General features: G+C 61.6%; 49 protein-coding genes and 2 tRNA genes (1 of these 51 running past the window's edge). 13 read left to right on the top strand and 38 right to left on the bottom strand.

Going from position 1 to position 57,671, the window contains the following annotated elements:
• From KIH75_RS03605 to KIH75_RS03585, 5 genes are all read right to left on the bottom strand, one after another.
• Positions 1 to 1,244: the 5' portion of a homoserine dehydrogenase gene (locus tag KIH75_RS03605; RefSeq protein WP_219055435.1), read on the bottom strand. It extends 73 nt beyond the left edge of the window; only the first 1,244 of its 1,317 coding nucleotides appear in the window; its start codon is at positions 1,242 to 1,244; the stop codon falls past the left edge of the window.
• A 218-nt stretch (positions 1,245 to 1,462) separates the two neighbouring features.
• Positions 1,463 to 3,061: a diaminopimelate decarboxylase family protein gene (locus KIH75_RS03600; protein ID WP_219055434.1), complete on the bottom strand. Its 1,599-nt coding sequence runs from the start codon at positions 3,059 to 3,061 to the stop codon at positions 1,463 to 1,465.
• A 2-nt stretch (positions 3,062 to 3,063) separates the two neighbouring features.
• Positions 3,064 to 4,854: an arginine--tRNA ligase gene (gene argS, locus KIH75_RS03595; RefSeq protein ID WP_219055433.1), complete on the bottom strand. Its 1,791-nt coding sequence runs from the start codon at positions 4,852 to 4,854 to the stop codon at positions 3,064 to 3,066.
• A gap of 153 nt (positions 4,855 to 5,007) precedes the next feature.
• Positions 5,008 to 6,363 carry an amino acid permease gene (locus KIH75_RS03590; protein WP_219055447.1) on the bottom strand — a complete coding sequence of 452 codons (1,356 nt, stop codon included), beginning with the start codon at positions 6,361 to 6,363 and terminating at the stop codon, positions 5,008 to 5,010.
• Between the two features lie 373 nt (positions 6,364 to 6,736).
• Positions 6,737 to 7,126, bottom strand: a complete 390-nt coding sequence (locus tag KIH75_RS03585) for a Rid family detoxifying hydrolase (protein WP_219055432.1) — start codon at positions 7,124 to 7,126, stop codon at positions 6,737 to 6,739.
• 547 nt (positions 7,127 to 7,673) lie between these two features.
• Here KIH75_RS03585 and KIH75_RS03580 point away from each other — a divergent pair.
• Positions 7,674 to 7,850 carry a hypothetical protein gene (locus KIH75_RS03580; protein WP_219055431.1) on the top strand — a complete coding sequence of 59 codons (177 nt, stop codon included), beginning with the start codon at positions 7,674 to 7,676 and terminating at the stop codon, positions 7,848 to 7,850.
• A 168-nt stretch (positions 7,851 to 8,018) separates the two neighbouring features.
• On the opposite strand, the gene KIH75_RS03575 is transcribed toward KIH75_RS03580, so the two are convergent.
• Positions 8,019 to 8,091 (bottom strand) — tRNA-Arg (locus tag KIH75_RS03575).
• A gap of 201 nt (positions 8,092 to 8,292) precedes the next feature.
• Between KIH75_RS03575 and KIH75_RS03570 the strand changes: the two genes are divergently transcribed.
• Positions 8,293 to 8,922 (top strand): CYTH domain-containing protein, encoded by a 630-nt coding sequence (locus tag KIH75_RS03570; protein ID WP_219055430.1) that lies wholly within the window; start codon positions 8,293 to 8,295, stop codon positions 8,920 to 8,922.
• Positions 8,923 to 8,963: 41 nt separating this feature from the next.
• Here the strand turns inward: KIH75_RS03570 and KIH75_RS03565 are convergent, their stop codons facing one another.
• The 3 genes from KIH75_RS03565 to KIH75_RS10080 all read right to left on the bottom strand — a co-directional run bounded on the left by KIH75_RS03565 (position 8,964) and on the right by KIH75_RS10080 (position 12,614).
• Positions 8,964 to 9,932, bottom strand: coding sequence for a co-chaperone YbbN (locus KIH75_RS03565; RefSeq protein ID WP_219055429.1), 969 nt, complete (start codon positions 9,930 to 9,932; stop codon positions 8,964 to 8,966).
• 121 nt (positions 9,933 to 10,053) lie between these two features.
• Positions 10,054 to 11,058: a DUF8094 domain-containing protein gene (locus tag KIH75_RS03560; RefSeq protein WP_219055428.1), complete on the bottom strand. Its 1,005-nt coding sequence runs from the start codon at positions 11,056 to 11,058 to the stop codon at positions 10,054 to 10,056.
• Positions 11,058 to 12,614 (bottom strand): MSCRAMM family adhesin SdrC, encoded by a 1,557-nt coding sequence (locus KIH75_RS10080; protein WP_236028015.1) that lies wholly within the window; start codon positions 12,612 to 12,614, stop codon positions 11,058 to 11,060. The genes KIH75_RS03560 and KIH75_RS10080 overlap by 1 nt, the downstream gene beginning before the upstream one ends.
• Positions 12,615 to 12,682: 68 nt before the next feature.
• Here KIH75_RS10080 and KIH75_RS03550 point away from each other — a divergent pair, with 68 nt between their 5' ends.
• Positions 12,683 to 13,657: an FKBP-type peptidyl-prolyl cis-trans isomerase gene (locus KIH75_RS03550; protein ID WP_236028014.1), complete on the top strand. Its 975-nt coding sequence runs from the start codon at positions 12,683 to 12,685 to the stop codon at positions 13,655 to 13,657.
• Positions 13,658 to 13,774: 117 nt separating this feature from the next.
• Here the strand turns inward: KIH75_RS03550 and KIH75_RS03545 are convergent, their stop codons facing one another.
• From KIH75_RS03545 to KIH75_RS03530, 4 genes are read right to left on the bottom strand one after another with little or no spacing between them, the layout of a single operon-like run.
• Positions 13,775 to 14,410 (bottom strand): ABC transporter ATP-binding protein, encoded by a 636-nt coding sequence (locus tag KIH75_RS03545; RefSeq protein WP_219055427.1) that lies wholly within the window; start codon positions 14,408 to 14,410, stop codon positions 13,775 to 13,777.
• A 27-nt stretch (positions 14,411 to 14,437) separates the two neighbouring features.
• A complete protein-coding gene (locus KIH75_RS03540) occupies positions 14,438 to 15,097 on the bottom strand; it encodes a hypothetical protein (RefSeq protein WP_219055426.1) in 660 nt (219 codons plus the stop codon).
• Positions 15,094 to 15,786: a beta-carotene 15,15'-monooxygenase gene (locus KIH75_RS03535; protein ID WP_219055425.1), complete on the bottom strand. Its 693-nt coding sequence runs from the start codon at positions 15,784 to 15,786 to the stop codon at positions 15,094 to 15,096. Before KIH75_RS03535 ends, KIH75_RS03540 begins: the two co-directional genes overlap by 4 nt.
• Positions 15,776 to 16,630 (bottom strand): ABC transporter permease, encoded by an 855-nt coding sequence (locus KIH75_RS03530; protein WP_236028013.1) that lies wholly within the window; start codon positions 16,628 to 16,630, stop codon positions 15,776 to 15,778. Before KIH75_RS03530 ends, KIH75_RS03535 begins: the two co-directional genes overlap by 11 nt.
• Before the next feature lie 718 nt (positions 16,631 to 17,348).
• On the opposite strand from KIH75_RS03530, the gene KIH75_RS03525 reads away from it, so the two are divergent.
• Positions 17,349 to 17,963 carry a LuxR C-terminal-related transcriptional regulator gene (locus KIH75_RS03525; protein WP_338024281.1) on the top strand — a complete coding sequence of 205 codons (615 nt, stop codon included), beginning with the start codon at positions 17,349 to 17,351 and terminating at the stop codon, positions 17,961 to 17,963.
• A gap of 252 nt (positions 17,964 to 18,215) precedes the next feature.
• The gene (locus KIH75_RS03520; protein ID WP_236028012.1) at positions 18,216 to 19,235 is read left to right on the top strand and encodes a sensor histidine kinase; all 1,020 of its coding nucleotides are present in this window, start codon (positions 18,216 to 18,218) and stop codon (positions 19,233 to 19,235) included.
• 25 nt (positions 19,236 to 19,260) lie between these two features.
• Here KIH75_RS03520 and nucS read toward each other — a convergent pair whose 3' ends face one another.
• The 10 genes from nucS to KIH75_RS03470 form a co-directional block, all read right to left on the bottom strand.
• A complete protein-coding gene (gene nucS, locus KIH75_RS03515) occupies positions 19,261 to 19,965 on the bottom strand; it encodes an endonuclease NucS (protein WP_219055424.1) in 705 nt (234 codons plus the stop codon).
• 122 nt (positions 19,966 to 20,087) lie between these two features.
• On the bottom strand, positions 20,088 to 20,381 hold the full coding sequence (locus tag KIH75_RS03510) for a F0F1 ATP synthase subunit epsilon (RefSeq protein ID WP_219055423.1): 294 nt from the start codon (positions 20,379 to 20,381) through the stop codon (positions 20,088 to 20,090).
• A complete protein-coding gene (gene atpD, locus KIH75_RS03505) occupies positions 20,381 to 21,856 on the bottom strand; it encodes a F0F1 ATP synthase subunit beta (RefSeq protein WP_219055422.1) in 1,476 nt (491 codons plus the stop codon). Before atpD ends, KIH75_RS03510 begins: the two co-directional genes overlap by 1 nt.
• A gap of 8 nt (positions 21,857 to 21,864) precedes the next feature.
• On the bottom strand, positions 21,865 to 22,776 hold the full coding sequence (locus KIH75_RS03500; protein ID WP_219055421.1) for a F0F1 ATP synthase subunit gamma: 912 nt from the start codon (positions 22,774 to 22,776) through the stop codon (positions 21,865 to 21,867).
• 3 nt (positions 22,777 to 22,779) lie between these two features.
• Entirely contained in the window at positions 22,780 to 24,408 is a 1,629-nt protein-coding gene (gene atpA / locus KIH75_RS03495) for a F0F1 ATP synthase subunit alpha (RefSeq protein ID WP_219055420.1), read from the bottom strand.
• 53 nt (positions 24,409 to 24,461) lie between these two features.
• Positions 24,462 to 25,289: a F0F1 ATP synthase subunit delta gene (locus tag KIH75_RS03490; RefSeq protein ID WP_219055419.1), complete on the bottom strand. Its 828-nt coding sequence runs from the start codon at positions 25,287 to 25,289 to the stop codon at positions 24,462 to 24,464.
• Positions 25,290 to 25,319: 30 nt separating this feature from the next.
• Positions 25,320 to 25,844 carry a F0F1 ATP synthase subunit B gene (locus KIH75_RS03485; protein ID WP_033523434.1) on the bottom strand — a complete coding sequence of 175 codons (525 nt, stop codon included), beginning with the start codon at positions 25,842 to 25,844 and terminating at the stop codon, positions 25,320 to 25,322.
• A gap of 46 nt (positions 25,845 to 25,890) precedes the next feature.
• Positions 25,891 to 26,121 (bottom strand): ATP synthase F0 subunit C, encoded by a 231-nt coding sequence (atpE, locus tag KIH75_RS03480; protein WP_219055418.1) that lies wholly within the window; start codon positions 26,119 to 26,121, stop codon positions 25,891 to 25,893.
• A gap of 57 nt (positions 26,122 to 26,178) precedes the next feature.
• Positions 26,179 to 26,982 (bottom strand): F0F1 ATP synthase subunit A, encoded by an 804-nt coding sequence (gene atpB, locus KIH75_RS03475; protein ID WP_219055417.1) that lies wholly within the window; start codon positions 26,980 to 26,982, stop codon positions 26,179 to 26,181.
• A 530-nt stretch (positions 26,983 to 27,512) separates the two neighbouring features.
• Positions 27,513 to 28,550, bottom strand: coding sequence for a homoserine O-succinyltransferase (locus KIH75_RS03470; protein WP_219055416.1), 1,038 nt, complete (start codon positions 28,548 to 28,550; stop codon positions 27,513 to 27,515).
• 117 nt (positions 28,551 to 28,667) lie between these two features.
• Here KIH75_RS03470 and KIH75_RS03465 point away from each other — a divergent pair.
• Positions 28,668 to 28,744, top strand: a tRNA-Met gene (locus KIH75_RS03465).
• 114 nt (positions 28,745 to 28,858) lie between these two features.
• Here the strand turns inward: KIH75_RS03465 and KIH75_RS03460 are convergent.
• Entirely contained in the window at positions 28,859 to 30,790 is a 1,932-nt protein-coding gene (locus KIH75_RS03460; RefSeq protein WP_219055415.1) for a cell surface protein, read from the bottom strand.
• A 274-nt stretch (positions 30,791 to 31,064) separates the two neighbouring features.
• Between KIH75_RS03460 and KIH75_RS03455 the strand changes: the two genes are divergently transcribed.
• The 3 genes from KIH75_RS03455 to KIH75_RS03445 all read left to right on the top strand — a co-directional run bounded on the left by KIH75_RS03455 (position 31,065) and on the right by KIH75_RS03445 (position 34,844).
• Entirely contained in the window at positions 31,065 to 33,299 is a 2,235-nt protein-coding gene (locus tag KIH75_RS03455; protein WP_219055414.1) for an alpha-1,4-glucan--maltose-1-phosphate maltosyltransferase, read from the top strand.
• 216 nt (positions 33,300 to 33,515) lie between these two features.
• Positions 33,516 to 34,010, top strand: coding sequence for an inorganic diphosphatase (locus tag KIH75_RS03450; RefSeq protein ID WP_003825472.1), 495 nt, complete (start codon positions 33,516 to 33,518; stop codon positions 34,008 to 34,010).
• A gap of 267 nt (positions 34,011 to 34,277) precedes the next feature.
• Positions 34,278 to 34,844, top strand: a complete 567-nt coding sequence (locus KIH75_RS03445; protein ID WP_219055413.1) for a manganese efflux pump MntP — start codon at positions 34,278 to 34,280, stop codon at positions 34,842 to 34,844.
• Between the two features lie 146 nt (positions 34,845 to 34,990).
• Here the strand turns inward: KIH75_RS03445 and KIH75_RS03440 are convergent, their stop codons facing one another.
• Positions 34,991 to 35,737, bottom strand: coding sequence for a hypothetical protein (locus KIH75_RS03440; protein ID WP_219055412.1), 747 nt, complete (start codon positions 35,735 to 35,737; stop codon positions 34,991 to 34,993).
• A 174-nt stretch (positions 35,738 to 35,911) separates the two neighbouring features.
• Between KIH75_RS03440 and KIH75_RS03435 the strand changes: the two genes are divergently transcribed.
• The 4 genes from KIH75_RS03435 to valS all read left to right on the top strand — a co-directional run bounded on the left by KIH75_RS03435 (position 35,912) and on the right by valS (position 41,801).
• Complete coding sequence (locus KIH75_RS03435) at positions 35,912 to 36,661, top strand: winged helix-turn-helix transcriptional regulator (protein ID WP_219055411.1); 750 nt, start codon at positions 35,912 to 35,914, stop codon at positions 36,659 to 36,661.
• A gap of 35 nt (positions 36,662 to 36,696) precedes the next feature.
• Positions 36,697 to 37,320 carry an endonuclease III gene (gene nth, locus KIH75_RS03430; protein ID WP_219055410.1) on the top strand — a complete coding sequence of 208 codons (624 nt, stop codon included), beginning with the start codon at positions 36,697 to 36,699 and terminating at the stop codon, positions 37,318 to 37,320.
• An 82-nt stretch (positions 37,321 to 37,402) separates the two neighbouring features.
• Positions 37,403 to 38,950, top strand: a complete 1,548-nt coding sequence (locus tag KIH75_RS03425) for an ABC transporter substrate-binding protein (RefSeq protein WP_219055409.1) — start codon at positions 37,403 to 37,405, stop codon at positions 38,948 to 38,950.
• Positions 38,951 to 39,017: 67 nt separating this feature from the next.
• Positions 39,018 to 41,801, top strand: coding sequence for a valine--tRNA ligase (gene valS, locus KIH75_RS03420; RefSeq protein WP_219055408.1), 2,784 nt, complete (start codon positions 39,018 to 39,020; stop codon positions 41,799 to 41,801).
• Positions 41,802 to 41,940: 139 nt separating this feature from the next.
• Here the strand turns inward: valS and KIH75_RS03415 are convergent, their stop codons facing one another.
• The 13 genes from KIH75_RS03415 to KIH75_RS03355 all read right to left on the bottom strand — a co-directional run.
• Complete coding sequence (locus KIH75_RS03415) at positions 41,941 to 42,333, bottom strand: chorismate mutase (protein WP_219055407.1); 393 nt, start codon at positions 42,331 to 42,333, stop codon at positions 41,941 to 41,943.
• 207 nt (positions 42,334 to 42,540) lie between these two features.
• The gene (rho, locus tag KIH75_RS03410) at positions 42,541 to 44,574 is read right to left on the bottom strand and encodes a transcription termination factor Rho (RefSeq protein ID WP_219055406.1); all 2,034 of its coding nucleotides are present in this window, start codon (positions 44,572 to 44,574) and stop codon (positions 42,541 to 42,543) included.
• Positions 44,575 to 44,770: 196 nt separating this feature from the next.
• Positions 44,771 to 44,935, bottom strand: a complete 165-nt coding sequence (locus KIH75_RS03405; RefSeq protein ID WP_219055405.1) for a hypothetical protein — start codon at positions 44,933 to 44,935, stop codon at positions 44,771 to 44,773.
• A 93-nt stretch (positions 44,936 to 45,028) separates the two neighbouring features.
• Positions 45,029 to 46,648, bottom strand: coding sequence for an NAD(P)/FAD-dependent oxidoreductase (locus KIH75_RS03400; RefSeq protein WP_219055404.1), 1,620 nt, complete (start codon positions 46,646 to 46,648; stop codon positions 45,029 to 45,031).
• 170 nt (positions 46,649 to 46,818) lie between these two features.
• Complete coding sequence (locus KIH75_RS03395; RefSeq protein ID WP_033523410.1) at positions 46,819 to 47,133, bottom strand: DUF2469 domain-containing protein; 315 nt, start codon at positions 47,131 to 47,133, stop codon at positions 46,819 to 46,821.
• A 146-nt stretch (positions 47,134 to 47,279) separates the two neighbouring features.
• Positions 47,280 to 48,326, bottom strand: coding sequence for a GNAT family N-acetyltransferase (locus tag KIH75_RS03390; RefSeq protein ID WP_219055403.1), 1,047 nt, complete (start codon positions 48,324 to 48,326; stop codon positions 47,280 to 47,282).
• A 330-nt stretch (positions 48,327 to 48,656) separates the two neighbouring features.
• Positions 48,657 to 50,153 carry an Asp-tRNA(Asn)/Glu-tRNA(Gln) amidotransferase subunit GatB gene (gatB, locus tag KIH75_RS03385; RefSeq protein WP_219055402.1) on the bottom strand — a complete coding sequence of 499 codons (1,497 nt, stop codon included), beginning with the start codon at positions 50,151 to 50,153 and terminating at the stop codon, positions 48,657 to 48,659.
• A gap of 34 nt (positions 50,154 to 50,187) precedes the next feature.
• Positions 50,188 to 51,726: an Asp-tRNA(Asn)/Glu-tRNA(Gln) amidotransferase subunit GatA gene (gene gatA, locus KIH75_RS03380; protein ID WP_219055401.1), complete on the bottom strand. Its 1,539-nt coding sequence runs from the start codon at positions 51,724 to 51,726 to the stop codon at positions 50,188 to 50,190.
• Between the two features lie 2 nt (positions 51,727 to 51,728).
• Positions 51,729 to 52,028 (bottom strand): Asp-tRNA(Asn)/Glu-tRNA(Gln) amidotransferase subunit GatC, encoded by a 300-nt coding sequence (gene gatC / locus KIH75_RS03375; RefSeq protein ID WP_219055442.1) that lies wholly within the window; start codon positions 52,026 to 52,028, stop codon positions 51,729 to 51,731.
• Positions 52,029 to 52,169: 141 nt separating this feature from the next.
• Positions 52,170 to 53,006, bottom strand: coding sequence for a TrmH family RNA methyltransferase (locus tag KIH75_RS03370; RefSeq protein ID WP_219055400.1), 837 nt, complete (start codon positions 53,004 to 53,006; stop codon positions 52,170 to 52,172).
• Positions 53,006 to 53,671: a type I phosphoribosyltransferase gene (locus KIH75_RS03365; protein ID WP_219055399.1), complete on the bottom strand. Its 666-nt coding sequence runs from the start codon at positions 53,669 to 53,671 to the stop codon at positions 53,006 to 53,008. The genes KIH75_RS03370 and KIH75_RS03365 overlap by 1 nt, the downstream gene beginning before the upstream one ends.
• A gap of 69 nt (positions 53,672 to 53,740) precedes the next feature.
• Entirely contained in the window at positions 53,741 to 55,084 is a 1,344-nt protein-coding gene (locus KIH75_RS03360; RefSeq protein ID WP_420829168.1) for a DNA recombination protein RmuC, read from the bottom strand.
• 561 nt (positions 55,085 to 55,645) lie between these two features.
• On the bottom strand, positions 55,646 to 57,671 hold a 2,026-nt coding region (locus KIH75_RS03355), incomplete at its 5' end, for a heavy metal translocating P-type ATPase (protein WP_219055397.1).

Below are 57,671 nucleotides of genomic sequence, written 5' to 3'. Positions count from 1 at the left end.
CGCAGCGTCACTTCGTCGGTCAGATGGGTGACGAGGCGCAGCTGCTGGATTTCGCCGTCATAGCCCGGATCGGTGACGGAAGGCTTGAGATCCTGATTCACGCCGTTGATGGACACACCGCGCTTGGCGAACTCGGCCGCGATGGCGGCCAGCACGCCCGGCTTGTCGTGGATGAGGAAGCGCACGGCGAACGCGGCCTTGGAAGCCTCGATCGGGGCCTTCTTCAGATCCTTGTACAGCGGGATGGACGGGCCGGTGCAACCGGCCGCGATGTGACGGGCCACGGTGACCACGTCGCCGACCACTGCGGAAGCGGTCGGAGCACCACCGGCGCCACGGCCATAGAACATAAGGTCGTCGGCGGCTTCGGCCTTGACGAACACGGCGTTGAAGGAGCCGTGCACGCTGGCCAGCGGGTGGCTTTCGGGGATGAGCGCCGGGTAGACGCGGGCGGACACGCCCTCATCGCCGTTCTCCACGACGGCGAGCAGCTTGATGACCTTGTGCTCGGCGGTGGCCGCGGCGATATCGTCGGCGGTGATCTTGGTGATGCCTTCGACGGAAACGTCGTCGATGGTGACGGAAGTGTGGAAGCCGAGCGTGGCCATGATGGCGGCCTTATTGGCGGCGTCATAGCCTTCGATGTCGCCGGTCGGATCGGCTTCGGCGTACCCCTTGGCCTGCGCGTCCTTGAGCACGTCGTCGAAGTCGAGGCCCTTGGTGGTCATCTCGTCGAGAATGTAGTTGGTGGTGCCGTTGACGATGCCCAGCATGCTGGTCACCTTGTCGCCGACGAGGGATTCGCGCAGCGGGCGGAGGAACGGGATCGCGCCGCCCACGGCGGCTTCGAAGTAGATGTCGACGCCCTTGGCTTCCGCGGCGGCGTACAGTTCCGGACCGTACTTGGCGAGCAGCGCCTTGTTGGCGGTGACGACGGATGCGCCGGATTCGATGGCCGCGAGCACGAACTTGCGGGCGACACCGGTGCCGCCGATGAGTTCGATCACGATATCGCTGTTGGTGGCCACGGACATGGTGTCAGTGGTGACGATCGACTTGTCGATCCACGGGAAGGGGTCGGTTTCCGCCGGATCAAGGCAGGCGACGCCGGTCAGTTCGATCGGTCGACCGATGCGTGCGGTCAGTTCGTCCTTCTGCTCGACGATCAGACGGGCGGTCTGCGATCCGACGGTGCCGGCGCCCAGAAGTCCGACACGGATGGGGGTTTCGTTCTCGTTTGCCACTGTGAGCCCTTAACCTTTCTGTGCTTGCGCATGCGCGACTCGTGTTCATTCTACGAATGGAATGTGACGAGATAGCCGTTCATCCCACGAATCGAAGCGGCTTGCGCCCGCAACGTCATCCGTACAGTATCCGCAACATCATCCGCACGGCACCGGCACCAAATAACAACGCCCGCGGAAAAACTCCCGCGGGCGTTGCCAGGCTCATACCGTTTCCGTCATTCGCTGACGTCCCAATCGAGCAGATCGTCGATGGTCTGACGGCGGATCATGACATGCGCTCCCTCTTCGGAAACACCCACGACCGCCGGAATCAGCGCCTGATTGTAGTTGCTGGCCATCGTGCGACCGTATGCGCCGGTGACCGGCACGGCGAGCACGTCGCCGCGCGTGATGTCGGCGGGCAGCTGGCATTCGTGCACGATGATGTCGCCGGATTCGCAGTGCATGCCGACCACGCGCGACAGCCTGGTCTCGTCGGAACCCTTACGGTTCGCGAGTTTCACGGCGTAATCCGCGCCGTACAGGGCCGGGCGGATGTTGTCGCTCATGCCGCCGTCGACGGACACGTACACGCGTTCGGTGACCGGATTGCCGGCCTTGTCGGTGGTGTCGCCGCTGAGACGGACCGGCTTGACGGTGCCCACGCGGTACAGCGTCACACCGGCCGGGGCCACGATCCAACGGCCCGGTTCGAAGGAGATGACCGGCGCGGGCATGCCGAGCGCACGGTTGATGGCCGACACGGCTTCGGACAGGCGCTTCAGCTCCACGTCGATATCCATCGAATCCTCGCCGTCCGTGTAGGCCACGGAATACCCGCCGCCCAGGTCGACTTCGGGCAGCGTGTAGGCGTCGGTGGCGTAGAAGGTCTTGCGCAGCAGCATCATGCGCTTGGCGGCCTGGATGAAGGCGTCCGCGTCGTGGATGTTGGAACCGATATGCGAATGCACGCCGACCAGTTCGAGCACATCCTGATGACGGTAGATCTCCTTGAGCACGGCGAGCGCCGGGCCGTCGGCCACCATGGTCATCGCGTCGGCGAGCTTGCGGTCGCCTTCGGAAACCTTCTCGTGGCTCAGATCGTACGGGTATTTGATGTCGTACTGCAGTTCGCGTTCCGCATGACCGTCTCCGGTCGCGCCGGTCGCGCCGCCGTTCTCGTTTTCGGCGAGACGCGCGTTGGAACCGGCCGGGGTGATGTCGGTCAGATCGTCCAGCACGGCGAGCTTGCCGGTATCGGCACCGGCAGGCAGCAGTGAGACGCCGAACTTCTGATCCTCATGCGCGGTGGAGATGAACTCGTGGCCACCCGCGTGGATGCCGGACGTCACGCGCAGCATGACCTTGGCGCGCTTGCCCAGTTTGCGTGCGATTTCGGCGATGCGTGCCGGCTCATCGGGTTCGTCGATGACGATTTTCGCGAATCCCTGTTCGATGGCGAGCGCGATCTCCTCGTTGGACTTGTTGTTGCCGTGCAGCACGAGCCTGCGCCCGGGGACGCCCGCGGCGAGCGCGATGCGCATTTCGCCCATGGAGCAGGTGTCGATGAGCATGCCCGCCTTGGTGACGATGCGGCAGATTTCCTTGCTGAGGAACGCCTTGCCGGCGAAACTCACGTGGGTGACGGTGTTGTCGAAGGCGTTGGCGGCGGCGTGCACGAACTTTTCGGCGCGATGCTTCACCTCGTCGGTGTCGATGAGGTAGAGCGGCGAACCGAATTCGTCGAGCAGGCTTTCGGCGGTGCGCCCGTGGAAGGTGATTTCGCCGTTTTCGTTGACGCTGCTGGCTTCCGGCCAGATGGGGGTAACGGGCATGGTCACATCTTTTCCGGAGCGGTGACGCCGAGCAGGTCGAGGCCTTCGGCGATCACGGTCCTGACGGCGTCGTTGAGATTGAGTCGGGCGGCGGCGCGGGCGGGTTCCGGCGCCTTGGCGATGCGCAGCGCTTCGGCCTGTTCGTCGCGGGTTTCCGGCTCGGTGAGTTCCATCGGGACCACGCGTTCGACGTTGTACCACTTGTGGTAGGTGGCGGCGAGGTCTTCCAGGTAGTGGGCGACGCGGTGCGGGGCGCGCAGGTTGCCGGCTTCGCGCAGCAGGGCCGGCCACTGGGCCAGGGCGGCGAGCACTTCGCCGTCGGCCGGGGTGTCGAGCAGGCTCAGGTCGGCGCCTTCGTAGGTGATGCCCGCGGTTTCAGCGTTGCGGTCCACGTTGCAGGAGCGGGCGTGCGCGTACTGCACGTAGTACACCGGGTTCTCGTTGCTGTGGGATGCGAGCAGGTTGAGGTCGATGTCGACCGGGGAGTTGTAGTCGGTGCGAGCCAGCGAATAACGGGAGGCGTCCACGCCGATGGCATCGGTCAAGTCGTCGATGGTGACGACGTTGCCCGCGCGCTTCGACATGCGCACGGCCTTGCCGTCCTTCATCACGTTGACCAGCTGGCCGATGAGGATCTGCATGTTCTCGCCGGGCTTGTCGCCGAACGCCTCGCACATGGCCATCATGCGGCCGATGTAGCCGTGATGGTCGGCGCCGAGCATGTAGATGGCGACGTCGGCGGGGTTGACGTCACGATGACGCTTGTTGCGGTAGTAGGCGATGTCGGCGGCGAAGTAGGCGTAGTTGCCGTCGGACTTGATGATCACGCGATCCTTGTCGTCACCGTGCTTGGTGGATTCGAACCAGGTGGCGCCGTCCTTCTCGTAGATGTCGCCGCGTTCGCGCAGGTCGGCGATGGCCTTGTCGACCTCTCCGTCGTTGTACAGGCTGTTCTCGTGGAACCACACGTCGAAGTCGACGCGGAAGTTCTTCATGGACTTGCGGATCTCATCGAACATCATCGGAACCGCACGCTTGCGGAATTCCTCACGCTGTTCGGAATCGCCTTCGCCCAGCGGCTCGCCGTTCTCGTCGGAACCGCCGTCGATGCGCGGCAGGTTGAGGATGTCGACGCCGTCGGCCTTGGCTTCGTCGATGACGCGCTGTGCGATCTCGTCGATGTAGGCGCCCTTGTAGCCGTCGATCGGCGTGGTTTCACCGTGCGCGGCGGCAACGAGGGACTTGGCAAAACGGTTGATCTGCTCGCCGTGATCGTTGAAGTAGTATTCGCGCACGACCTTGGCGCCGTTGGCTTCGAGCACGCGGGCCATGGAGTCGCCGACGGCCGCCCAACGGGTGCCACCGATGTGGATCGGACCGGTCGGGTTGGCGGAAACGAATTCGAGGTTCAGGGTTTCGCCGCCAAGATGATCGTTCTTGCCGTACGAGTCACCGGCTTCGAGCACGGCATCCACCACGGCTGCGGCGGAAGCGGAGTCGAGCACGATGTTGATGAAGCCGGGGCCGGCCACTTCCACGGACTTGATGCCGTCCGCCTTGACGAGTTCCGCCGCGAACAGTTCGGCGAAATCACGCGGCTTCATGCCGGCCTTCTTGGCCAGCTGCATGGCGGCGTTGGAAGCCCAATCGCCGTGCGCACGGTCCTTCGGACGCATCACGGCGAACTTGGCCTGCGGGGGGATAAGATCTGCGGTTAACGTACCGGCCTTGCCTTCGTTCACAAGGTCGTTGACGATGTTGAAAATCAGTTCACTAAGCGCTTCTGGACTCATTCCTCCAAGTCTACCGAGCACGCAGACAGAATCACCCCTCCGATTCCGCTTCGCTTCAAGGCGTGGAATACGCGCCCAAGCGAAGGGAAAGGGAGGGGTGAAACCGCGGATTACGCGGGTTGTGCCGATCCGGCGATGAGATTCAGCGCAGGTTCAGCGTTTGCCGTTCTTGCGGCGACGCCACGCTTCGGAAGCGTAATAGCCCACGTAGCACAACGCGACGAACGGAATCATGTACAGCAACGTCGAACGCTGGGACGGGTCGAGGACCACGAGCACCAGCGCACCAATGCACATCACGATCGCGGCGATCGGCACGAACGGATAGCCGGGAGCCTTGTAGCGCAGTTCACTCACGCTATGGCCTTCACTGATCCAACGCTTGCGGAAAAGAATATGGCATACGGAAACCGACGCCCACACCACGAGCGTGGCCAGACCGGACACGGCGACCAGCGCAAGATACACGGTCGATGCGGCCACCACGGAGGAGAGCAGGGCGAGCAGGCTGCCGGCCATGCTGAACAGCACGGCGAACACCGGCACGCCATGGAAGTTGGTTTTGGCGAGCGCGGACGGGATCATATGCTCCTTGGCGAGCGACCAGACCATGCGCGAGCACACGTACAGGCCGGAGTTCGCGGCGGACAGTACGGCGGTGAGCACCACGAAGTTCATAATGTCACCGGCGAACGGCATGCCGATGGACTGGAAGACGAGCACGAACGGGCTGGTATCGACGCCGGCCTTCTGCCACGGGATGAGCGCGGACATCACAGCGATGGAACCGATGAAGAAGATGGCCAGACGCAGCACGGTGGTGTGCACGGCCTTGGGAATGGCCTTCTGCGGGTCCTTGGTTTCACCCGCGGCCACGCCCACGACCTCGGTGCCGGAGAAGGCGAACACCACGGTGAGCAGGGTGGAGAAGATGGGGACAACGCCGTTCGGCAGCAAGCCTTCGGAAACGAAGTTGCCGAAAAGCGGCGCATGGCTGTAGCCCTTGATGGGGATGATGCCGAAAATCGCGAGCAGACCGACCACGATGAACGCGATGATGGCGACCACCTTGATGCTGGCGAACCAGAATTCCGATTCGCCATACAACCGCACGGAAAGAATATTGAGAAGGAACACCACGACGATGAACACCGCGGACCATATCCATGCCGGCGAATCAGGGAACCATCGTTGCATGAGCAGGCCAGCCGCGGTGAATTCGGAGGCGAGCGCCACGGCCCAATTCAGCCAGTAAAGCACGGCGATGGTGAACGCGGTGCCGGGGCCGATGAAGCGTTTGGCGTACAGGTGGAAGCTGCCGGCGTAGGGCATGGCGACGGACAGCTCGCCCAGGCTGAGCATGATGAAGTATACGAGCAGCGAGCCGATGCCGTAGGCGAGGATCGCGCCGAACGGTCCGGCCTGGTGAATGGTGTAGCCGGAGCTGAGGAACAGGCCCGTGCCGATCACACCGCCGAGGGAGATCATGGTCAGGTGGCGGGCGCTCATCTTGCGTTCGAGACCGTTATGCTCGTCCGTCGTTTCCGTGGTTCCCGTCGTTTGCGCGGATTCCGTTGTTTCCGCTACGCTCGACTCCCCCGCCGTTTCAGGCCGTCTGCGTTCATTGTCTGATTGCACGGTCATTCGTATATGCTCCTTGCCCGCGATGCTGTGATGGATGCGGCCGTTCCGGCACGCGCATCCAAGGGGCAACTATACGGTATGCGGGTACGCGAAGCCCTCGCATGGGGCAGTATTCGGATTGCCGTGCGACTGTGGCGGCATGCAAAAGCCCCGTGGGAATCAACTTCGCACGGGGCCAGACGGATCGGGTCCGGATGAAACCGGGACCAATATCACTGTGTTGCGATCATTGCGATCGTCACTGCACGGCGATGGCGTCGATCTCGACGAGCGCACCCTTCGGAATGTTGTTGCCACCGAAAGCCACGCGGGCCGGCTTGACGGATCCCGTGAAAGTCTGAGCGTACACGGCGTCGACTTCCTTGAAATCGTCGACGTTCTTCATGTAGATGGTGGCGCGAACGACCTTTTCGAGGCTGCTGCCCGCGGCATCGAGGATGTTCTTGATGTTCTTCAGCGCCTGACCGGCCTGCTCGCCGGCGGTCTCGCCAGCCAGTTCGCCGGTGGCCGGGTCGATGCCCAGCTGGCCGGAGACGAACACGAAGCCGTTCGCCTTCACGCCCTGGCTGTATGCGCCCAGCGCCGCCGGGGCCTGAGAGGTCGCCACCGCTTCCAGGGATTCGTTCATTGTGCACTCCTTGCGATCAGGGCATACGCCACGCCGCGCACACCGAACGATGAGCGGCGAACCGATGCCGGTTACATCTTTCCCAGCAGTCTACTTGCCCGACCCACGCGCCCGCCCGCCCTGCCCGCAATCCGGCCACTGCGGGTGGGCGGCCAGTGCGGATTTATCACCTAAGCAGCGGTACCTAAAACGGTACCCAAATCGAAGACGCAACGATTCAGGGACTAACAAACCCAAGGGCCGGCACCCATCGGCTGGATACCGGCCCTCGCGGCACAAACAGGGGATGGAGAGTAGCCACCCCATCGGATCGGCCCACCCGCAAAAGCTTGGTTTCGCCGCCACTTAAAGTGTGGATGGTTCACGCGCCTCACCGACTCCTTCATCATAGACCAGTTCTATAGACTTCGCTATCAATCGATACGATGGGATTCGCCGTCTTGTGACCAGTCACGCGGACACATCACGGCCCGTTCCGCTACAAGGCGGGGCTGCCCATCGACCGCGCCAGCGGGCAGTTGGCGCGGCACAAAAGAAAGGCGCAGCAATGCGCAAGAGCAATGAGAAGCCACCGGAAGGAGGACCGCTGCTGCTCGCATTCGCGACGGTGTTCATCGTCATAGTGGCGACAAGAATCGACACCTTGACGGCCGACATTATCGCCGTAGCCTTCACCGGCTATACGTTCGTCGCCGATTATCGCAACAATAAGCGGGAATCCTAAGGTGAAGGGTGTTCAGCCAGCCACAAAGGCCAGTTGAACACCCAGCTTCTCATCCTCAACCCTATACTCTCCAGCATCAGCTCCGATGATTCATAATCAACCCCAAGCGGGCACCGGATTCACGGCATGAAAAAAGGGCTTCCGACGTATCGTCGAAAACCCTTGCGGTGGGCTTGATGGGGATCGAACCCACGACCTTCTGTTCCGGAGACAGACGCTCTATCCACTGAGCTACAAACCCGAGCAACTCCCCTACTCTACACCATCTGAACGAAAACCTCAGCCACCAAACACACCGAATGCCCCAATCGCGCCCCGCACCCGCGCAGCGGACCACAAACCCAAGGCAAACCTAGGGCGAACCCGATAAAACCCAATAAAAAAGCCGAAATCGCCGCGCTTCGCCCAACCGCGCCGTAATAAAACCGTCTAGACTTGAGTTATGTCCGAGCCAATGAATGATTTCGAATACGAGCGCCGCTTCTTCTGCCATGCGCTGCCCGGCGAATATCGTAAGGACAATTCGCCGGAACTGGTCATCCAGAGCTATTACGTGCATTCCGACAATTACGCGCTGCGCGTGCGCCTCACGTCGCGAAGCATCAACCTTGTCATGGATTGCGACACGTACCCCATCGACGTGCTGCACGACTACCGCGACGCCTTCTCCCACGCCTACGTAACGGTGAAAGGGCCGGCCTCGCTGGGCACACGGTATGAGAAGGAAATGGAGATCGATACGCGCATCGCGGCGGAACTGATCACGCGCGGCGGCGACACGGTCATCAAGAACCGCTATTCCGTGTGGATCGCCGAGGACGGCTGGAATGTGGACGTGTTCGGCGCGACGAATGCGCCGCTTATCATCGCCGAAGCCGCGCGCAGCGGCCCGGTGACGAATCTGACGATTCCGAAGTTCTGCCTGACCGAAGTCACCGATCAGCCGCGATTCAGCAACGAAAGCCTGGCCGCCAGTCCGTTCAGCAGGTGGGCGGGCGAGTTCGAGGCCGAGCTGAGCGAGAAGGGCCCCAGCTTCCAGCAGGTGTTCGGCACGAACAAGATGGGCGATTAATAAGGCGTTCCGCGGAAACCACGGAACGCCCATACAACGGCTCAGTACATCAGCGTGGCGAGACGGCGTCGTGCCGCCGCCAGACGCGGATCGCCGGTTTCAGGAATGGTGAAGTATTCAAGCAGACGCTGGCGCACCGGCTCGATATCCGCCTTATGCCCGGCCGCCACGAAATCAAGCAGACGGTCGAACGCATCCTGGATCTGACCGCCGATCATGTCGATATCGGCCACGGCAAGCTGCGCTTCCACGTCATCCGGGCGATCGGCGGCGGCGGTGCGCACTTCGCGCACGTTCGCCGTGGCGGAACGCGCCAGCAGCAGCGCCTTGGAACGCTCACGCGCGGCGAGCGCATCGTTCGGATCGGCTTCGAGCACCTGCTCGTATGCGGCTGCGGCACCGGCATAGTCGCCGGCCTGCGCAAGCTGGTACGCTTCCTGATGCTCGGGCGGCACCACGGAAGCGGGGTTCGCGGCGCCCTCATCCTGCGCTCCGGCCTCGTCGGGGTCGCCGGAGTACGGTGCGGTGCCGTTCACGCCGGCCTGCTGGGCCATGGCCACGATCTTCGGCAGCACCTGTTCGGTGATCTGCTGCATTTCCTCGTCGGTGGGAAGCCCCTGCAGCAGCGGCATCGGGCGGCCTCCGATCAGGGCGAACATCGCCGGAGCGCCCTGCACTTGCAGCGCTTGGGCGATATTCGGGTTGGTTGCGATGTCGATGCGGGACATCTGAATCTGGCCGTTCATCGCGTTGACCGCGTCGGCGAGCTTGCGTGCCATCGGGAACAGTCGGTCATCGGTTGGAATCCACAGGAACAGCAGGATCGGGAACGTGGCCGAGGTTTGCACCATCGCCTGGAACGTGTTTTCGGTGGTGTCGATCACGTATCCGCCGGCTGCCGGCGCTCCACCGGCCTGACCGGGTTCGGCTTTGACCTGGTGCTTCAATGCCTCCAAGTCGACTGCGCCCGCCAACGAAACGCCCGGATTGAACTGCTGCTGACCTGCCATGGTGTCCTCCCAAAACAAAAATCGTTGCTGGCTTAACTATAAGTACCAGCAACGATTTCATGTTGCGCGCAATGCCCTGTTTTTCATGGCCGCAATGTGGTATACGGCCTTCTCGCGCGGCTTACAGGGCCTCCACCTTGATGGGCTGGCGTTCCGCACCCACGGCAGTGATCTGCTGGCCGGATCCGGCTGCCGGCACCCACAGCGCAATCACGTTCACATAGGTGACCTTCATCGTGCTGGTGGCCTTGCCGCCGCCGAACAGCGCCTTCTCCTCATCCGAGGCGGGCAACGATTCTCGGCCCTCGCCGGCCTGACGTGTCCATGTGGAATCGATACGGGCCACGACCAGATCGCCACCGTCCGCCGAACGCATGATCTTAATCTGATCCTTCGGCACGGTGAACACCTGCTGCTGCGTGCCCTTGTTCGCTTCCATGCCCTGCTGCACCGTGGCGGACAGCTTCTGCAGATCCTCACGGAACATGTCGTCGGCGAAGTCCTTCTTGAACTTGCTGGAGTCGCCGCTGTTGAGCAGGTCGCAGTATTCGTTGACCGCTTCGGCGGGGGTCGCCACCAGTTTGGAATCCTTCGCCGTGCCCATTTCGCTGCCCAGCTTGGGCACTTCGAACTTCGGCAGCTTCGCGCCCTGGAACAGCCTTGCGACGCCCCACAGCTTGTAGTTGTCGCGGGCGGAATCCTGGGTTAGTACCAGAAGCCTCTTGGACTGCTGGTCGTCGGTTGTGGTCGTGATGGTGAACACGGTGCGCGGCCATCCGTCGTTGACGGGGATGACGGTTTGCGTGATCTTGCGCGGAATGGTCGCCTTGGCCTGCAGTTTGCCGGTCGCGCGGGCGATGGTGAGTTCGCTGGTGCGCACGTCGAGCTGCGGTCCGGTGACGCGTTCGGCCAGGCCGTCCGCGCTTTTGCTGTTGTCCGCGGCGTCGAGCACGTCGAGGATCTTATTGCGGATCGCCTTTTCCTGGGCCGTGCTCAGGTCGGGCGTGGTCTTTTCGGATGAGGTCGACGTGACCTGCGGAACCTGACCTTCGCATGCCGCGAGGGAGACGAGCATTCCGGCGCTGGCGATAAGCGCCGTGATTCTGGTCAAAGTACGTTTGTTCATCAGGCTTCCTCCTCTTCGGCGGATTCCTCATCGGAAGGTGCGCTCTCGGCGGAGTCCGTATCGTTATCGTCGGATTCGTTCGATTCGGCGGATTCGTTCGATTCGGCGGATTCATCGGATTCGGTTTCTTCCGACACCGTATCGTCCGAATCTGCGGATTCGCTGTCAGCGGATTCGGATTCGCCCTCAACGTCGGCTGCAACCTCAGTCTCGGCCTCAGTTTCCTCCGACACCTCTTCCGTTTCGGTGCCGGCCTCATCCTCGGCTTCATCCTCAGCTTCATCCTCGGCTGCCGACTCGGTTTCCGGTTCAGTCCCCGGTTCAGTCTCCGGTTCGGTTTCCTGCGCGGCCTCCTGCTCGGGCTCGAACACGGACTGGGCTTCAGGCTTGAACACGGACTCAGGCTCAGACTCAGACTCGGTCTCTCTGTCGCCCTCGCTCTCGGCCGCATCCGCCGCATCCTCAGCCTCGGAATCGGTTCCCGTTCCGGCACCGAAGGATTCGCCGGCCTCCTGCGCCAAACGCGCGAAGTATGCCTGCAGTTCGTCGGCGGAAATCACCGACGTCTCCTCGCCCACCGACTCGTCATCGCTTCCCGCGTCACCGGCGGCATCCGCCACCAGGTTGCGTGCGGACGGATCGACCACAGTCGGCTGCGCGGCCTCCTCACCAGCACCGGCGGCATGCCTACGGCTCCTCTTGGACCGCGGCTTGAACGCGGAAGCCAAGCCACTCAGGCTTCCGGCCACGGCATCCTTCACCGACACTTCCTCGGCCGGCTGCTGCTCTTCGGGCTGAAGCTGATCGGCCATACCGGTCACCACGCGCTTGTTGCGGCGGCGATGCGGCGGCATGGCGAATACGGATGCGGTCAGCACCGCGCCCAACGCCAGCAATCCGCCGACGAAGTAGAACGGCATCGCGAAATCAGGCAGGGTCTTACGCGTCCACGTGAAGGAAACGTCCGCACTTTGCTTCTTGCCCAAATCGATGAGCAGCACGTCGGAACTGTCTTTGGCGTTGACTTCGGTTTCAACGTTCCTCTCGTCGCATGTCACGGCACGCCACATGTCGGAATCCTTGAAATCGACTTCCGTCGACCCCTCGGCTGCGGCATCGGCGGACGCATTCGCGCTTCCGGCGACCTTCTCCGTGCTCAACGTCGACCAATCCTGAAGACCGGTCACTCGCGTATACGTTTCGCCGGACAGCCATCCCGTGGCATCCTTGGCCGAAGCGGAGGCGATGCAAACCTTCTCCGCCCCGCTCACCGACACGTTCACTTTCACATCATCGTCGACCAGACCGCTCACACCGGGGTCCGTCACGACATAACGGCTTCCGGACACCTGCGTCTGCGCCGTAATCGTACGGCTGGGCTTCCATTCGGTGGCGTTCATAAGACCAAGCCCGATGGATGCTACGGCGAGCAGACCCAGGATCGGTGTCACCACACCGCGCATCAGCCTCGCATGGTGACGCGCCTTTTTTTCTGCACTTGGCTCGTTATCCATGGCTTCGACCTCGGATTCGTTTGTCCGTTTCAAAAAACTCATAGCGTCACCATTCTAACAATAGGGCGTTATAGCCGGAAAATCAGGGTTCCCGGCTAGAGTGATATGTCATGCATTCACATAAGATCACCATGCTGCTCCGCTCCGCTCTGGCGGCCGGATGCGCGCTGGCCATGTGCGCCACGCTTGCCGGTTGTTCCAACGGCTCCTCCGACTCCTCCAGTTCCGCCAAGGATTCCTCCGATTCCTCCAAGCAGACGATCAATATGGACCAGATCTCCGGAATCACCGCCACCGGTAAGCTCGGCGAGAAGCCGAAGGTCTCCTTCAAAACCCCGATGACGGTGCAGAACAACACTTACGCGATTCTGCAGAAGGGCGACGGCGATACCATCCAGAAGGGCGACCGCGTGTGCGCCCAGGGCATCGCGATGAACGTCAAGGACGGTTCCGAACTGATGAGCTCGTGGGAGAAGAACACTCCCGACTGCTCCATCCTGCTGTCCGATTCCAACCTCAAGCAGATCGAACCGTACAAGACGATGGTCGGCCAGAAGCTCAACACGTCCATCGCGTTCGGCATCAACGACAGCAATTCCGCGAACACCTCCTACATCCTCGTCTACACGCTCGTGTCCAAGTCGAAGGATCTCACCCGTGCGGAAGGCGATAAGGTCGCCGACATTCCGGCCTCGCTGCCGAAGGTGACGCTGGGCAAGAACGGCAAGCCTTCGATCGATATGAACGGCCAGAAGTCGGTCGACAAGCAGATCACCCAGACGCTCATCAAGGGCAAGGGCACGAAGATCACCGATTCCATGACCGCGGTGGTGAAGTACACCGGTTGGACGACCGACGGCAAGCAGTTCGATTCCTCGTGGGATAAGAACACCACCTTCGACGCCGATGTCTCCTCCTCCGGCCAGATCATCCAGGGTTGGAAGGATGGTCTGATCGGTCAGACGGTCGGCTCGCAGGTCCTGCTGGTGATTCCGCCGGACAAGGGTTACGGCGATAAGGCCTCCGGCTCGATTCCGGCGAATTCGACGCTGGTATTCGTGGTCGATATCCTCGCCGCGTACTGATCGGCGGCCGCCGGTTGTCCGTAACGGATTCCGGCTGATATAGCGAAGAAGCCTTCCCGGGGTACCGGGAAGGCTTCTTTTTTGGTCTGTGGTTCAGTTGGCGGTTCAGTCCGTGGTTCAGTCTGCTGGGCGTAGAACGCCATCGCGCATCGTATAGCAGTAATCGGCGATCTGATTGAGCTCGTCGTAATGATGTGACGCGATGATGACGGTGGCGCCCCGCTCCCGTTGGCGTCGCATCTCCTCAAGGAACATCGCCACGGATTCCTGATCCAGTCCGTTCGTCGGCTCGTCCAGCACGATCAGATGCTGATGCTCCATCAACGCCTGTACGATGGCGAGTTTCTGCCGCATACCCAACGAATACGATTTCACTTTGTCATCGACATGGTCCAACAAATCGAACAACCGCAGCAACCGTTCCGTTTCCTCCTGATCGAAATCCCTATTGATTCCAGCCAGATATTTCAGATTCTGCATGCCCGTTTCAGACAGCACGAACCCCGGATTCTCAATGATCACCCCCACGGAGTCCGGCAACTTCCGGTTGAACACGACTGGCTCGCCGTTCATGGTGACCGTGCCTGCGTCCAGCCGGATGAACCCGCAGATAGCACGCAGCAGCATGGTTTTGCCCGAACCGTTCGGCCCTACCACGCCGTAGATTCTTCCACGTTCGAATCCGGCGCTGACGTCTCGCAGCACGTTCTTGTTCTTGATGCTCTTCGACACATGGTCAATGTCGATGTACATGATGTTCTCCTTACGAAACCAAGAAGGTCAGATGATTTCCAAACGTTCGAATAGCGCATAGTTCGCCGCGATCAGCCCTGCCGTCAGAACCCCTAACGCCACACTCCAATTCGGCACGCCTGTAGGCGATTCGAGCAGCCAACGCATCAACGGCGCATAGGACAGCGGCACGATGTACATCACCATTGCCGCAAGATAACCGTAGGGGCGATTCCTGCCGAGATAACCCAGATTGATGGCCAACACCAGCACCAGCAGCGTCCATCCCGCGCACACCGCGCCAATCACCAGCGGCTTGGAAGACGCATACACCACATGAAGGGCCACAGCCAGCTGCACTCCGGCGTAGACGAGGCAGTACACCGCTACCATCGCGCAATATCCGAGGAATCTCGGTAAGCCGCGAGGTCTACGCACGTACACCATCGTTTCGGGAATACTGAGGTATTCCGAGGGGCGTTCAAGCATCAACGCCACACCGACAACCATGAATCCGATGGCGTACAGATTGCTTTCCAAACCGGACGGCATATACGGGTCAGGAACGCGGAACATGCCGATGAATATCCTGCAATCCTGACCGCTCGTGTAGAAGCGGTATGTCATCACCGCGTACATGGTCACGATCATGAGGCGCAGGCCGTTGCCCTCACGCAGCACTTGGACGGCTCTCTTCCACACCATCATGTCAGTCTCAATCTGTCGCTTCTGCCGAAAGCGACCACGTTCGCCATAATCATAAGCATGCAGTACCCAAGGAAGGGAACTACCTGTTGGATGAACACCGTCCGCCAGGAATCGCCGATCGGGTACCAGAAGTAGAAGGCATATCGGGTCAGGTCGCCGGCCATGGGTTTCAAACAGAAATCGGCGATGATGAACACGACGATGATCGGCGGCAACACCTGCCCCCAATCCATGCCCATGTTCATCAGCAGCCAAACCGCCAATGTCACCGACATGTTCATCATGAACAATTGCGCCAGCATAATCGCGCACAGCGTCCACTGCCGTGGGTCGGTCAGGCTTTCCTTCAGCACATTCGCGATGACGAACACAGCCCAGACGGTCAGGGAAACAGCAACCGATACGAACACCGACCATGCGGCATTCAAACGGAACTCATCGGCGGGATTCCGCCGCACCCGCTCGAAGGCGCCGAACCGCGCGCATCCCATGCAGAACAGTATGAGGTTCGCGGGCAGAACCACACGTTCCGCCATCTCCACCATGCACCCCTGGTACAGATCGAGCAGGGAAAAGGGCTGTTGCAGTACCGAAACGAGATACGCCATGCCGCATATTCCGGCCAGCAGCATCGCCCTCTTCGCATTGGAGGAAAGCCGTTGCAGTGGCGTGAACAGCTCACCGGTCATGGAGCCTCCTTTGCAGCCAGCACAGCATGGCGGTTATCGCGGGAAGACCCACAAGCGTTATCGCGATGCCTATGAGATTCGGCACCTTCGCATAAAGCGATTCGAAGCCATCAATCGCCAAATACAAAACAGGATTCAACTCCTCTGTGTGCTCCGGCATTGGAACTATCGCAGGAAACATCCACCACAACAGCAGGAAAGCAACCGGCACCAGCACCTCAACGTTCTTATGCTTCACAAATGGCGAAATCGCAACCGCCAAACATGTAAATAATCCTGAGACAACAGCCACCAGTAGCCCAACCACTGCGATACATAATGGCTGACTCAACTTATAGATCGGATAAGCCCAACCTTCAGACCAAATCAATATGTACTGGAAACTCGCAATTTCCGTATCAGAGCTCTCCACACCGTCGATAAACGTCAGATGCGGATTTCTGACCGCCGAAAATACGAGACTCATGACATACGGAAGCACTCCTCCCAAGGCCCCCAGCAGGAACCCGGAGCATAACGACGTACGTTCCACAACACCATAACTGGAGCGAGCTTGAAGCAACAATAATCTGCCGCTACGCCGTTCCGTGGCCAGCACGCTGCCGCCCGCCAACGCGGCTAAAAAGGGGAACAGGAATTCATACAACGTCGTTCCGCTACCATATGAATCGAACAGCAGTACTTCATCCAGAAACGTCGGCTCATGCCACGGAATTCTGTAACCAAGATGCCGCATCGTCCACCATTGGATTACGACCAAAGAAAATGAGAGAACGACGACCACGGCAAACCGAATGCTGAGCAACCCCCTTTTCAGCTGCGCTTGCAGTAAAATGCCATCCATTATTCAGCCTTCCCTATATTCCGATCCTGAAATGGGATATCTGATTGTCCAAAGGCAACCAGATATCCCAGCTACATCAATCAGACAGAATCAGGACTCCATACACCCCATGCCTGTGTTGTTGATGGATATTTACCTGCATTTTGCAACCGCAGATGAATCTGGCATGGCCTGTTCCCGTTGTTTTCAAATGCATACTGACTGATCTTTCTCGACTGGCCTGTTGTAAAGGTTACAGTGCTGGAGTTCACATCATTATTGGAAAATCCAAGTGCCCATGCACGAATCTTCCGGTTGCCTGTAACGGAATCCGCCTTGATGTACGCATAGGAAGCATCCTGCTTCTGCCTATTCGGTGTATCTGCGGTTTCTCATTTCTTCAGATATGCGCTCCACGCGGTATCAGCATGATTATTGGCCATAGCCGGTGCCGCGAAACAGAACATGGAGGCAATCGCGACTATGACGGCTGCGCACCATTTCCCCACTTTGTTCATACTCAGAGATTTCATCTTTGGAACTCCTTGTCTCTGTATGGTTCGTAAGACATCTTGTCTTACGGAACCCAATGTATGCGGGTAGGGACTGCCATCCCAGCACATCTGCAGTAAACTGCAGACCGTTTCACGAAACGGCATCATCCAGCAGCACAGCATTGCGATACACTGCAAGCATGATGCCTAGGGGGAATAATGCCGTTCGGAACGTACGCATCGGTGTGCTCGACAACGACGCCTGCGCAATGCAATACATCACATTGATGCTAAACCAGTTGAATCATAGAAACGGGTTGGAGTTGAGCCTCTGGTCGACGACGTTCCCGACACGAGCCATACAGGAATGCCAGTCCGGCAACAGCCCCACCGACATACTGTTTCTTGACATGGCCTTGAACGGAGTCACAGGACCGCAAGTCGCACGGATCCTTCATCAGGTCTCCCCCACGACCGCGATCATCGGCATGACCTCATACGAGCCGGAACTGTATCGGGCGGAGGCATCGCAGGCCGGTATTCCGACGATTCTGGACAAAACAACGCTTTCCGAGCAACTGCCTTCGGCAATCACCGACATACTGCACACTCCACGCCCCGCCTTTGCGCCCACCACCACTCCGACCGACATCGAAGCCACAACCATGCCGAGACTCACCAATGCCGAGCAACGCATTCTTACACTCAGCGCATCCGGGTTGAACACAAAACAGATCGCGACACGACTCGGCATCTCCGCGGACACGGTTTTCTCCCATCGCCGCAATATCAAAACGAAATTCCACGCCTCCGATTGGCATGATGTCATCGCGACATGTCGACGGGCACATATCATCTGACGCAATCGGGCATAACCTGGCATACCTGGCATAACCTGACGTAGCCCAGCGCCCTTCCCATTCAAGGAACGATCGATGCAACATCCCACCATCATTCGTCGAGGAATCGCAACCCGGCTCGCGGCGCATGCACCACATGGCGCATTCGCCGCAGTCGTTGGTCTTCTGGGGGCCATCGCGGTCATTAACGTCGGCGTCGATTGGGTGTCTGACTGGTCGCGCTGGCCTTGGCACCTCGGTTGCGCACTCATCATGATTCTCACCACAGGATGGTTCGCGTCCGTTCCGAATCACGGCTGCTACGCGATCATCGCCTTATCCGTGGCCGATTTCCTCTTCGGCGGAATCGCGTTCGTACCAATGCTGCTTCTGGCGCTGCTTGCGGTGGGATTCATCGGTTATTCGGATCTCATCGAAGCCGTTCTGGCCGGTATCGCGTTGCTTGGCGCCATCGTCCTCTCCCCTTATGCCGTCGCGTTCCCGACAATCAACAACAATCTGCTTTCCTTCCCGTGCCTTGTTGCGTTGACGCTGTGCGTCAGCACGCTCATCCGCAAGAACGGCGAACAGCAACGGCACATGCAACGGGAGCAGACACTGCTCGCCAACGCCGGTATCGCGCAGAATCTTCATGACTATACGACGAACGATCTGAGCGACATCGTCATGATGGCCGAGCATCAGCTGTCGACCTGTGAGGAAGGTCAGCGCGAAGTATGGTCGAATATTCGCGCTATGGCTCTTGACGCCCTAACACACACCAGAAAAGCCATCCTCACGCTCGAAGATGACAAAGCCCCTATCCGGCAGGATGGAACGGCACCTTCCCCTCAGCCTGATACCGGGAACGCCCTGCGTGAACTTGACGAGGTTATCCATGTATGCCGGGGCAATCTTGCGACAGGTGGTTTCTCCGGCGACGTAATCCGCTTGGGCACGGAACCGTCCTCCATCGATGGCGACACGGCAGTATTGATACTCGGCCTCATACGGGAGCTTTTCGGCAATATCGCCAAACACGCCGACCCTTCCGGCAGGTACACCATGCTGATCGCATGGTCGGCAGACTCATGCAGCATCGATCTTTCCGACAAGCCAAAACCGAACGCCGGCGCCGGCCTGCACTCCGGCTTGGAACGGTACCGGAAAGCCGTCGAAGCGATTCACGGGCAGTGGGCCGTTGAACGTTCCACCGACCGATGGGATTTCCACGCGGCGATTCCGTTGCGGAACACGACCGGCGAACCGATGCCCAAGCCGGGCAATAAATAAACCGGAAACCGAATCGGAAACAGGCCTAGAAGAGTCGTAGCGAATCGTCTTCCGTGCCCTTCATCTCCTCGTAGTCGAGGATCAGGCAACGGAATCCGCGGTCTTCGGCGAGTACGCGGGCCTGCGGGGTGATGGTCTGCGCGGCGAAGATGCCATGCACCGGCGCGAGCAGCGGGTCGCGGTTCAGCAGTTCGCAGTAGCGGGTGAGCTGTTCCACGCCGTCGATGCCGCCATGTCGTTTGATTTCGATGGCGACGTGTTCGCCGTTCGCATCGGTGGCCATGATGTCCACCGGGCCGATGGCGGTCGGGTATTCACGGCGGACGAGTTTCGCGCCTTCGCCGATGCGTTCGATCTGTTCGGCCAGGTAATGCTGCAGGTGGTCTTCGACGCCGTCCTTGATGAGTCCCGGATCCTCGCCCAGATCGTAGGTTTCGTCGGAGTAGATGTGCTGCAGGGTGACTTCGAGCACGTCGGAGGTTTTGTCGGATGTCACGCGAAGCACTTTTTCGGGTGCGGGCGTATCCACGTCGTCGTCCGCGTTCGGCGGGGTGATGTCCTTGAGCGTGCAGGGGGCCGCCATCCAGTTCAGCGGCTTGTATGATCCCAGTTCGGAGAAGATCAGCAGGCTGTTGTCGGCCTTGACCAGCAGCACGCGTTTGGCGAGCGGCAGCGAGGCGTTCAGACGGCCCGAATATTCGGCAGAGCAATCGGCAACCAAAATTCGCATAACAGCCCACCCTAGCGCATGGGCCCAATCTTCGCCCGGCCCACAAATCAGCCGCCAAACATAGCAGAAGGGCGGCATCCCTTTCGGAATGCCGCCCCAAGGAGACGATATCGTCAGTGCGGTTACTCGGCGTCTTCTTCCGCTTGCTTAAGCGTGCCGGCGTCCTCGACCGCAACGGTGAGCTTGTTCGAGTCGAAGGAGATGAATCCGTCCGCAACCTCGATCACGTGACGGGAACCATTCTTCTCAACCACGGCAAGCTTACCCTGCTTAATCAGCGTGAGCACAGGCTCGTGATTAGGCAGAATACCCATCTGACCGCCGGAGGCGGGAATGGTGACCTGCAACGCCTCGCCGCTCCACACGGGGTGTGCGGCGGAGACGATGTTCACCTGCATCGTGGCTTTTTCGCTCATCAGGCACCAAATTCCTTCTGCATGTCATGCCACTTGCGCTCGAGATCCTCGATGCCGCCGATGCCGGAGAAGGCCTGCTCGGGCACGTTGTCGTACACGCCGTCGCAGATGCGGGTGAAGGCTTCGATGGTCTCGTCGGCCGGCACGTAGGAGCCCGGACGACCGGTGAACTTCTCGGCCACGTAGAAGTTCTGGCCGAGGAACTGCTCGATACGACGAGCGCGGTTCACGGTGGTCTTGTCCTCTTCGCTCAGTTCGTCGATACCGATCAGGGCGATGATGTCCTGCAGCTCCTTGTTACGCTGCAGAATCGCCTTGACGCGGTTGGCGCACTCGTAGTGGGCCTGGCCCACGTAACGCGGATCGAGGATTCGCGAGGTGGAGCTCAGCGGGTCCACTGCCGGGTAGATGCCCTTCGATGCGATCTCACGGGAAAGCTCGGTGGTCGCGTCGAGGTGGGCGAAGGTCGTGGCAGGAGCCGGGTCGGTGTAATCATCGGCCGGCACGTAGATGGCCTGCAGCGAGGTGATGGAGTGGCCTCGGGTGGAGGTGATGCGCTCCTGCAGGGCGCCCATCTCATCGGCAAGGTTCGGCTGGTAGCCCACGGCGGAAGGCATACGACCGAGCAGGGTCGACACCTCGGAACCCGCCTGGGTGAAGCGGAAGATGTTGTCGATGAACAGCAGCACGTCCTGGTTCTGCACGTCACGGAAGTACTCGGCCATGGTCAGTGCGGTCAGCGGAACGCGCAGACGGGTACCCGGCTGCTCATCCATCTGTCCGAAGACCAGGGCGGTCTTCTCAAGCACGCCGGCCTCGTCCATTTCGCCGATCAGATCGTTACCCTCACGGGTACGCTCGCCGACGCCTGCGAACACGGACACACCGCCGTGGTTCTGGGCCACGCGCTGAATCATTTCCTGGATCAGCACGGTCTTGCCGACGCCTGCACCACCGAACAGACCGATCTTGCCGCCCTGCACGTACGGGGTCAGCAGATCGATGACCTTCACGCCGGTTTCGAACATCTGGGTCTTGGATTCCAGCTGGTCGAATGCGGGCGGGTTGCGGTGGATGGGCCAACGCTCGGTGACGGTGATGGTCTCATCCGGCTTCTTGTTCAGGATGTTGCCGGACACGTCGAAGACGTGGCCCTTGGTCACATCGCCGACCGGCACGGAGATCGGGCCGCCGGTGTCGCGCACGGAAGCGCCGCGGACGAGACCGTCGGTCGGCTTCAGGGCGACGGCGCGCACGGTGGAATCGCCGAGGTGCTGTTCGACTTCCAGCGGAATCGTATGGCTTCCGCTTTCGCCTTCCTCGTTGGCGCCCATGTCGGACAGCTCAACGGTCAGTGCGTTGTAGATGTCGGGCAGATGGCCAACCGGGAATTCAACATCGATAACCGAACCCTGGATACGCGTAACGCGTCCGGCGATCGGCTCAGTAGCTTCTGCAGTCTGGTTCTCAGCCATATGCGTTCCTACTCTTCCTTCTTATTCAGCGCGTCGGCGCTGCCGATGATTTCGGTAAGTTCCTGGGTAATCGAGGCCTGACGCGAAGCGTTGAGCTTACGGGTCAGATCGTCGATCAGGCTGCGGGCGTTCTCGGTCGCCGTGTGCATGGCATTCTGTCGGCTTGCCGTTTCGGATGCGGCTGCGGTGAGCAGGCATTCGTGGATGCGCGACTGAATGTACTTCGGCAGGATGGCGTCCAGCACCTCGTCCACGCTCGGCTCGAACGCGTACAGCGGGCTCGCTTCGGCGTTCTGGTCGGTGTTGATCTTGGTCGGCTGATCCGCGATCACTTCGACGGGCAGCATGCGCAGCACGCGCACCTTCTGCACCACCATGTTGATGAACTCGGTGAAGACGATGTAGAGTTCGGAAACCCCGCCGTCCTCGTCCGGCTTCATGTACGCGTCGACCAGTGCCTTCGAGATCGCTTCGGCGACTTCAACGCCGGGCTTGTCGGTATTGCCTTCCCAAGTACCTGCGATATCGCGGTTGCGATACTTGTAGTACGACACTCCACGACGACCATACACGTACAGTTCCGTCTGCTTGCCCTGCTCGTCGAGGCGGGCCAGCAGCGATTCCGTTTCGCGGATGATCGAGGAGGTGTAGGGACCTGCCATACCACGATCCGAGGTGAGGGCGAGAACGGCCACTCGGGTGCCGTTCTCGCTTTTCTTCACGATCGGATGATCGATATGGGTGTGCTGTACCAGAGCTTGCACGGCGTCGGAAATCGCATCGCTATACGGCTTCGCGTTCAAGGCGACGTCGCGCGCCTTGGCGATGTGCGAAGACGCGATCATCTCCTGCGCGTTGAAGATCTTCTCCAACGAGCTGGTGGAGGCGATCCTAGATTTCAATGCGAGTTGCGAGCCCATGGATCACTTCTCTCCCGCGACGATCTTTTCCTGCTCGATCGGGGCGGCGTGCTCCGTGTCGGGCTTCTTCTCGACCAGCGGCTTGCCTTCGCTGGTGACGAAGGTGGCGCGGAACTCATCCACTGCCTTGTCGAGGGCTGCCTCGGTGTCGGCGGTGAAGTCACCGGTTTCGCGGATGGTCTTGAGGATATCGGTGTTGTGCTCCAGGTAGTCGAGCATGCCCTTCTCGAACGGCAGCACGTCCTCCAACGGCAGGTCGTCGATCTTGCCGTGGGTACCGGCCCACACGGAGGCGACTTCCTGTTCCATCGAATACGGCGAGAACTGCGGCTGCTTCAGCAGCTCGGTCAGGTGCGCACCACGGTTCAGCTGGGCCTTGGATGCCGCATCCAGATCGGAGGCGAACATGGCGAAGGATTCCAGCGAACGGTACTGGGCCAGGGAGATCTTCAGCGTACCGGAGACCTTCTTCAGTGCCTTGGTCTGTGCGGCGCCACCGACTCGGGAGACGGAGATACCGACGTCCACTGCAGGACGCTGGTTGGCGTTGAACAGATCGGACTGCAGGAAGATCTGACCGTCGGTGATGGAGATCACGTTGGTCGGAATGTATGCGGACACGTCGTTCGCCTTGGTCTCGACGATCGGCAGGCCGGTCATCGAGCCACCGCCGAGGTCATCGGAAACCTTGGCGCAGCGCTCCAGCAGACGGGAGTGCAGGTAGAAGACGTCGCCCGGGTACGCTTCACGCCCCGGCGGGCGACGGAGCAGCAGGGAGATCGAACGGTAGGCTTCGGCCTGCTTCGACAGGTCGTCGAAGACGATCAGGACGTGCTTGCCGTTGTACATCCAGTGCTGTCCGATGGCGGAACCGGTGTAGGGGGCGATGTACTTGAAGCCGGCGGAGTCGGATGCCGGGGAGGCCACGATGGTGGTGTACTCCATGGCGCCGGATTCCTCAAGGCTCTGACGCACGGAGGCGATGGTGGAGCCCTTCTGGCCGATGGCCACGTAGATGCAGCGGACCTGCTTCTTCGGGTCGCCGGACTCCCAATTGGCCTTCTGGTTGATGATCGTATCGATTGCGATGGCGGTCTTGCCGGTCTGGCGATCGCCGATGATCAGCTGACGCTGACCGCGGCCGATCGGCGTCATGGCGTCGATGGCCTTCAGGCCGGTGGACATAGGCTCGTCGACCGGATGACGGTGCATGACGTCCGGTGCCTGGGCTTCCAGGATACGGCGGCCTTCGGTCTTGATCTCACCCATGCCATCGATAGGACGACCCAGCGGATCCACGACGCGGCCAAGGTAGCCATCGCCGACGGGCACGGAGAGCACTTCGCCGGTACGGCGCACTTCCTGGCCTTCCTCAATACCAGCGAAATCACCGAGGATAACCACACCGATTTCGCGAGCATCAAGGTTGAACGCCAGGCCCTGCGTGCCGTCCTCAAAGGTCAGCAGCTCGTTGGCCATGCAACCAGGCAGACCTGTCACGTGCGCAATGCCGTCGCCGGCCGTCGCGACATAGCCCACTTCCTGAGTGGGGGTGTCGGTCGGCCTGTACGCCTGGACGAAATCGTCCAGCGCCTTGCGCACCGAGGCAGGATCAATGGTAAGTTCTGCCATGATCTCTCCTTTGTTGTTGTATAAAAATCTGTTTGTTCAGCGTTGAGGGCCGTTCAGGATACGGTCTTCACGCTGCGCTGCAAGTTCTCCAGCTGCGCCACCACGGTGTTGTCCGTGACTTCGTCGCCCACCTGCACACGCATGCCTCCGAGCACGGACGGGTCGACCACGGAGTTGATGTGGACCGGGCGTCCGACTTTCTTGGAGTACACTGCGATCAGCTTGTCGATCTGGGCCTGGCTCAGCGGCGTCGCCGTGGTCACGGTGACCATGGACTCTCCCATGTGGCGGGAAAGCTTGTTGATCAGCCACTGAATGGTTTCCAGATAACGGCGCTTGCGCAGGTTTTCGGTGGCATGCTCGGCCAGACGCATCGTGACCTTGTTGAGTCCCTTGTCGTCAAACAGTTCGTGGAAGAACTTGACTCGGGCCTCGCTCGTCGCGGATTCGTCGTAGAGCTTGGCACGCACCACCGGCATGTTCAGCAGCGCGGAATGCAGTTCCGCCAGTTCGATGGCTACCTGCAGCGTGCTGTCGGTGGCGTCCGCGTAGTACATCATCGCGTCCACGCCGAAGTCCTCGACTGCGTTCGCGATATCCGTCGCGCGGCTCCAGCGACGCTTGACGACTTCGGTCATGATCTCCATCGTCATCGGATGCACCTGATCGCCCAGCAGGGTCTTCAGGAACGCAACCTTGTCCTCAAGGGGTCGTGACACGTCGGTAAGCGCACGTTCGATGCGGATGTTGCCATCGAGCAGCGAGGTGATGACGAACAGCTCATTGCCGATGCGCCATGCATCCTCGCGGGTATCACGCAGCTTGGATGCCAGCAAATCACGCGATTCGCGATCCGAAATACGAGACGCTTCTCCTCGCATGATGTCACCTGCCTTTCTCTCTGCCTGATATCACTGCTTGTCCGAGTCCATGCCGTCGATCAGCTGATCGATCATGGAAGACTGCACCTTCTCGTCCTGGAGCTCGCTGCCCAGGATCTTGCCTGCCAGAGCCGTAGCCAGAGCGCCGACCTCGCCCTTGAGCGAAACCAGGGCCTGCTGCTGCTGCGATGCGATGGCACGCTGCGCGCTGGCGGTGATCTGGTTGGCGTCGGCCTCCGCGCGGGAACGGGCGTCGGCAACGATATGGGAAGCCTCGGCGCGTGCGTCGTCGCGGATCTTGGAAGCCTCGACGCGTGCGTTGCTCAGCTGAGCCTCGTACTTGGCCTTGGCCTCGTCGGCATCCTTCTGGGCCTGCTCGGCCTTGGCGATGCCTCCCTCGATCTTTGCCGCACGCTCATCGAACACGGCCTGGAACTTAGGCAGGAAGAACTTGTAGAAGAACAGGGCGACGATGACCAGAATGATGGCCGACCAGACGATGTCGTACACCTTCGGGACGAACAGCATGATTCCGCTTTCAGCCAATGTCTCCATATCCGCCTCCTTTCACTTCGTTCGTTGTATTACCGGTTCCTTCGAATCAGCGGAAGATGAAGCCAGCGACGATACCCAGCAGGGCAAGGAACTCGATCAGACCGAAGCCGATCCACATCAGGGTCTGGATCTTGCCGCCGAGCTCAGGCTGGCGAGCGGTGGACTCAATGGCCTTACCGAACACGATGCCGACGCCGATGCCGGGGCCGATGGCGGCGAGGCCGTAGCCGATGGCGCTCAGATTACCGGAAACCTCAGCGAGCGTGATGATATCCATGGTTGATTCCTTTCTAACTGAATTCGTGGTAACGAATTACAAATCTAATTGGCGTACTCAGTCCTCGGGGTAGCTGAGGTTGATGTACACGGTGGAAAGCGTGGCGAAGATGAACGCTTGCAGATACGCCACGAAGCCTTCGAACAGGGTCATGATGAAGCCGAACACGAAGGTTGCCGCGCCGAATGCGGCCATCCAGTTGTGGGCTTCGATCAGGAAGAACTGCGTTGCGGAGAAGCACAGTGCCACGATGATGTGGCCTGCGAGCATGTTGGCGAAGAGTCGGACCGTCAGGGAAACCGGGCGGATGACGACCACGTCAAGCAGCTGGATGGGGATGGCGATGATGAGCACCGGTGCCGGAACGCCCTGAGGGATGCATTCCTTCTTCAGGTAAGTGAAGAAGCCCTGCTCACGGCAGGCGGTGCGCCAATACTGCACGAAAGTCCACAGCGCGAATGCCAGCGGCATCATGATCGTCGCGGTGGCGGCGATGTTCATGCCGGGGATGATGCCACAGATGTTGAACAGCAGGATCGTGAAGAACAGCGTGGTGATCATGGGGACGTAACGCTTTCCTCGCGTCTCGCCCATCACCTCGTACACGATCTTCTCGCGCACGTATTCGATGCCCCACTCGATGAAGCCCTGCCAGCGGCTGGGGATGAGTTTCGCCTTGGCGGCGCTCACTCCGAGCACGACCAACATGATGACCACCATGACCAGGCGCACCAGGATGATGCGGTTGATGGCGAATGGGGTACCGGCGAAAAGGATCTCCGGGGGAAGGAATTCATCAACGGTGGGGATCTCCGGCCCGTTCGCGGCAAGTGTGAGCCCGGACATTAGCGTCTCGTGCATTCTTCGCGCCTCCTACTTCTTCATGCCTGTTGCCAGTTTATCCCCAAACAACTTGTCAATGTGACCGGTCGGTAACATCTCCAGTCATCTCGGTTCGGCTCGCGGGCTCATGTCGGCAGGGCGCAAATCGAGGGGATTCAAACTGCCTCATCGGCATCCAATCTCGAATGGCTAGGTGATGATTATTCGCCATCTCGTAGACGAACGCAACGGGGACGACGGCAAATCGTGATTTTGCACGGATTCGCTCGGCGTTTCGCATATGGCCGAATCACGCGATGTTGACAAAAACGCAATTTATGTTAGTGCTCACATCCCCGACATGACAACGTTTTCCGTCTTTTTCCCGGCGCCGCGGAATAATCCAAAAATGTCCACAGAGAGAACTTTCACGTTCACATTATGGACGCTTTTATGGTCATATGGCGGATTCTTGAAGGTCAATATACGAATCGGCGACGTCCGAAATCGCGTTTCGGGCGCCGCCGGTTCATATCGTCAGGCAACACCGGCCTGTCATACGATGCACATCACCGCTCGTGGACCACACCGTAACCGTCCTGTTCGAACGGATGGAAATCGTCGGCGCGGGGGCCGGCCGGCTCATGCCGGATCGCGCGATCGGTACCGAGCTTCTTATGGGCCCTGAGCTCCGGCACTTCGGTCAGATCGTACGGCGTGGTCTGATACACCCAGTTCAGCCAGTTGCGCCACAGCAGGTTCGCGTGCGCTCGCCAGGCGAACAGCGGCTCCAGTTTCGGATCGTCATGCGGGAAATAGTTCTTCGGGAACGGCACGTTCGTCATGCCCTTGGCCATATCGCGCTCATACTCCTCGGCGAGCGTCATCTTGCCATACTCCCAATGGCCCAGCGCGAACACTTCGGAGAAATCGCGCGTGGCGATCAGGCCAGGGCCGGATTCCGGGCCCCAAGTCAGAATCTGCAAATCGGGATTGGCGCGCACATCACGCTCGTCGACCCCGGCGAGACGGGAATGCGGCTGCAGCGCGATCTCGTCGAAACCGTTGGTCAGGAAGCAGTATTCGTCCTGCAGGTACTGCGGGAAAACGCCGAAGATCTTCTCAGGCAGATCCACCTTATGCACGCCGTAACGTTCGTACAGCGCACCCATCGCGCCCCAGCACAGGTACATGGTGGAGAACACGTGCGTGGAGGCCCAGTCGAGGATCCGCTGGAATTCCTCCCAGTAGTCGACCTGCTCGAAGGGCATGTGCTCCACCGGGGCGCCCGTCACCACGAAACCGTCGTAATAGTTGTCCTTCAACGCGTCCAGGGTCTCGTAGAATTTCACGAGATGGTCGGCGGACACGTGCGTCGCCTCATGCGTGGAGGTCTTCATGAAGTCGATCTCGACCTGCAGCGGACTTTTCGAGATGAGCCTGAGCAGCTGCGTTTCAGTTTCGATCTTCTTCGGCATCAGATTCAGGATCACCAGCCTCAGCGGGCGAACACGCTGCCGCTCCGCCTCGGGCTTCTCCAACGCGAAGATACGCTCCGAATCGAGGATGGCTCTGGCCGGAAGGCCACTGGGAATCTTGATAGGCATGTTTTACATTATGCAGCGCACCATGCCAAGCGGCCCGGAATCATTCACGACACGCGCGGAGTTGACATGCGCATCCATCCGCTTATGATTGATAGAGCTGTCTAAAAGACAAGCCATCGCGGGGTGGAGCAGCTCGGTAGCTCGCTGGGCTCATAACCCAGAGGTCCATGGTTCAAATCCATGCCCCGCTACCAATGGAAGGCCGGGAATCGCAAGGTTCCCGGCCTTTGTCATATCCTCACGTCGCCGTGGGGCGATTCGCCGTAACCGTTCGCTACATATCCATTGCGATATCCATTGCGATCACATCACAGCGATTCGCGCCGGTGGGCCATGACCAGGATGAGCAGACCCGCAGCGAACGCCATCACCGCCATGACGATGGCGAAAGCGACATCGCTGCCCGTCGAAGCCAGCGGCGACTCCGGCTCCTCAGACTCCTCGACCACCTCATCAACAGGCTCCTCAGGCTCTTCCGGCTCATCCTCCTCCGGTTCCTCGACCACCCTCGCCTGCTCCCACTGATCGTCGTAGGCGCTGGCTGCGGGCATGACACGATCATCGCCGGGGAACGTCCACACGAACGCATACCAGCCATGCTCCTCGGCAACGATATTCACCGGATTGCCATGCGCGTCCAACGCTCCGGCACCAACCCGGATGCGCCCGTTCCTGGCCGGCACATCCCACGTGCCGACCAGCTTGTGATGCTCATCCTCCCGCGGCACCTCCGCGCCGGACGGACGGTACTCGTCATCGCTGCCCGGGTCATCCCTATCGCCGGACCACCACACGCTCACCTGCGCATACTCCTCGTCGGCACCGATGCCGAACTCCTCATTCCCCTTGAATTCCCCATGATCTTCGGGGAATCCGTTCACGGTGATGGTGTCGCTGAGCTGCGCGCCCAATGACGGGCTGTGCTCGGTGATCGTCGACTCCACTTCCACCTTGGAACGGTTCACATTGGTTTCCTGCGCCTCAAGGAACATGCTGACGACATCCTTCGTAACGTATTCACGGGCCTTTTCCGACTGTTCGGAAGCGTCGAACGCCCACACCCACGTGCCGATGCCGCCACTAGTCGGCGTACGGTACTGCGCATCGCCGCCCGGCTGCGTCACGGCGGTGACGGTCACGCTCTGCCCCGGACCGGTGAACGCGGCGGAACCGTACGCCGCAGGCTTATGCCCACGCTTCGCGATGCGTTCAAGGAACGTCTCGACGTTTTCGCCATCCCCCGGCCGCAGCGGATCGCCCAGCTCGTCGGCGCGAATCGAATCGAAGTAGTATCCCTTGGCCTGCAATTCCAAGCCGTCCGGCCAATGACTGTCGGCACCGGTCACGGAGGACGTGACCTCATCGCTCACCGTCTCACCGGCATCCACGATCTTCTTGGAGGCGACCGTGGTCACGCCGGGCGTGAAATCCTTACGCACCTTGAACACGATGCCGTCGCCCGACACCTGGCTTTGACTGCCATAGCACGCGTAATCCTGGCTGCTCACCAACTGCATTACGCTCGGCACCTCATACTGCGTATCCACCGTCACTTCGCCGGCACCGGTGGCATGCCACGTGTGACGGATGGCCGAATCACCCGAAACGCCGCTCACCGACTGCCCGCCGCCATCGAACCGCGCCGGGCCGCTCAACTTGACCACATAAGGAACGCCCGCGAGCGCCCTGCCGTCGCTTTTCACCAGAACATCCACCCAGCCGGAACGCTTGCCTTCCACCATCTGGCTGGAAACATGCAATCCCATCGGCAAATTCACGCCGGCTTCGCTCCACAGGCGATCGGCAATCGCACCCAGATCCGGGTATTGTGCGGAAATGACCGCCCAATGGCGTGCCCACGCCTGCACATCGAGTTCCATATACCTATGTACCAGCACGCCGATGGCGGCGTGCGTCTTCGCATCACGACTGTTCTGGTAGCGGTTCGCCAGCCAGGCGATGCGACGCACATTCCCGTTGTCCGCCACCGGGCGGCCTGTCGAATAGTCGCTGCTGGAAGTCGCGCCCGCCTTCATGCAGTATGCGAGCCTGCCGTCGGGCAGCTGCCTGATCGCACCGATATGCACATCCATGCCGTCGATACGATACGGCAGATTCGTGCCGGGCGGCGGGTAGTTCAACGTCGCCGCGAACGCGTTCGCCGACGGGCCCATCATCATCACGAACGCGATGACGGCTGCCGCCAGCATGGAAAGGTAGCGCCATGGTCTTATGGCCATATTCTTCCTCCTATATACATGGTGTCGCCCGGCCGCATTGCCGGGGCTACCACCGAGACTGCCAGATTTCGCCCGCCGACCCCACGGTTTTCAACCCCTGTGGTCGGAACCCCCTTCGCCGGGCGTGTTGTGGATAACTCCCAGCCCCGGTTATGCACATTCCGCCGTTCGCGGCATGCAATATATGAAGTTGTCCACAACGACGGGGGTACTGTCCACAAACTCGTCCACATCCTTCGACGACCCCGCACATACAATAGGAGGGAAATCATTTATGAGTAGCAAGGAGAAGGCTGCCATGTCGACGAAGACCACTGAGAATACAGCGGGGAAGAGCGCGGAGTCATCCGCGAAAACGACGACCGGTGCGGCGAAGCGCACCACGACGAGGAAGACCAGGCGTACCGCCAAGACGACGCCCGTGATCCAGGGCGAAGCCCCGGCTCCCGTCATCCCCGTCACCGAACCCGGCCAGTTCGGCCGTGTCAACGTGATGGACATCACCCCGAACGAGGAGCGCGGCGTCTTCCCGGCGCGCGTGGAGCTCGGCGAAGCGTTCGATGTCACCGCGCAGGTGTTCATCGAAGGACGCACCAAGGTCGGCGCCACCGCCGTGGTGCGCAATCCGCGCGGCAAGGAAATGCTGCGACTGCCGATGACGTGCGTGAACCCGGGTCTGGACCGTTGGACCGTGACGTTGAAGTGCGGCGAGCGCAGCGACGTCAAGCCGTGGGAGGACGGTTTCGCCAAAGTAAAGCGTCAGCTCGGCGAGTGGACCGTCACCGTGGAAGGCTGGGAAGACACCTATCTTTCCTGGCTGCACGACGCCACCATCAAGGTGGAGGTGAACGACGATGTGGAGAACGCGCTGATCTCCGGCTCCCAGCTGCTCGCACGCTGGGCGCTCGCCGATGATTCCAAGCTCAACGCCCGCCAGCGCAAGACGCTGGAGACCGCCGCGGCCACCATGGCCGACACCTCCCTCTCCCCCGAGGAGCGTCTCGCCGCCGCCACCGACAACGCGATCACCGAACTGCATGCGTCGAACCCGCTGCGCGACGGCCTGTCGCCGAGCGCCCCGCAGCGTTTCAAAGTGGAACGTCCGAAGTCCAGCTTCGCCGCGTGGTACCAGTTCTTCCCGCGTTCCGAAGGCGCGACCTTCGACACGGAAACCGGCAAGATCAAGCAGGGCACGCTGGTCACCGCGCTGTCCGGTCTGGAACGTGCGAAGGCGGAAGGCTTCGATATCGTCTATCTGCCGCCGATCTTCCCGATCGGTGTGACCAACCGCAAGGGCCGCAACAATGCGCTGGTGGCTGGTCCCGACGATCCGGGCTCCCCGTTCGGCATCGGTTCGGAGCTGGGCGGCCATGACACCGTGGATCCGCTGCTGGGAACCATGGATGATTTCAAGGCGTTCTGCGCCCGTGCGCATGAGCTCGGCCTGGAGGTCGCGCTTGATTTCGCGCTGCAGTGCTCCCCCGATCACCCGTGGGTCAAGCAGCATCCGAACTGGTTCCGCACCAAGCCCGACGGCACCATCGCATTCGCCGAGAACCCGCCGAAGAAGTATCAGGACATCTATCCGATCGACTTCAACGCCGACATGGCCGGCATCGAGAAGGAAGTCGAACGCATTATGAACCTGTGGATCGCTGCCGGCGTGACCATCTTCCGCGTCGACAACCCGCACACCAAGCCGGTGCGTTTCTGGCAGGACGTCATCGCCGCGGTCACGAAGAAGCACCCCGAAGTGCTGTTCCTGGCCGAAGCGTTCACCCGTCCCGGCATGATGCGTGCGTTGAGCTACGTGGGCTTCACCCAGTCGCACTGCTACTTCCCGTGGCGTAACACCAAGGAGGAGCTCGAAAAGTACCTGCTGGAAACCAACGGCGACGACGGCTACTACCAGCACAACACCTTCTGGCCGACCACGCCCGACATCCTCACCGACTATGTGCGCGACAACGGCGTGGCAGGCCATGCCGTCCGCGCGGTACTGGCCGCCATGGGCAGCCCGAGCTGGGGCATCTACAACGGCTTCGAACTCGTGGAGAACAAGCAGCGCCCCGGTTTCGAGGAGCAGATCGACAACGAGAAGTACGAGGTCAAGGTGCGTGACTGGGAGGATGCCGACAAGTACGGCATCGCCGAGCTGCTGACCAGCCTGAACAGGATCCGCCGCGAGTACGCCGACGTGTTCAGCTACCACAATGTGAGCATCCTGCCGTCGTCCGACCCGAACATCCTCGCGTTCGCCCGCCACACCCCCGCCGAACTGACGAGCACCGGCAAGGCCGAAACGCTGGTCGTGGTGGTGAACCTTGACGGTCATAACGCGCATCAGTCGGAAGTGCATCTGGAACTGCCCGATTTCGACATCGACCCGCAGTGGGGCGCGCATATGCGCGAGGAGCTCACGGGCCGCGATTTCGCGTGGAGCTGGGACAACTTCGTCTCGCTCGCCCCGTGGGCCGACGTCGCGCACGTGTTCCACGTCGTCCGCTGATGTCGCTGATGTGCTGACGAAAGGCGCATGACGTTGCGCTCCGAGGCTCGGTCTTCCAAGCGCAACCGCCACCATAAAGCGGGTGGCCGAATCGTTGATCCCGATTCGGCCACCCGCTTCGTTTACCGTTACCCATGACGTGCCTGCCGTACTTCGGTGGAAAGAGGTATTGTGGGTAACGGAAATACAACCTGCCCCATCTCAAGGAGAAACGAAATGGCAGAAACCTTCAACGTCGTGGTGGAGATTCCGCGCGGCTCCAAGAACAAGTACGAAGTCGACCACGAGACGGGCCGCGTGTTCCTGGACCGCACCCTGTTCACCTCCATGGGTTACCCGGATGACTACGGCTACATCGACGGCACCCTGGGCGAGGACGGCGATCCGCTGGACGCGCTGGTCATGATCCCGAACTCCGTGTTCCCGGGTTGCGTGGTCGAGTGCCGCGCCGTCGGTCTGTACCACATGGTGGACGAGGCCGGTGGAGACGACAAGGTCCTGTGCGTGCCCGCCGACGTGCGTTTCGACGACATCAAGGACGTCGAGGACGTGTCCGAGTACCACAAGGCTGAAATCAAGCACTTCTTCGAGCAGTACAAGGCCCTGGAACCGGGCAAGGAAGTGCTGCCCGGCGATTACTGGACCGGCGCCGCCAAGGCCGAAGAGGAGATCGTCGCCGCCCGCAAGCGTCTTGCCGAAAGCGAGAAGTGATCGACCGGAATGACCGACGATTCCGCCGCATGATGGCGGGAGAACCGGCAGACCGTATCGCCGCATAATGGGAAACCGCTCTTGTTTCAAGGGCGGTTTCTGCGTATCATGTGCCCTTGTAGTTGACGACATGCGAACAGTATTCGCTGAATTCAAAGCCCGCCTCCGGTGAGGCAGTTCTATGTCGGTACCCCTAGGCGTAGGCGGTTCACCCCGTCGAGGCCCATCCCGTGGGGAGACCGGCGGGATGAACCTTTGTTCAAACCTATGTTGCAGACATTTCTTATCGCAATTTCCGTATCCATGGACGCGTTCGCCGTCTCCATCGGCAAGGGATTGACCGTCAGGAAGCTCCGTGTGGTGGACGCGTTGAAAAGCGCCCTGTGGTTCGGCGGTTTTCAGGCGTTGTTCCCCATACTCGGCTATTTCGCGACCTCCACGTTCAGTCAATACGTGACCGCCGTGGATCATTGGATCATCTTCTTCCTGCTCATGCTGATCGGCGGCAACATGGTGCGTGAGGCGTTCGAGGAGGATGAGGAGAACGCCAAGGAGACACCGGAATTCGACTGGCATCACATGATGCCGATCGCGTTCGTCTGCAGTATCGATGCGTTCGCCGTCGGCGTGAGCTTCGCGTTCATGAACCTCAACATCTGGCTGTCGGCGGCCATCATCGGCGTGACGACCGGCCTGTTCGCGGTTGCCGGACTGTGCATCGGCAGGCTGTTCGGCTCGCATTGGCAGAAGCCGGCGCAGATCATCGGCGGTTTCGTGCTGATGCTCATCGGTCTGAAGGTATTGCTTCAGCATCTCAGCATTATCGGCTTCTGAGCGCTTTCGAATCTCGGGCAAGCCCCGGGCAAACACCGAGAGAAGACAAAACCGGTACGGGCGGGTACCGGCATACGAAAAGGCCTGCGGTTCATTCACTGAACCGCAGGCCTTTCATCTTGCGAATTCGTATCTATCCGCGCGGATCACCAACCGACAATCTGAACCAGCAGCGCGGCGGCGAACACCACCAGACCGAACAGCATCACCGGCAGCATGGCCACGCCGATCCACGGTTCACGCGCGTCCTCGGCGGGGTCGAGCTCCTTCATCCAGAACACCGAAGCGTAGGCGAGTAGCAGCGCCACCACGACCATCGCCACGACCAACGCGACGAATTTCCCGGTGATCGCCTTGCTCCCTGCGAACTGGCCGGTGACCACGACGTACGGGAGGAACACCCAGCCCGCCAGCGAAATCGACGCGGCACCGCCGGTCACGCAATGCGACAATGCACGAATCAGATGCGAGCGCTCCTCGCGCAGCATCTGACGCCCGAACGACACCACGGTCAGCAGGACGAGCAGTCCCGCGACCGCCGCCGCCCAGCACATCATCGGATACGTGTTGCGCAGAAGCTCATCGTTCATGATCTTCTCGTTCGAAGGAACCAGTTTCTCACCGAGCGTGGTGGAAACGAACACCAACGACAGCAAACCGGCCACGACGCCGATGATGCGATCGGCCAGACCAGCGCGGAACGGCCAGCATACGTGGAATGCGACCAGTACCACCAACGCGACGGCCGCAAGGCCGTACACCACCATTCTCGACATCGGACCGCCAATGGCGGACAGCAGCAGCGCCACTACGATGAACACCGCATACGCCGCAGCCTGCACGCCCAACATTCGTGCGCACCCGGCGCCTCTTTTCTCCACGGTTTCGCTCATGTCAACTCCAGATTCTCGTTCAGCACTCCCCTTATCCTACTCAATACCCCCACACGCCTTACATGTTCTAAACAAAAGGGGTGCATTCTGGTATGTAGCGTGCGTCGTGCGTGTCCACGATGTGCGCGTAAAATATCCACAAATCGACAAGCAAACCGAAACAGGGGGTTTGACGTGACTGATCTGACGCTTATGACGTCCGCCAGCAACCCCGCTTCCGTGCTGCCTTCACTCGCGTTGCTCTCCCATCGCATTCGCGTTCTTCCGATGGATGCCGCCAGTCTGGTGAAGATGCCTGAAAGCACGATTCTTTTCCTTGATGCGCGCGACGATCTGGCCACGGCCAAGACGCTGTGCAATCTCATCCATGCTTCCGGCCTTTCCACGCCCATCGTGCTGGTGCTCACCGAAGGCGGATTCACCGTGGTCAACTCGCAATGGGGCATTGCGGACGTGGTGGTGGCCACCGCTTCACCGGCCGAAGTGGAAGGCCGTCTGAGGCTCGTTTCCGAGCGTGGCAATGCGCCGGCGAATACGCTTCCCGCCACCGATGGCGGAAGCTCCGCGGCGGACGGGCAGATTCGTTCCGGCGATCTGATCGTGGATACGAACGGCTACACCGCTTCCTTGCACGGCCATCCGATCGATTTGGCGTACAAGGAGTTCGAATTGTTGAAATATCTTGTGCAGCATCCCGGGCGTGTGTTCACCCGCGCCCAGCTGTTGCAGGAGGTGTGGGGCTACGACTATTACGGCGGCACCCGTACCGTCGACGTGCATATCCGTCGTCTGCGCGCCAAGCTCGGCGGCGAATACGAGCATCTCATCGGCACCGTGCGTAATGTGGGCTACCGTTTCGACCCGCCGGACGAGGAAAGCGAAGAGTCCGCGGCGAAGTCGGCGTCCCTGCCTTCCGGCGAATGACGGGCGCCGAATCGCGCAAGGCGCGTCTGGAACGCATGCACGCGCAGTATGCCATACTGTGCGAAACCTACCCGGAACCCAAGTGCGCGTTGCATTTCGAAACACCGTTGCAGTTGCTCATCGCCACGGTGTTGAGTGCCCAAACGACCGATAAGCGCGTCAACACCGTCACTCCCGAACTGTTCGCCACCTACCCGACCTGCCGCGATCTGGCGGCGGCCAATCCGGAGGATGTGGAACGCATCATCCATCCGCTCGGATTCCACCGTTCGAAAACCAAGCATCTGCTCGGATTGGCCCAGGCGTTGGACGAGCGTTTCGACGGCACCGTGCCGAACACCATGGACGAGCTGATCTCACTGCCCGGCGTGGGGCGGAAAACCGCGAACGTGGTGTTGGGCAACGCATTCCACATTCCGGGATTCCCCGTGGACACCCATGTGATGAGAGTCACCGGGCGGTTGCGCTGGCGCAGCGACTGGCGGAAGGCGAACCCCGATCCCGCACACGTCGAACAGGAAATCACAGCCTGCTTCCCACCCGACCAATGGACCGACCTGAGCCACCGGCTGATCCTGCACGGACGCGCCATCTGCCACGCCCGCAAACCGGATTGCGGCCTCTGCCCACTCGCCGACTCCTGCCCTTCGGCACTGTGACCAGCGCCGTTTCGCGCTGTGAGCGTACCGGCATGGTCTGCCATCACGCCGGTACGTTACCCACACCGATACACTGGGATATATGTCGAACATGCCGCAGAACCATGAGTCCTCAAACCGCGCACACACCAGCAACCAGCTGATCCGCTGGCTCATCTTCCTTGGCATCTCGGCGGTGCTCGCCCTAGTCATATTCGTAGCCATCCCGGCGGTCACGCACCGCAGCCTGCTCGGCAACACCGACGAAACGGGAGGCGCCCTCACCGTAGGCATCACCGACGCGCCCCAAACGCTCGACATCCGCACCACCGACAGCGACTCGCTCAACCGCGTACTCATCGGCAACGTCTACCGCACGCTGCTCGACCGCGACAAAGACAACAAGATCACCGCCGGACTCGCCTCATCCTGGACCACGTCCGACGACGGCCTCACACTCACCTTCACCCTGCGCAACGGCATACGATTCGCCAACGGTCACCCCCTCGACGCATCCAACGTCGTCTGGTCGCTGCAACAGGCGGTCACGAACAAGTGGCCCGGCGCGGACACCGATCTGGCGGCGCTCGCCTCCGTGACCAATCCGAACGCCACCACCGTGGTCATTTCGCTGAAGCACCCGGACGCCACGCTGCCGCGCACGCTCAGCGGCCGTCTCGGCATCGTCTACGACAGCACCGCGAACATCGACTACACCAAACAAACCATGGGCGCCGGCCCCTACACGGTGCACAGCTTCAAGCCCGGCAAACAGGTCGTGCTCACCGCAACCGACGGTTCCACCGCCAAAACAAGCACCGTCACCTTCGACAACTACGCCGATGACCAGGCGCTGATGAAAGCCACGCAGGACGGCGGCATCGACCTCGCGCTGCCGGCCGATCCGGCCTCCACGAAAAGCTTCGACAACAACGAGAGCTTCCGTGTCGACACCGGTACCAGCGAATCCAAAGTCGTCTTGCTGTACAACAACGACGCCGACTCCATCTTCTCCGACGAGCAGGCGCGTATGGCGTTGCGCATGATCCTCGACAAGACCGCGCTGGCAAAGGACCGTTCCGACGTGGCGCAAGTGCTCGGTGGGCCGATCGGACCGCTCGAACCCGGTTACGAGGATCTCACCGGTCTCATCGCCCACAATGCGGACAGGGGCCGTCAGCTCATCAACTACTTCGCCTCAAGCTATGTGGGCACGCTGAAACTCGTGACCGACGAAACCTACGAATCGTTGGCGAACCAGATCGCACAACAGCTGCAGGAACAGGGCATTTCGGTCGAAGTGTCGGCGCTCGGCGCGAACGGCGTGCGGGACAGCATCAGCAAGCGCAACTTCCATCTGCTGCTCACCACCGTCGGCGCCGAAGGCACCGCGAGTTTCGCCGACCCGAACGGCACATCGCACTACACGAACGCGGACGCGCAGGCGCAATACACGCAGGCCGTGCAGGCGACCACCCAGCAGGCATACGAGGACGGGCTGAAGACGTACGCGCGCACGGTCAGCGGCACCGCGGCCAGCGACTGGCTGTACGCACGCAAGACGGCCATCGTCGCCTCCACGCAGCTCGCCGGATACTCGGCGCAGATGGTCGACGAACGCCTACCCCTCGCCAACATCGCCAAGCAATGACCGTTCCCGTCCCGCTAGGGCGGAAAATGGCGCTTTCTTGTCATGCAAAAGCCTTAAACTGGCGCGTATGACTGAAGCCAAATCCATCGACGCAAATCTGACCCCGCTGCCCGACAAGGTCGGCGTGGACGGTCTGGAAGACAAGTGGCGTGCCGTCTGGGACGACAACGGCACCTACAAGTTCAACAACACCAGCGACCGCAAGGCCGTATACTCCATCGACACCCCGCCGCCCACCGTTTCGGGCCACCTGCACGTCGGTCACGTGTTCTCCTACACGCATACCGACGTCATCGCGCGTTTCAAGCGCATGCAGGGCTACGACGTGTTCTACCCGATGGGCTGGGATGACAACGGTCTGCCGACCGAACGCCGCGTGCAGAACTACTACGGCGTGCGCGTGGACACGTCCCTGAAGTACGACCCCGATTTCAAGCCGCCGTTCGAAGGCACCGACGGCAAGAAGATCGACGCCAAGGACCAGGTGCCGATCTCCCGTAAGAACTTCATCGAGCTGTGCGAAAAGCTCACCGCCCAGGACGAAAAGCAGTTCGAAGCCCTGTGGCGCTCCCTGGGCCTGTCCATCGACTGGTCCCAGACCTATCACACCATCGGCAAGCACCCGCAGCGCGTGGCGCAGAAGGCGTTCCTGCGCAATCTGGCCCGCGGCGAGGCCTACCAGAAGGACGCCCCCGGCCTGTGGGACGTGACCTTCCAGACCGCAGTGGCCCAGGCCGAGCTGGAATCCCGCGAATACCCCGGCTTCTACCACAAGGTCGCCTTCCGCTTCGAAGACGGCACCCCGATCTACATCGAAACCACCCGCCCCGAACTGCTGGCCGCCTGCGGCGCACTGATCGCGCACCCGGACGACGAGCGTTACAAGCAGTACTTCGGCCAGTACGTGTACTCGCCGCTGTTCCACGTCAAGGTTCCGATCCTCGCCCACAAGGCCGCGGAAATGGACAAGGGCGCGGGCATCGCCATGTGCTGTACGTTCGGCGACGTCACCGACGTCGAATGGTGGCGTGACCTGAAGCTGCCGCTGCGTTCCATCATCCAGCGCAACGGACGCATCGTCATGGACGTGCCGGACTGGATCGAAGACGAGGAAGGCCGCAAGATCTTCGAAGAGACGGAAGGCAAGACCACCTTCTCCGCCCGCAAGATCATCGTCGACCACCTGCGCGAATCCGGCGACCTGGACGGCGAACCGACGCCGACCAAGCGTATGACGAACTTCTACGAGAAGGGCGACAAGCCGCTGGAAATCGTCACCTCCCGCCAGTGGTACCTGAAGAACGGCGGCACCGACGAGAAGCTGAACGCCGAACTCATCGAACGCGGCAAGGAACTCAACTTCCACCCCGATTTCATGCGCGTGCGCTACGAGAACTGGGTGCACGGCCTGAACGGCGACTGGCTGATCTCCCGCCAGCGCTTCTTCGGCGTCCCGTTCCCGCTGTGGTACCCGGTGAAGGAAGACGGCACCCCGGATTACGATCACCCGATCACCCCGAGCGAAGACATTCTGCCGATCGATCCGACCGACGATGTGCCGGAAGGCTACACCGAGGACCAGCGTGACGTGCCCGGCGGCTTCACCGCCGAGCCCGACATCATGGACACCTGGGCCACCTCCTCCCTCACCCCGCAGATCGTGACCCGTTGGGAGGAGCCGGGCGAAGAGAACCAGGCGATCTTCAACGCCACCTTCCCGATGGATCTGCGCCCGCAGGGTCAGGACATCATCCGCACTTGGCTGTTCTCCACCGTGGACCGCGCGCATCTTGAAAACAAGTGCCTGCCGTGGGCCAACGCGACCCTGTCCGGCTGGATCCTCGACCCGGACCACAAGAAGATGTCGAAGTCCAAGGGCAACGTCGTGGTGCCCGACAAGCCGATCAAGCAGTTCGGCGCCGACGCCGTGCGCTACTGGGCCGCGGCCGCGCGCCTCGGCCTGGACGCCACCTACGACGAAGGCCAGATGAAGATCGGCCGTCGACTCGCCATCAAGCTGCTCAACGCCACCAAGTTCGCGCTGGCGATCGGACGCGAGGATGAGAACCATCATGTGGCCGAAGCCGCGACCGCGACCTGGAACCCGGCCGACGTGACCGAGCCGCTGGATCGCGCCGCAATGGCGAAGATGGCTCTGGTGGTACGCGAAGCCACCACGGCTCTGGAATCCTACGAGCATTCCAAGGCGCTGGAAGCCATCGAGAACTACTTCTGGCAGTTCTGCGATGACTACATCGAGCTGGTGAAGAACCGCGCCTACGGCACCGCCGATTCCACCGGCAACGTGCCGAGCGAGGCCGCGGTCAAGTCCGCACGCACGGCTCTGGGCCTGGGCCTCGACGCCTTCGCCCGCCTGCTGGCGCCGTTCCTGCCGTACGCCACCGAAGAGGTGTGGAGCTGGATGCATGCCGGCGAAGGCTCCGTGCACCGCGCCGCATGGCCGACCCCGGACGTGTACGAGGCCGCCGCGTTCAAGGTCGCGCCGGAACTGCTGAACCATGCCGGTGAGGCTCTGGCCGCGCTGCGTGGCATCAAGTCCAAGGCGAAGGTCTCCATGAAGACCCCGATCCTCTCCGTGACCCTGGGTGTGGCCGACGATGTGCGCGACTCCATCCAGAACGCGCTGGGCGATATCGCCGAAGCCGGACGCGTGGTCGGCAAGATCAGCTTCGCCGGTGCCGTCGCCGCGGTGAAGGCCGCGAAGGCCACCGCCGACGCCGCTAAGGACGCCCTGAACAAGGCCAAGACGGAGACCGAGGCCGCAGCCGAAGTCATCGTCGAGGAATCCGAACTCGGCGAGCCGCCGGCCAAAAAGCCTAAGAATAAGTAGGTAGCCTGCGCTGCGTGGCCGGCGGCCTTCGCAGCACAGCTGCTTAGAGGTTAAGCGTAATGTTGAGGCCCTTCGTTCCAGACGGAACGAAGGGCCTCAACATATCGCTTCAAAAACGCGCTGTATGGCGGCCTGACGGTCACGCGAACACGTCGAGCACGCCCGGGTCTCCCCCGGCGTCGGCGATGCGCTGATGGCGCTTTTTGGCCTCCGTGACCACGAACTCGCGGTACATTTCCGCGATCTGCGGATCCAATCCCGCATCGACGGCGATGCGGTGCAGACGTTCGATCTGATAATCCTCACGCTTGGTGTCTTCCGGGGCGAATCCGGCGTTCGCCTTCAGCACGCCGACCTGCGAGGTGGCCTTGAAGCGTTCCGCAAGCAGCGAGACGATCGCGGAATCGATATTGTCGATGGATTGGCGCAACTCCTTGATCTTCGCCACCGCACGGGCCGTTTCCGGGTGTTGCTCGGCCTGTGCCGAATCGATGGTGGTCTTCTGCCAGTCGCTATGTTCGGAATCACTCATACGTGCAAGCCTACCCCACCGAATGGCCACGCAAGGTTTCCGATCGCACCGGATGTACCGGGCGCACGCGCGGAAACCGCCGGAACGGGTGCCGATACGCAAAAGGCGGGCCCGGCATATGCCGGAACCCGCCGTTACGATCCACCTGTGGAACCTGAAGGTCTCACCGTTCAGTCAAGCTGTTCGGTCAGCAGTTCAGCCGTGCGATCAGTTGCCGTTGGTGGCGTTGCTCGCGTTGGCCTGCTGCACGATGGCCGCCAGGAAATCGCGGTTGGACGCGGTCTTCTTCAGACGCGGCACCAAGGTCTGGTAGGCCTGCTCGGCCTCCATGCCGCCGAAGAGGCGACGCAGACGGTAGATGATCGGCAGTTCCTGCGGATCGGTGATGAGCTCCTCGCGGCGGGTGCCGGAGGCGTTCACGTCGATGGCGGGGAACATGCGCTTTTCGGCCAGTTCGCGGCTCAGACGCAGTTCCATGTTGCCGGTGCCCTTGAACTCCTCGAAGATCACCTCGTCCATCTTGGAACCGGTCTCCACCAGCGCGGAGGAGATGATGGTCAGGGAGCCGCCGTTTTCGATGTTGCGGGCCGCGCCGAAGAACTTCTTCGGCGGGTACAGCGCCTGCGCGTCCACACCGCCGGACAGGATGCGCCCGGAAGCCGGGGCCGCGATGTTGTAGGCGCGGGCGAGACGGGTCATGGAGTCGAGCAGCACGACCACGTCCTGGCCGAGCTCCACCAAGCGCTTGGCGCGTTCGATGGCCAGTTCGGCCACGATGGTGTGGTCGGAGGCCGGGCGATCGAAGGTCGAGGAGATGACCTCGCCCTGCACGGTACGCTCCATGTCGGTGACTTCCTCGGGGCGTTCGTCCACCAGCACGACCATGAGGTGCACTTCGGGGTTGTTGGTGGTGATGGCGTTGGCGATGTTCTGCAGGGTGATCGTCTTGCCGGCCTTCGGCGGGGACACGATCAGGCCACGCTGGCCCTTGCCGATCGGCGACACGATGTCCATGATGCGGCCGGTGAGCTTGTTCGGCGTGGTTTCCTGCTTGAGGCGCTCCTGCGGGTACAGCGGGGTGAGCTTGTTGAACTGCGGGCGGCCCATGGATTCCTCGACGCTCATGCCGTTGATGGAATCGATGGACTGCAGCGGCACGAACTTCTGACGCTGGTTGCGACGTTCGCCCTCGCGGGGTGCGCGGATCGCGCCATGCACGGCGTCGCCCTTGCGCAGACCGTACTTCTTGACCTGACCCATCGAAACATACACGTCGTTCGGGCCGGGCAGGTAGCCGGAGGTGCGCACGAACGCGTAGGATTCCAGCACGTCGACGATGCCGGCCACCGGCACGAGATCGGTCTGCTGCTCATTGCGCTCGGCGCGGTCGTTGTTGCGGTCGTTGCGATCATTGCGATCGGCACGATCGTTGCGGACGGATTCGCGGTTGTCGCGATCCGCACGCTCATCGCGATCGTTACGGTCGTTGCCACGGTCACGGCGGTCATCGCGATCCTCGAAATCACGGTTGCGACCACGCAGACGGCGACCACGGCGGTCGGTGCGATCGCCACGATCGGCACGATCCTCGCGGGTTCGACGCGAATCGTCCTCGCCGCGGGATTCCTGCTTGGACGGCAGGGAGGCGAGAATGTCGTCGAGATCGCGTGCGGTTTCCTCGCTCGGCGTATCCTGATCCTTGCGGTGACGGCGACGGCGCACGTTGCCGATGATCACTTCGTCGTCGAACTCTTCGGTGACGCGGCGGCGGGACTTACGCTCACGGCGATCGTCATCCTTCGCGAGGTCAAGATCCAGCGTGGACAGCAGATCCACGGCCTCCTTGGCCGCATCCTTGACGTCCTTGTCCGCAACCTTGCCCGCGGTACGCGCACGCCTGACGATCTTGGACGTTTCGGTCTTTTCCTTAGGCTCGGCCTTGATCTCGGGCTTGGTTTCGCCCTTGGCTTCAGCTGCGGTTTCCGCAGGCTTGGCGGCCTTCGCCTCGGCGGTCTTCTTCGATTCGGCGGTCTTCGCTGCGGCTTCCTTCGTGGCACCGGTCTTCGGCTTCGGCGACTTCACGGTCACGCCGGCGGGCGCTTCGCCACCGGAGCGGGCGGCCTGAAGCGTGGCAAGCAACTCCGGCTTGCGCATGGTGGAGGTGCCGCGCAATCCCATCTGCTTGGCAAGCTCCTTGAGCTCCGGCAATTTCATGCTTTCAAGATCTTGGCTATTGGCCACGTTATATACCTTTCCACAGCATTCGCCAAACACTGGGCCTTGACGATCTGAAGAGTGAATGCGGCTACGCGCCGCGGTAAGAATCCACGGCAACCCATGCACGTGAACTTGCTTTACTGTACAACGCCGCCCCGGACAACGCAACACGCGCCCGAATCATGGCTTCAGGCCGCGCAAATCCCTTGCATGAAGCCGATCAAGCCGCCCATCCGACCTGCCGTATACGGGTGCGCGACCGGCGCGATGACCATACGATCGCTACGGCGCGAATCATATGAAAACGCGCGCCGAAATACTCGACGCGCGTTTTCATATCGACGTTCATATCGACGTTCATATCGACGTTCATATCGACGTTCATATCGACGTTCATATCGACGTTCATATCGACGTTCGAATCGGCGTTCATGCCGATGCCGTACCGACGTTGCCGCCAGCCGATCGATCCGACCGACTACTTCTCCTCGTGGTAGGACTTGTCGGTGTTCACGGACCAGACGTTCTCCTTGGTCTCCTTGCCGGACTTGATGTTGCCGACGGCCTCGATGGCGGTGGCCATGGAGTGGTCCATGTTGTTGTAACGGTGCTGGCCGTTGCGGCCCACGCAGTACAGGTTGCCGAAACCGTCAAGGTAATCGATGACCTCGTCGATGCGATCGTAGGTGTCGAAGTAGGCGGGGTACGCCTTCTTGACGCGTTCGCGGTGGGAGTCGATCACATCCTCGGGGTTCTCGATGACGCCCATGCGCATCAGCTCGGAGACGGCGAACTTCACCGCATCCTCCTCGCTCATGTTCCAGAAGGTGTCACCCTCCTCGCAGAAGTATTCCAAACCGATCCACACGGTGTTGTCGACGTCCTTGACCAGGTACGGGCTCCAGTTGTTGAACACCTGGATGCGGCCGACCTTGTAGCCCGGATCCTGCACGTAGATCCAGCAATCCGGCACGATCGGCGGGTTGCCGAGCGTGGGGATGTCGGTGGTGTTCTCGAGCTTCAGACGGTTGACCAGCAGGCCGACGGTGACGAAGTCGCGGTACGGCAGGCCTTCGGCCACTTCGGTGACGGCTGCGGGGGCGATCTTGGAACCGGTGACGACGGCCTGTTCGTCCTCACCCGCGGCGTCGATGGCCTCGACCAGGTCCTTGACCGGCATGGAGGAGATGAACGTGTCGGCGTTCCACTCGGTGCGGGTGCCGTCGGCGGCCTCGGTCACCACGGAGGCGATATGCCCCTCGTTCTGACGCACTTCGATGACCTTGGCGTCGGTGACGACCTTCACACCGGCGTTGGCGCAGTTGGATTCCACGGTCTCCCACAGCTGGCCGGGGCCGTACTTGGGGTACCAGAATTCCTCGATCAGGGAGGTTTCGACCTCGGAGTTGTCGCGCTTCTTCGGCAGCAGCTTCTGGAAGGCGTTCTTCAGCACGCCCATGATGCTCAGACCCTTGACGCGCTGCGCGCCCCAATCCGCCGAAATCTCGGACGGATGACGGCCCCACAGCTTCTCGGTGTAGCCTTCGAAGAACATCGAATACAGCTTGCGGCCGAAACGGTTGATGTAGAAGTTCTCCAGATTGTCTTCCGGCAGCTTGTGCACCATGGACTTCAGGTAGCTGAAGCCTGCGACCATGGTCAGCTTGAAGCCCATGGCCTTCAGGGTGCCCGCGCTCAGGGAGATCGGGTAATCCAGGAAGTGCTTGTTCCAGTAGATGCGGGAGACGCGGTGGCGCTTGAGCATCACCTTGTCTTCGACCTCGGGGTCCGGGCCGCCCGGCTCCATATCGTGCTCGCGGCCGAGCTTCTTATCGTCATACGAGGGAGCGCCCTGCAGCGGAAGGGTGTTCTTCCACCAATCCATGATGCGGTCGTCCTTCGAGAAGAAGCGGTGGCCACCGATATCCATGCGGTTGCCATTGTGCTTCACGGTACGCGAGATACCGCCGAATTCGTGGGTCTCCTCCAGCACGGTGACGTCGTACTTGTCAGCGCCGCCGTCCTTGATGAGCTCCCAGGCGGCGGTCAGGCCAGCAGGGCCACCGCCGATAATCACTACGGACTGCTTGTCGGTCACGTCCATTCTCCTTACGTCAAATCACGCACATTTTACTAGAGCCGCAGGAGGAAAAGCCGGTTTGTAGCCGAATCGGCATCCTTTCCCCATATATGAGCCTGCAACCGCGTGCTCTTCCCTAGGGTTTCAACTATAGAAGCCACGCCCGCCAAACCGGCGGACGGGAGGAATCAGCCCATGTCGTCGGGTATGTCGATATCCGTTTTCTGCACTTCCTCGACGTTCACATCCTTGAACGTCAGGATGCGCACGTTCTTGACGAAACGGCTCGGGCGGTACACGTCCCACACCCACGCATCCGTCAGCTGCACGTCGAAATAGACGTCCTGACCGGCGGAACGGACGTTGAAATCGACCTTGTTCGCCAGATAGAAGCGACGTTCGGTCTCCACCACGTAGGTGAACAGCTTGATGACGTCACGGTATTCCTTGTACAACGCCAGTTCGGCGTCGGTTTCGTAATTGTCGAGATCTTCGGCGCTCATTCCCTTGCCTTCATGCTTCCATGGCCTTCCGGCCCATGCCATGCCGGGCCTTCGACCCGTCCGGCCATCCGGCCGGATTACCACTGTACCCGTTCGTCTGCCGAGCTTCGCCGGCTGCCCGCCGGTACTCGCCGGTATCTGCCGGTTTACTTGTCGTTGCCGCGCTTGCGACCACGGCCAAGCGTACGCCACCAAGCGCCCTTCGCAGCCTTGCCCTTGCCTTGCGCGTAAGGCCAGTTCGATTCCTCGCCATCGGACATGGCGTCGGGCGAAGCCCCGCCCTTGCCGTCCGTTTCGTCGCCGTCGCGTGCATCGCCTTTCGCATCGGCCACGCGATCGTTGGACTCGCGGATCGGCTTGTCTTGGGCCTTCTCGGCTTCACCGTCCGCATCATCCTGCACCGCGCCCAGCCCCTGCTGGATGGCGATGGAATGCTCGCGGGCGCTCAACGCCTCCTGCACGCCCGGATTGTCTTCGATCACATGCATGCCGAACGCGTCGAGCGAACGGATCGGATCGTACTCGTCCACAAGCGTATCCATGACGATGAGATCCTGATAGCGGTTCTGCGAGGCGTTCCACAGCGCGTCGCGGGACGTACCGGACGGCACGAAACCGAGCGACTGGTACACGGAGACGGCTCGCGTGTTCTGTTCCGGCACGGACACCCAAATGCGGTGCAGGCCGAGACCGGCCGGTTCGGGGGCGAAACCGTAGGTCATCACGCGCGGCATGATGTCGCGGGAATAGCCGCGGCCACGGTAATCCTGGCCGAGAATCACCTGAATGCGGGCGGATCGCGCCCAGCCGTCGATGTCGATGAGGAAGATCATGCCGATCACATTGCCGTTGCCGGCTTCGTCGGTTTCCCCGTCACCGTCGTGATCGCTTTCCGTGATGACCGACCATGCGATGGTACGGCGGGCCTCCGGGTCGCCGACACCGGATTCGGTCGGCGCCTCGCCGAGACTCCAGGCCACGGAACGACGTACCCAGGCGTGCACGGCGGCACGTTCCGCCACGCGATCCTTGCCTGTGATTCCGGAAGCGCCCGGATATGCGTCGATCGCATCCATCGCGTCGAGATCCTCGACGGTCGCCGGACGCAGGCGCACCATTTCGCCGCGTACGGGAGGGATGGTGATACGGGCCGGCAACTCTCGAGATTCCGACTGTGCAGCGTTCTCTGGCATGAGTGTTACATCCTTGTGTCATTACATGTGTGGATTTCCCCACATCCATTCCGACGGTATTCTACCCGACTGGAGGATTACTGGGAACATAACGCGGCGATAGGTGCATAACCGGCACGAACCGGGCGGGATTATGCCGGATTTACACCGGAATTACGCGGGTTTCATGCCGAATCACGCACGAATCACGCGCGAATCGCACGCGGGGTGCGGGCAACACGCCCGAGCGACGGAAACGGGGCGCACACCGAATCGGTATGCGCCCCGCAATCACGGTTCACGGTTCACGGTTCGCCGTTCACGACCCGCCGCGAATCCGTCAATCCTCACTCACTTGAGCTTGCCCATGACCACCTTGGTGACGGCCTTGGCGTCGGCCTGGCCGCGCGTAGCCTTCATCACGGCGCCGATGATCACACCCATCGGCTTCATGTTGCCGCTCTTGAGCTTCTCGACGACATCCGGGTTGGCTGCGAAGGCCTCATCCACTGCCTTGTCGATCAGGCCATCGTCGGACACGACCTTCAGGCCGCGCTTCTCGACGACCTCGCTCGGCGTGCCTTCACCGGCGAGCACACCGGCGACGGTCTGCTTGGCGAGCTTGTCGTTCAACTTGCCGTCGGCGATGAGCTTCTCGACCTCGGCGACGTCGGCCGGGGTGATCGGCAGCTCCTCCAGGGTCACGCCCTTGGCGTTCGCCTCGCGGGAGAGCTCGCCCAGCCACCACTTGCGTGCACCGGCGGCGGTCGCGCCCTCGGCCACGGTGGCTTCGATCAGATCCAGCGCATCGGCGTTGAGGATATCACGCATCTGCAGATCGCTCAGACCCCATTCGGCCTTCAGACGGTTGCGGCGCTCGCGCGGCATCTCCGGCATCTGGGCCTTCATCTCTTCGATGTGCTCCTTGGTGATGTGCAGCATCACCAGATCAGGATCCGGGAAGTAGCGGTAATCGTCGGCGTCGGACTTCACACGGCCGCCCGCGGTGGTCTGCGAAGCCTCATCCCAGTGGCGGGTCTCCTGCAGGATCTCGCCGCCTTCGGAGAGGATCTGCGCCTGACGGCGGATCTCGTACTGCACGGTCTTCTCGATACCACGGAACGTGTTCACGTTCTTGGTTTCGGAACGGGTGCCGAACGGATCGCTCGGGTTGCGGCGCAGCGACACGTTCACGTCGGCGCGCATGTTGCCCTGCTCCATGCGGGCGTGGGAGATGTTCAGCGCACGCACGATGTCGCGGATGGCGCGCATGTAGGCGCCCGCGATCTCCGGGGCACGCTCGCCCACACCCTCGATCGGCTTGGTCACGATCTCGATCAGCGGCACGCCGGCGCGGTTGTAGTCGACCAGGGAGTGGTCGGCGCCTTCGATACGGCCATCGGCGCCACCCACGTGGGTGTTCTTGCCGGCGTCGTCCTCGATGTGCGCGCGCTCGATCGGCACACGGAAGATGGTGCCGTCGTCGAGTTCGACGTCCAGGTAGCCGTTGCCGTTGGTCGGCTTGTCGTACTGCGAGATCTGGTAATCGCGCGGCATATCCGGGTAGAAGTAGTTCTTACGGGCGAACTGGCTCCATTCGGCGATTTCGCAGTGCAGGGCGAGGCCCAGCTTGATCGCGTAATCGACGGCGGTCTTGTTCACCACCGGCAGGGAGCCCGGCAGACCCAGGGAGACCGGGGTCAGCTGGCTGTTCGGTTCGCCGCCGAAGGAGACTTCGGCAGGGCAGAACAGCTTCGTCTTGGTGGAAAGCTCCACATGGGTTTCCAGACCGAGCACCGGGTCAAACTGCTTGACGGCCTCGGAGTACTTCATCAGTTTTTCAGCCATGATGATTCCTTAAATCCTTTCCGATCCGTCGATCTCACTTGGCCTGGCCGTCAAGCCAGGTGGCGTTCAGCGACTTCCAGATCGGGCCGTTCCATTCGTCCTCCAGCGCGGCTTCGAGGGCCGCGGCCGGCTTGTACATCACTTCGTCACGCTGCTGCGGCGCGATGAACTGGAAGCCGACGGGCAGACCGTCGTCGCTCAGGCCGGCCGGGATGCTCATGGCCGGGACGCCGGCGAGGTTGGCCGGGATGGTGGTGATATCGATGGCGTACATGGCCATCGGATCCTCGGTCTTCTCGCCGAACTTGAAGGCGGTGACCGGGCTGGTCGGGCCGACGAGCACGTCGACCTTCTCGAAGGCCTTCTTGAAGTCGTCGATGATGAGCGTACGCACCTTCTGCGCGGAGCCGTACCAGGCGTCGTAGTAGCCGGCGGACAGGGCGTAGGTGCCGAGGATGATACGACGCTTGACCTCGTCGCCGAAACCGGCCTCACGGGTGTAGGCCATCATGTTGGCGGCGGTCTGCGGCACGTTGTCCGGCGGCATCACGCGCAGGCCGTAACGCATGCCATCGTAACGGGCCAGGTTGGAGCTGACCTCGGACGGCATGATGATGTAGTACGCGCCCAGGGAGTACGGCAGGTGCGGCAGGGACACTTCGGTGACTTCCGCGCCCATCTCCTCAAGCTTCTTCACGCCTTCGTTGAAGCGAGCCTCGACGCCCGGCTGGAAGCCGTCGCCGCCGAGTTCCTTGATCAGGCCGACCTTGAGGCCCTTCAGATCGCGCTTCATGCCTTCGCGGGCGGCGGCGACCATCGGACGCGGGCCTTCCGGAATGGACGTGGAATCACGCTTGTCGTGACCGCCGATGATCTCCTGCAGCAGCGCGGAGTCGAGCACGGTGCGGGAGCACGGGCCGATCTGGTCGAGCGAGGACGCCATGGCGATGGCGCCGAAACGGGAGACGCCACCGTAGGTGGGCTTGACGCCGACGGTGCCGGTCAGTGCGCCCGGCTGGCGGATGGAACCGCCGGTATCGGTGCCGAGGGCCAGCGGGGCTTCGAACGCGGCCACCGCGGAGGCGGAACCGCCGCCGGAGCCGCCCGGAACGCGGTCGGTATCCCACGGGTTGTGGGTGGTCTTGTATGCGGAATGCTCGGTGGAGGAGCCCTGAGCGAACTCATCCAGGTTGGTCTTGCCGAGAATCGGCATACCGGCGGCCTTGAGCTTTTCGATGACGGTCGCATCGTACGGGGGGATCCAGCCTTCGAGGATCTTGGAGGCTGCGGTGGTTTCGATGCCCTTGGTGACGATCATGTCCTTGATCGCGATCGGCACGCCCGCCAGCTCCGGCATGGCGGCCTTCTCGTCGGCGCTCTTGGCGTCGAAGGCGTCGGCCTGTTCGCGGGCTTCGTCGGCGGAGACCTTCAGGAAGGCCTGCACGCTCGGTTCGGCGGCTTCGATGACCTGAAGGTGGGCGTCGACCAGTTCACGGCTGGAAACGTCGCCTTTCTTGATGGCCGCGCCCATTTCGGCGGCGGAAAGCTTGACCAGTTCCTCTACGTTCGCCATGCTCACTCCTCGCTTCCCAGGATGCGCGGGGCAACGAACATGCCCGCCTCGGTTTTCGGGCCGCCGGCGAGCGCTTCAGCCTGGGTCAGCGGTTCCTCGGGAACGTCGGGACGCAGGTAGGCTTCCAGCGGGATCGGGTTGGCGGTCGGTTCGACGTCATCGGTGGCGACTTCCTGGACCATGTCGATGGAGTCGGCAATGACATTCAGCTCACCCTGCAGACGGGTAATTTCTTCGTCGCTCAGTGCGATTCGGGCCAAGTCGCCCAAATGCACGATTTCTTCGCGTGTAAATGTAGGCATGCCCATAACTATATGTGCGTTATGTGACAGTATGGCAAGCCGCTCTCTATGCGGTATCGGGCGGATAACGCCCGAATATCGGCGCGATATCCGGGCAATCGTCGCGGGTGCGGGACCGCCCGGCGCGACACGCCTTGATCGCTATTCCGCCACGCCGCCGATCGCGGCATGCTGCGCGATCCAACTGTGCATGGCCACCGCCGCCGCGGCGCCGGCGTTGATCGACCGCACCGACCCGAACTGCGAGATATACACCACGTCATCCGCCAATTCGAGGGCCTTGTCGCTCAGCCCGGGCCCTTCGGCGCCGAACAGCAGCAGGCAACGCTTCGGGAACGTGTAGCGTTCCATGGGCATTGCGCCGGGGATGATGTCCATCGCGATCACGCGGGCGGCTTCGAGCTCGCGGATGCGCGCCTCGGCGGCATCCACCTGTGCGGTGTGGGCGGCGAGCGCCTGCGTATCGCCGCGCTGGGCCGCCTGATGGGCGTGGAATGCGGCTGCACCGGCTTCGGCGCGGGCGGCCGCGATTTCGCCGGCGATGCGGTTGTGCCAGCATTCCACCAGTTCGGCGATCGACGGATGGTTTTCGACGTGCTGGTACAGCTCCGTCATGAGCGCGCCCTTGCGGTTCCACTTGTGCGGTCCGACGATGTGCACGCGCCTGGCTTGGAACGCATTCGCCGTGCGCACCATGGACCCGATGTTGAAATCGTGCGTCCAGTTCTCCACGGCGACTTCGAAATCGTGGCGTCCGTGCGAATCCAGATCGGCTTTGATCGCGGCGACCGTCCAGTAACGGTACCGGTCGAGCACGTTGCGCCGGTCGCCCTCGTCGAGCAGCTGGCTGTCGTATCTGGGGTCGGTCGGGCGCGGTTCGCACGGGTGCGTCTGCTCCCACGGGCCTACGCCGATTTCACGGAAGGTGGGCTCGCCGGAGGCTTTCGCGGCCACGTCGATGGGGTGCGGCGCGTGCATCAGTGCAGCTCGGATTCGTCGAACAACTGGACGAAGGGCAGTTCGTGGCGTTCGTCGGTGACGGAGTTGATCACTTCGATGCGCTTCGGCTCGTTGCCGCCCAGACCGCCGACCATGGAGGCCACGGCCACCACGCTCGCGCCCTCATGTTCCACCACGGAGAAATCGAGGCTCAGCTCGTTGCCGTTACGCAGCGTGACGAGCGAGGACGTCTGCACATAGGATTTTTCGGACAGCCATGCGTCGAGCAGCACCACGCGCTTGTCCTTGATCGACGGGCCTTTGATCGACGGGTATACGAAGTCCATGACGAAACCGTCGACGTCTTCGCCACGGGAGGCGGCGGCCTGCACCACCGACATCACCAGCGGCACGGCGGCTGCGGTCAACGCGCCCACCGCGTCGAAATCATCGACGGAATATCCGGCATCCTCCAACGCGTCCAGCAGCAGATGGCCCACGACCGTGGCACCGCGGTGATCGAAGGTGACGGCGGCCAGTTCGGAGAACGGTCGGCCGGCGGCGCGTTCGCGCAGCAGTTCGAGCAGCTGGTCGCGCGGTTCGAGGGATGCGAAGTTCAATGCGTCGGAGGCGTCGCCGGAAGCGGCTTCGGCGGGGGCGTTCGAGGTGCCCGCAACGGTGGGACGGAATCCAGAATCAGTCATACCGCCCAGTGTACGGACCCCTCTTCCCACTACCCCGCGCTTTCCCTCTTTCCCGTTGCTTCGTTTCCGTTACTTCGTTCCCGTTATTCCGCGCTCATCCTCCTGCACGGCGGCTTCGGGCGCCGTAAGCTCGGTGACATTGGTTTTGTCCGAATCGAGCATGGGCACTTCGCCGATCACCGTGCTGGGGTCGAGGTTCTGCAGCTTGCGCGCGGTGGGCAGCACGCGGCTTTCCAAACTGGAGACGAACGCGTTGTAGGCCGCGACGGTGCGCGTGAGCTGCGTGCCCAGTTTCGTGGCATGTTCGCCGAGCTTGGCGAAACGTTCGTACAGTTCGCGCGACAGGTCGAAGAGGGTTTTGGCGTCATCGGTGAGGCTCTGCTGCTGCCATGCGTAGGCGACGGATTTGAGCACGGCCCACAGGGTGACGGGCGAGGTCAGCGCGACCTTGCGGGCGAAAGCGTCGTCCAGCAGGGTCGGGTCCGTTTCGAGCGCGGCCTGAAGCAGGGCTTCGTTGGGGATGAAGGCGACCACGAAATCGGGGGCCGTGCTGAACGCCTGCCAGTACGCCTTATCGCCCAGCACGCGCACATGCTCGCGCATGGCCTTGGCGTGCGCCCGCATCAACTCCGCACGGCGGGCGAGATCGGCCGGCGAAGCCGTGTCCGGAATGGTGCATGCGCGCTGATAATCGGAATACGGCACTTTGGCGTCGATGGGAATGGTTTTGCCGCCGGGCAGATGCACCACCATATCCGGACGCTGGTCGTGGCCCGAAGCGTCCTTCACCACCACCTGCGTATCGAAGTCCACATGTTCCAGCAGACCGGCGGATTCCACGATGTTGCGCAGCTGCGCTTCGCCCCACGCGCCGCGGATCTTGTTGTTGCTCAGGGCGGCGGACAGCGCGTTCGTCTCCTTGTCGAGGCGCGTCTGTTGCTCGCCCAGACCCTTCAGCTGCTGGCCGAGGGCACCCATTTCACGCTTGCGCCCCTCTTCGATCTCGGTCACCTTGTTCTGCAAGGCGTCAAGGTTCTTCTGCACGGGTGCGAGCGCCTCGATCACGCGGCTCTGCTCCTGCAGTCGCTGCGCCTGTTCCGCCCGCTGCGCTTCGGCTTGGGCGGCGGCGCGCTCGCGCTCGTGTTCGATGCGGATCTGTTCGGCGCGCTGGGCTTGGGCCAATTGGGATTTCACGAAGATGAGCTGCTGGTTCGCCCCGTCCAGCTGGGCGCGGGTTTCCGCGCGGGAGGTTTCGAGTTGGGAGATTTCCAAGCGAGCGGCTTCCAACTGTTCGTTGAGGGATTCCACGTCGTTGTCATGCGGCTTGTAGGAGCCATCTGCCGCCTGCGACCTGCCCACGCTCAACCCGGCCACGGCCCCCACCGCGACGCCGATGAGCAACATTATTACCATTGGAATCCAAGTCATATTCATGCCTTTCAGTATGGCAACAGTATGGCAACCGCACACTACAGCGCGGCGGTCGGGTCGGTTCGCGGCCACGCAGTGGCTATGGCGTCGCGTGGCGCGGTTGTCCGCTGTCTTCCATTACCTCTCGCCGTTTCCGCAACCCTTGGCCATTCTCGCCGCTCGGCCACAGCTGGGCCACCGTTTGCCCAACAACCATCGTTCCGCCACCGTTCGGCCACGGTTGGTCCGCCGTTTGCCCAACCACCATCGTTCCGCCGCCGTTCGGCCACGGTTGAGCCGCCGCGAACCCGCTACTTCGCTTATTTGTGGCGGATTCCGGGGTTTGCATTTTGCTAGGTGCCTTATCTATGGCATGGAAACGCGAATACCCGGAGTACAAGCGCCGGAATTCCAACGCTCATACTCCGGGTATCCGGGTATTGGTGCCATATATAAGCCACCTGGTATTTCACAAAGCCGCAAATCCGCCACAAACAAGCGAGATATCAGGCCGGAAGCCCCGGCGAGCGCCCTATGGGCGCCTCGCCGAGCCCCGCCGCGCGGTCAGGCCGCGTACTTCGCCGGATCCTTGTCGAAGGTTTCGGCACAACCGGGATTGCAGAAGAAGTAGGTCTTCCCCTCGTATTCGCGGGTGGCGGCGGCCCCTGCCGGGTTCACCGTCATACCGCACACCGGGTCCTTCGCCCCTTCGCCGGCGGCGGTGTGGCCTCCGCAGCAGCCGTCCTTCTTGGCCTTGTGATCGCTGAACAGTCCCATGATGGTTCCTTTCTGTGTGTTGTTGCTTACTTGGTAGTCATGCGGTTTCGCCGGGTCGAACAGGCGCAGTCTGCTGGCGTTGCTCACCACGCACAGCGACGAGAACGCCATGGCCGCACCGGCGATCATCGGGTTGAGCATCATGCCCGTGAACGGGTAGAGCATGCCGGCCGCGATAAGAATGCCCACACTGTTGTAGCCGAGCGCGAAGCCAAGATTCTGGCCGATATTGCGCAGGGCCGCGTGGGCGAGGTCGATTTCGTGCACCAGGCCCATCAGCGATCCGCTCATCAGCGTGACGTCGGCGGATTGGATGGCCACATCGGTGCCGGTGCCGATGGCGAAGCCCACATCCGCGCGGGCCAGGGCGGGCGCGTCGTTGATGCCGTCGCCGACCATGGCCACGGTGTACCCGCGCGCCTGCAGTTTGGCAATCTCATCGGCCTTGTTTTCCGGTCGGACCCCGGCGACCACATGGCCCACGCCCACCTGCCGCGCGACGGCTTTGGCCGTGGTCTTATTGTCACCGGTGAGCATGGTGACGGCGATGCCGTGGGAGCGCAGCGCCGCAATGGCCTGCGCCGAATCCGGTTTGACGGTGTCGGCCACCGCGATGATGCCCGAAAGCTCATTGTCGACGGCGACGAGCATCGGCGTCTTGCCCTGCTCGGACAGCCGTTCCATGTCGGCGATAATGGCGTCCAGATCCTCGTCACCGGTTTGGGGCATACCCACATCCAGACGGTCGATGAGATCCGTATTGCCCACGGCCACGGCATGGCCGTCGACCTCGCAGGTGACGCCGAGTCCGGCGTGCACGCGGAAATCCTCACGCCGCAGCGCGTCGACCGCCAGACCGCGACGCTCGGTTTCGGCGATGAGCGCCGCGGCGAGCGGATGTTCGGAATCATGTTCGGCAGCGGCAGCGAGCGCCAGCAGACGGTCGGGGTCCTGCCGCCACACACCCAACGGCAGGATGTCGGTGAGCGACGGCTTGCCCGCGGTGATGGTTCCGGTCTTATCCAATACGACGGCGTTCACATGCCCGGAAAGCTCCAACGCTTCGGCGGACCTGATCAGCACGCCCATCTGCGCCGCCCTGCCGGTGGATACCGTCACCGACAGCGGCGTGGCCAAGCCGAGCGCGCACGGGCAGGCAATGAGCAGCACCGACACCGCCGCGACCAAAGCGTGGACGACGCGCGGTTCCGGCCCGAACGCGAACCACATCGCGCACGACCAGACCGCGATCAGCACCACCAACGGCACGAACACGGAGCTGATGCGATCGGCGAGGCGCTGCACCGGCGCTTTGGAGCTTTGCGCGGTTTTCACCATCGCCACGATGCGTGCGAGCACAGTGTCCTTGCCGACTTTCGTGGCACGGTAGCGCAACGATCCGGCGCCGTTGATCGTGGCTCCGGTCACCTCGTCGCCCACCGTCTTGGGCACCGGCATGGGTTCGCCGGTGATCATCGATTCGTCGACCGACGAGGATCCTTCGACCACCAGACCGTCCACGGGAAGGCGCTCCCCCGGGCGCACCGCGACGATATCGCCCACGATCACATCGTCGATGGGAATGTTGCGTTCCTCGCCGTCACGCACCACACATGCGATGTTCGGGCGCAATCCCATCAGCGAACGGATGGCTTCGCCGGTGCCCCTGCGCGCCCTCGCTTCGAGCAGCTGGCCCACCAGCATCAGCGTGATCACCACGCCCACGGCTTCGTAGTAGGGTTCGCGCGAATTCTCCGGCAGCACGCCGGGCGCGAAGGTGACGACCAGCGAATACAGGAATGCGGCCGCGGTG

The organism is Bifidobacterium pongonis, assembly GCF_019331805.1.
GTDB lineage: Bacteria > Actinomycetota > Actinomycetes > Actinomycetales > Bifidobacteriaceae > Bifidobacterium > Bifidobacterium pongonis.
This window is presented reverse-complemented; position numbering and strand designations above follow the sequence as displayed.

What these genes read in the sequence shown, in the direction of transcription:
- KIH75_RS03600 (WP_219055434.1), bottom strand. Translation starts at nt 3,061, where the DNA reads ATGCCCGTTACCCCCATCTGGCCGGAAGCCAGCAGCGTCAACGAAAAC.
- argS (WP_219055433.1), bottom strand. Translation starts at nt 4,854, where the DNA reads ATGAGTCCAGAAGCGCTTAGTGAACTGATTTTCAACATCGTCAACGAC.
- KIH75_RS03590 (WP_219055447.1), bottom strand. Translation starts at nt 6,363, where the DNA reads ATGAGCGCCCGCCACCTGACCATGATCTCCCTCGGCGGTGTGATCGGC.
- KIH75_RS03585 (WP_219055432.1), bottom strand. Translation starts at nt 7,126, where the DNA reads ATGAACGAATCCCTGGAAGCGGTGGCGACCTCTCAGGCCCCGGCGGCG.
- KIH75_RS03580 (WP_219055431.1), top strand. Translation starts at nt 7,674, where the DNA reads ATGCGCAAGAGCAATGAGAAGCCACCGGAAGGAGGACCGCTGCTGCTC.
- KIH75_RS03570 (WP_219055430.1), top strand. Translation starts at nt 8,293, where the DNA reads ATGTCCGAGCCAATGAATGATTTCGAATACGAGCGCCGCTTCTTCTGC.
- KIH75_RS03565 (WP_219055429.1), bottom strand. Translation starts at nt 9,932, where the DNA reads ATGGCAGGTCAGCAGCAGTTCAATCCGGGCGTTTCGTTGGCGGGCGCA.
- KIH75_RS03560 (WP_219055428.1), bottom strand. Translation starts at nt 11,058, where the DNA reads ATGAACAAACGTACTTTGACCAGAATCACGGCGCTTATCGCCAGCGCC.
- KIH75_RS10080 (WP_236028015.1), bottom strand. Translation starts at nt 12,614, where the DNA reads ATGAGTTTTTTGAAACGGACAAACGAATCCGAGGTCGAAGCCATGGAT.
- KIH75_RS03550 (WP_236028014.1), top strand. Translation starts at nt 12,683, where the DNA reads ATGCATTCACATAAGATCACCATGCTGCTCCGCTCCGCTCTGGCGGCC.
- KIH75_RS03545 (WP_219055427.1), bottom strand. Translation starts at nt 14,410, where the DNA reads ATGTACATCGACATTGACCATGTGTCGAAGAGCATCAAGAACAAGAAC.
- KIH75_RS03540 (WP_219055426.1), bottom strand. Translation starts at nt 15,097, where the DNA reads ATGATGGTGTGGAAGAGAGCCGTCCAAGTGCTGCGTGAGGGCAACGGC.
- KIH75_RS03535 (WP_219055425.1), bottom strand. Translation starts at nt 15,786, where the DNA reads ATGACCGGTGAGCTGTTCACGCCACTGCAACGGCTTTCCTCCAATGCG.
- KIH75_RS03530 (WP_236028013.1), bottom strand. Translation starts at nt 16,630, where the DNA reads ATGGATGGCATTTTACTGCAAGCGCAGCTGAAAAGGGGGTTGCTCAGC.
- KIH75_RS03520 (WP_236028012.1), top strand. Translation starts at nt 18,216, where the DNA reads ATGATTCTCACCACAGGATGGTTCGCGTCCGTTCCGAATCACGGCTGC.
- nucS (WP_219055424.1), bottom strand. Translation starts at nt 19,965, where the DNA reads ATGCGAATTTTGGTTGCCGATTGCTCTGCCGAATATTCGGGCCGTCTG.
- KIH75_RS03510 (WP_219055423.1), bottom strand. Translation starts at nt 20,381, where the DNA reads ATGAGCGAAAAAGCCACGATGCAGGTGAACATCGTCTCCGCCGCACAC.
- atpD (WP_219055422.1), bottom strand. Translation starts at nt 21,856, where the DNA reads ATGGCTGAGAACCAGACTGCAGAAGCTACTGAGCCGATCGCCGGACGC.
- KIH75_RS03500 (WP_219055421.1), bottom strand. Translation starts at nt 22,776, where the DNA reads ATGGGCTCGCAACTCGCATTGAAATCTAGGATCGCCTCCACCAGCTCG.
- atpA (WP_219055420.1), bottom strand. Translation starts at nt 24,408, where the DNA reads ATGGCAGAACTTACCATTGATCCTGCCTCGGTGCGCAAGGCGCTGGAC.
- KIH75_RS03490 (WP_219055419.1), bottom strand. Translation starts at nt 25,289, where the DNA reads ATGCGAGGAGAAGCGTCTCGTATTTCGGATCGCGAATCGCGTGATTTG.
- KIH75_RS03485 (WP_033523434.1), bottom strand. Translation starts at nt 25,844, where the DNA reads ATGGAGACATTGGCTGAAAGCGGAATCATGCTGTTCGTCCCGAAGGTG.
- atpE (WP_219055418.1), bottom strand. Translation starts at nt 26,121, where the DNA reads ATGGATATCATCACGCTCGCTGAGGTTTCCGGTAATCTGAGCGCCATC.
- atpB (WP_219055417.1), bottom strand. Translation starts at nt 26,982, where the DNA reads ATGCACGAGACGCTAATGTCCGGGCTCACACTTGCCGCGAACGGGCCG.
- KIH75_RS03470 (WP_219055416.1), bottom strand. Translation starts at nt 28,550, where the DNA reads ATGCCTATCAAGATTCCCAGTGGCCTTCCGGCCAGAGCCATCCTCGAT.
- KIH75_RS03460 (WP_219055415.1), bottom strand. Translation starts at nt 30,790, where the DNA reads ATGGCCATAAGACCATGGCGCTACCTTTCCATGCTGGCGGCAGCCGTC.
- KIH75_RS03455 (WP_219055414.1), top strand. Translation starts at nt 31,065, where the DNA reads ATGAGTAGCAAGGAGAAGGCTGCCATGTCGACGAAGACCACTGAGAAT.
- KIH75_RS03450 (WP_003825472.1), top strand. Translation starts at nt 33,516, where the DNA reads ATGGCAGAAACCTTCAACGTCGTGGTGGAGATTCCGCGCGGCTCCAAG.
- KIH75_RS03445 (WP_219055413.1), top strand. Translation starts at nt 34,278, where the DNA reads ATGTTGCAGACATTTCTTATCGCAATTTCCGTATCCATGGACGCGTTC.
- KIH75_RS03440 (WP_219055412.1), bottom strand. Translation starts at nt 35,737, where the DNA reads ATGAGCGAAACCGTGGAGAAAAGAGGCGCCGGGTGCGCACGAATGTTG.
- nth (WP_219055410.1), top strand. Translation starts at nt 36,697, where the DNA reads ATGCACGCGCAGTATGCCATACTGTGCGAAACCTACCCGGAACCCAAG.
- KIH75_RS03425 (WP_219055409.1), top strand. Translation starts at nt 37,403, where the DNA reads ATGTCGAACATGCCGCAGAACCATGAGTCCTCAAACCGCGCACACACC.
- valS (WP_219055408.1), top strand. Translation starts at nt 39,018, where the DNA reads ATGACTGAAGCCAAATCCATCGACGCAAATCTGACCCCGCTGCCCGAC.
- KIH75_RS03415 (WP_219055407.1), bottom strand. Translation starts at nt 42,333, where the DNA reads ATGAGTGATTCCGAACATAGCGACTGGCAGAAGACCACCATCGATTCG.
- KIH75_RS03405 (WP_219055405.1), bottom strand. Translation starts at nt 44,935, where the DNA reads ATGAACGTCGATATGAACGTCGATATGAACGTCGATATGAACGTCGAT.
- KIH75_RS03395 (WP_033523410.1), bottom strand. Translation starts at nt 47,133, where the DNA reads ATGAGCGCCGAAGATCTCGACAATTACGAAACCGACGCCGAACTGGCG.
- KIH75_RS03390 (WP_219055403.1), bottom strand. Translation starts at nt 48,326, where the DNA reads ATGCCAGAGAACGCTGCACAGTCGGAATCTCGAGAGTTGCCGGCCCGT.
- gatB (WP_219055402.1), bottom strand. Translation starts at nt 50,153, where the DNA reads ATGGCTGAAAAACTGATGAAGTACTCCGAGGCCGTCAAGCAGTTTGAC.
- gatA (WP_219055401.1), bottom strand. Translation starts at nt 51,726, where the DNA reads ATGGCGAACGTAGAGGAACTGGTCAAGCTTTCCGCCGCCGAAATGGGC.
- gatC (WP_219055442.1), bottom strand. Translation starts at nt 52,028, where the DNA reads ATGCCTACATTTACACGCGAAGAAATCGTGCATTTGGGCGACTTGGCC.
- KIH75_RS03370 (WP_219055400.1), bottom strand. Translation starts at nt 53,006, where the DNA reads ATGCACGCGCCGCACCCCATCGACGTGGCCGCGAAAGCCTCCGGCGAG.
- KIH75_RS03365 (WP_219055399.1), bottom strand. Translation starts at nt 53,671, where the DNA reads ATGACTGATTCTGGATTCCGTCCCACCGTTGCGGGCACCTCGAACGCC.
- KIH75_RS03360 (WP_420829168.1), bottom strand. Translation starts at nt 55,084, where the DNA reads ATGGTAATAATGTTGCTCATCGGCGTCGCGGTGGGGGCCGTGGCCGGG.